Annotated in this window: 45 protein-coding genes (1 of these 45 only partly in view); 13 read left to right on the forward strand and 32 right to left on the reverse strand. The window is 69.7% G+C overall.

Annotation, left to right across the window (positions count from 1 at the left end; translation table 11 throughout):
* Positions 1 to 5: 5 nt before the first annotated feature.
* The 6 genes from AB8810_RS15455 to trpB form a co-directional block, all read right to left on the reverse strand.
* Positions 6 to 944 carry an isopenicillin N synthase family dioxygenase gene (locus AB8810_RS15455; RefSeq protein WP_369914120.1) on the reverse strand — a complete coding sequence of 313 codons (939 nt, stop codon included), beginning with the start codon at positions 942 to 944 and terminating at the stop codon, positions 6 to 8.
* 114 nt (positions 945 to 1,058) lie between these two features.
* On the reverse strand, positions 1,059 to 2,408 hold the full coding sequence (gene glmM, locus AB8810_RS15460; RefSeq protein WP_369914121.1) for a phosphoglucosamine mutase: 1,350 nt from the start codon (positions 2,406 to 2,408) through the stop codon (positions 1,059 to 1,061).
* Between the two features lie 142 nt (positions 2,409 to 2,550).
* Positions 2,551 to 3,441: an acetyl-CoA carboxylase, carboxyltransferase subunit beta gene (gene accD / locus AB8810_RS15465; protein ID WP_003467454.1), complete on the reverse strand. Its 891-nt coding sequence runs from the start codon at positions 3,439 to 3,441 to the stop codon at positions 2,551 to 2,553.
* A 400-nt stretch (positions 3,442 to 3,841) separates the two neighbouring features.
* Positions 3,842 to 4,657 carry a tryptophan synthase subunit alpha gene (gene trpA / locus AB8810_RS15470; protein ID WP_369914122.1) on the reverse strand — a complete coding sequence of 272 codons (816 nt, stop codon included), beginning with the start codon at positions 4,655 to 4,657 and terminating at the stop codon, positions 3,842 to 3,844.
* Positions 4,654 to 4,809, reverse strand: a complete 156-nt coding sequence (locus AB8810_RS15475) for a hypothetical protein (RefSeq protein WP_179563647.1) — start codon at positions 4,807 to 4,809, stop codon at positions 4,654 to 4,656. The genes trpA and AB8810_RS15475 overlap by 4 nt, the downstream gene beginning before the upstream one ends.
* Complete coding sequence (gene trpB, locus AB8810_RS15480) at positions 4,806 to 6,023, reverse strand: tryptophan synthase subunit beta (RefSeq protein ID WP_369914123.1); 1,218 nt, start codon at positions 6,021 to 6,023, stop codon at positions 4,806 to 4,808. Before trpB ends, AB8810_RS15475 begins: the two co-directional genes overlap by 4 nt.
* Before the next feature lie 95 nt (positions 6,024 to 6,118).
* On the opposite strand from trpB, the gene AB8810_RS15485 reads away from it, so the two are divergent.
* Positions 6,119 to 7,021: a LysR family transcriptional regulator gene (locus AB8810_RS15485; RefSeq protein ID WP_369914124.1), complete on the forward strand. Its 903-nt coding sequence runs from the start codon at positions 6,119 to 6,121 to the stop codon at positions 7,019 to 7,021.
* A 180-nt stretch (positions 7,022 to 7,201) separates the two neighbouring features.
* Here the strand turns inward: AB8810_RS15485 and AB8810_RS15490 are convergent, their stop codons facing one another.
* The 12 genes from AB8810_RS15490 to prmB form a co-directional block, all read right to left on the reverse strand.
* Complete coding sequence (locus AB8810_RS15490) at positions 7,202 to 8,299, reverse strand: toxic anion resistance protein (RefSeq protein ID WP_369914125.1); 1,098 nt, start codon at positions 8,297 to 8,299, stop codon at positions 7,202 to 7,204.
* Between the two features lie 47 nt (positions 8,300 to 8,346).
* A complete protein-coding gene (locus AB8810_RS15495; RefSeq protein WP_369914126.1) occupies positions 8,347 to 9,066 on the reverse strand; it encodes a hypothetical protein in 720 nt (239 codons plus the stop codon).
* Positions 9,063 to 14,408 (reverse strand): DNA repair ATPase, encoded by a 5,346-nt coding sequence (locus tag AB8810_RS15500; RefSeq protein WP_369914127.1) that lies wholly within the window; start codon positions 14,406 to 14,408, stop codon positions 9,063 to 9,065. Before AB8810_RS15500 ends, AB8810_RS15495 begins: the two co-directional genes overlap by 4 nt.
* A gap of 128 nt (positions 14,409 to 14,536) precedes the next feature.
* Entirely contained in the window at positions 14,537 to 16,525 is a 1,989-nt protein-coding gene (locus tag AB8810_RS15505; RefSeq protein ID WP_179563835.1) for a flotillin family protein, read from the reverse strand.
* Entirely contained in the window at positions 16,522 to 17,211 is a 690-nt protein-coding gene (locus AB8810_RS15510; protein ID WP_369914128.1) for a hypothetical protein, read from the reverse strand. The genes AB8810_RS15505 and AB8810_RS15510 overlap by 4 nt, the downstream gene beginning before the upstream one ends.
* A gap of 277 nt (positions 17,212 to 17,488) precedes the next feature.
* Entirely contained in the window at positions 17,489 to 18,151 is a 663-nt protein-coding gene (locus AB8810_RS15515) for a phosphoribosylanthranilate isomerase (protein ID WP_179563833.1), read from the reverse strand.
* Complete coding sequence (truA, locus tag AB8810_RS15520) at positions 18,148 to 18,921, reverse strand: tRNA pseudouridine(38-40) synthase TruA (RefSeq protein ID WP_179563832.1); 774 nt, start codon at positions 18,919 to 18,921, stop codon at positions 18,148 to 18,150. Before truA ends, AB8810_RS15515 begins: the two co-directional genes overlap by 4 nt.
* A 71-nt stretch (positions 18,922 to 18,992) precedes the next feature.
* Positions 18,993 to 21,002: a FimV family protein gene (locus AB8810_RS15525; RefSeq protein WP_369914129.1), complete on the reverse strand. Its 2,010-nt coding sequence runs from the start codon at positions 21,000 to 21,002 to the stop codon at positions 18,993 to 18,995.
* 424 nt (positions 21,003 to 21,426) lie between these two features.
* The gene (locus AB8810_RS15530) at positions 21,427 to 22,452 is read right to left on the reverse strand and encodes an aspartate-semialdehyde dehydrogenase (RefSeq protein ID WP_179563830.1); all 1,026 of its coding nucleotides are present in this window, start codon (positions 22,450 to 22,452) and stop codon (positions 21,427 to 21,429) included.
* A gap of 101 nt (positions 22,453 to 22,553) precedes the next feature.
* Positions 22,554 to 23,594 carry a 2-hydroxyacid dehydrogenase gene (locus AB8810_RS15535; RefSeq protein WP_369914130.1) on the reverse strand — a complete coding sequence of 347 codons (1,041 nt, stop codon included), beginning with the start codon at positions 23,592 to 23,594 and terminating at the stop codon, positions 22,554 to 22,556.
* On the reverse strand, positions 23,587 to 24,690 hold the full coding sequence (gene aroC, locus AB8810_RS15540) for a chorismate synthase (protein WP_369914131.1): 1,104 nt from the start codon (positions 24,688 to 24,690) through the stop codon (positions 23,587 to 23,589). Before aroC ends, AB8810_RS15535 begins: the two co-directional genes overlap by 8 nt.
* Before the next feature lie 10 nt (positions 24,691 to 24,700).
* Positions 24,701 to 25,627 (reverse strand): 50S ribosomal protein L3 N(5)-glutamine methyltransferase, encoded by a 927-nt coding sequence (gene prmB / locus AB8810_RS15545; protein ID WP_369914132.1) that lies wholly within the window; start codon positions 25,625 to 25,627, stop codon positions 24,701 to 24,703.
* Positions 25,628 to 25,706: 79 nt separating this feature from the next.
* Here prmB and AB8810_RS15550 point away from each other — a divergent pair, with 79 nt between their 5' ends.
* Both AB8810_RS15550 and asd read left to right on the forward strand, forming a co-directional pair.
* Positions 25,707 to 26,354 carry an SCO family protein gene (locus tag AB8810_RS15550; RefSeq protein WP_369914133.1) on the forward strand — a complete coding sequence of 216 codons (648 nt, stop codon included), beginning with the start codon at positions 25,707 to 25,709 and terminating at the stop codon, positions 26,352 to 26,354.
* Complete coding sequence (asd, locus tag AB8810_RS15555) at positions 26,351 to 27,199, forward strand: archaetidylserine decarboxylase (protein ID WP_369914134.1); 849 nt, start codon at positions 26,351 to 26,353, stop codon at positions 27,197 to 27,199. The genes AB8810_RS15550 and asd overlap by 4 nt, the downstream gene beginning before the upstream one ends.
* A 529-nt stretch (positions 27,200 to 27,728) precedes the next feature.
* Here asd and AB8810_RS15560 read toward each other — a convergent pair.
* Positions 27,729 to 29,327 carry a transglycosylase SLT domain-containing protein gene (locus AB8810_RS15560; RefSeq protein WP_179563824.1) on the reverse strand — a complete coding sequence of 533 codons (1,599 nt, stop codon included), beginning with the start codon at positions 29,325 to 29,327 and terminating at the stop codon, positions 27,729 to 27,731.
* Between the two features lie 198 nt (positions 29,328 to 29,525).
* Between AB8810_RS15560 and AB8810_RS15565 the strand changes: the two genes are divergently transcribed.
* Complete coding sequence (locus AB8810_RS15565) at positions 29,526 to 31,031, forward strand: helicase HerA-like domain-containing protein (RefSeq protein WP_369914135.1); 1,506 nt, start codon at positions 29,526 to 29,528, stop codon at positions 31,029 to 31,031.
* Between the two features lie 30 nt (positions 31,032 to 31,061).
* Complete coding sequence (locus tag AB8810_RS15570) at positions 31,062 to 31,580, forward strand: hypothetical protein (RefSeq protein ID WP_369914136.1); 519 nt, start codon at positions 31,062 to 31,064, stop codon at positions 31,578 to 31,580.
* Between the two features lie 148 nt (positions 31,581 to 31,728).
* On the opposite strand, the gene nudK is transcribed toward AB8810_RS15570, so the two are convergent.
* Positions 31,729 to 32,328, reverse strand: coding sequence for a GDP-mannose pyrophosphatase NudK (nudK, locus tag AB8810_RS15575; RefSeq protein WP_191824731.1), 600 nt, complete (start codon positions 32,326 to 32,328; stop codon positions 31,729 to 31,731).
* A 361-nt stretch (positions 32,329 to 32,689) separates the two neighbouring features.
* Between nudK and AB8810_RS15580 the strand changes: the two genes are divergently transcribed.
* Positions 32,690 to 33,970: a hypothetical protein gene (locus AB8810_RS15580; RefSeq protein WP_369914137.1), complete on the forward strand. Its 1,281-nt coding sequence runs from the start codon at positions 32,690 to 32,692 to the stop codon at positions 33,968 to 33,970.
* A gap of 42 nt (positions 33,971 to 34,012) precedes the next feature.
* On the opposite strand, the gene AB8810_RS15585 is transcribed toward AB8810_RS15580, so the two are convergent.
* Positions 34,013 to 35,467: a rhomboid family intramembrane serine protease gene (locus tag AB8810_RS15585; protein ID WP_369914138.1), complete on the reverse strand. Its 1,455-nt coding sequence runs from the start codon at positions 35,465 to 35,467 to the stop codon at positions 34,013 to 34,015.
* 110 nt (positions 35,468 to 35,577) lie between these two features.
* Here AB8810_RS15585 and greB point away from each other — a divergent pair, with 110 nt between their 5' ends.
* Positions 35,578 to 36,084: a transcription elongation factor GreB gene (greB, locus tag AB8810_RS15590; protein WP_145700821.1), complete on the forward strand. Its 507-nt coding sequence runs from the start codon at positions 35,578 to 35,580 to the stop codon at positions 36,082 to 36,084.
* 49 nt (positions 36,085 to 36,133) lie between these two features.
* On the opposite strand, the gene rimO is transcribed toward greB, so the two are convergent.
* Complete coding sequence (gene rimO, locus AB8810_RS15595) at positions 36,134 to 37,531, reverse strand: 30S ribosomal protein S12 methylthiotransferase RimO (protein WP_369914139.1); 1,398 nt, start codon at positions 37,529 to 37,531, stop codon at positions 36,134 to 36,136.
* Positions 37,532 to 37,724: 193 nt separating this feature from the next.
* On the opposite strand from rimO, the gene AB8810_RS15600 reads away from it, so the two are divergent.
* Genes AB8810_RS15600 through AB8810_RS15610 form a run of 3 tightly spaced genes read left to right on the forward strand, consistent with a single transcriptional unit; the run spans position 37,725 to position 39,000 of the window.
* Complete coding sequence (locus AB8810_RS15600) at positions 37,725 to 38,387, forward strand: dienelactone hydrolase family protein (RefSeq protein ID WP_369914140.1); 663 nt, start codon at positions 37,725 to 37,727, stop codon at positions 38,385 to 38,387.
* Between the two features lie 9 nt (positions 38,388 to 38,396).
* Positions 38,397 to 38,804, forward strand: a complete 408-nt coding sequence (locus tag AB8810_RS15605) for an HIT domain-containing protein (protein WP_179563817.1) — start codon at positions 38,397 to 38,399, stop codon at positions 38,802 to 38,804.
* A gap of 28 nt (positions 38,805 to 38,832) precedes the next feature.
* Positions 38,833 to 39,000: a LiaI-LiaF-like domain-containing protein gene (locus tag AB8810_RS15610; protein WP_003467495.1), complete on the forward strand. Its 168-nt coding sequence runs from the start codon at positions 38,833 to 38,835 to the stop codon at positions 38,998 to 39,000.
* A gap of 98 nt (positions 39,001 to 39,098) precedes the next feature.
* Here the strand turns inward: AB8810_RS15610 and AB8810_RS15615 are convergent, their stop codons facing one another.
* From AB8810_RS15615 to apbC, 3 genes are all read right to left on the reverse strand, one after another.
* On the reverse strand, positions 39,099 to 39,626 hold the full coding sequence (locus AB8810_RS15615) for an RDD family protein (protein ID WP_179563816.1): 528 nt from the start codon (positions 39,624 to 39,626) through the stop codon (positions 39,099 to 39,101).
* A 28-nt stretch (positions 39,627 to 39,654) separates the two neighbouring features.
* Positions 39,655 to 40,227, reverse strand: a complete 573-nt coding sequence (dcd, locus tag AB8810_RS15620) for a dCTP deaminase (RefSeq protein ID WP_179563815.1) — start codon at positions 40,225 to 40,227, stop codon at positions 39,655 to 39,657.
* A gap of 128 nt (positions 40,228 to 40,355) precedes the next feature.
* On the reverse strand, positions 40,356 to 41,207 hold the full coding sequence (gene apbC, locus AB8810_RS15625) for an iron-sulfur cluster carrier protein ApbC (RefSeq protein WP_206228611.1): 852 nt from the start codon (positions 41,205 to 41,207) through the stop codon (positions 40,356 to 40,358).
* A gap of 747 nt (positions 41,208 to 41,954) precedes the next feature.
* Here apbC and AB8810_RS15630 point away from each other — a divergent pair.
* Complete coding sequence (locus AB8810_RS15630; protein ID WP_206257495.1) at positions 41,955 to 44,702, forward strand: TonB-dependent siderophore receptor; 2,748 nt, start codon at positions 41,955 to 41,957, stop codon at positions 44,700 to 44,702.
* A gap of 187 nt (positions 44,703 to 44,889) precedes the next feature.
* On the opposite strand, the gene AB8810_RS15635 is transcribed toward AB8810_RS15630, so the two are convergent.
* Positions 44,890 to 46,479, reverse strand: a complete 1,590-nt coding sequence (locus AB8810_RS15635; RefSeq protein ID WP_369914141.1) for a sulfotransferase — start codon at positions 46,477 to 46,479, stop codon at positions 44,890 to 44,892.
* Between the two features lie 230 nt (positions 46,480 to 46,709).
* Positions 46,710 to 48,311: a phytoene desaturase family protein gene (locus AB8810_RS15640; RefSeq protein ID WP_369914142.1), complete on the reverse strand. Its 1,602-nt coding sequence runs from the start codon at positions 48,309 to 48,311 to the stop codon at positions 46,710 to 46,712.
* Positions 48,312 to 48,499: 188 nt separating this feature from the next.
* On the opposite strand from AB8810_RS15640, the gene AB8810_RS15645 reads away from it, so the two are divergent.
* Entirely contained in the window at positions 48,500 to 50,602 is a 2,103-nt protein-coding gene (locus AB8810_RS15645) for a M13 family metallopeptidase (RefSeq protein ID WP_369916678.1), read from the forward strand.
* Positions 50,603 to 50,884: 282 nt separating this feature from the next.
* The gene (locus tag AB8810_RS15650; protein WP_369914143.1) at positions 50,885 to 52,894 is read left to right on the forward strand and encodes a M13 family metallopeptidase; all 2,010 of its coding nucleotides are present in this window, start codon (positions 50,885 to 50,887) and stop codon (positions 52,892 to 52,894) included.
* Between the two features lie 409 nt (positions 52,895 to 53,303).
* Here the strand turns inward: AB8810_RS15650 and AB8810_RS15655 are convergent, their stop codons facing one another.
* The 5 genes from AB8810_RS15655 to AB8810_RS15675 form a co-directional block, all read right to left on the reverse strand.
* Complete coding sequence (locus tag AB8810_RS15655) at positions 53,304 to 53,960, reverse strand: rhomboid family intramembrane serine protease (protein ID WP_369914144.1); 657 nt, start codon at positions 53,958 to 53,960, stop codon at positions 53,304 to 53,306.
* A 40-nt stretch (positions 53,961 to 54,000) separates the two neighbouring features.
* Positions 54,001 to 54,441, reverse strand: coding sequence for an MGMT family protein (locus AB8810_RS15660; RefSeq protein ID WP_369914145.1), 441 nt, complete (start codon positions 54,439 to 54,441; stop codon positions 54,001 to 54,003).
* Positions 54,363 to 55,298, reverse strand: a complete 936-nt coding sequence (locus tag AB8810_RS15665) for a DMT family transporter (protein ID WP_369914146.1) — start codon at positions 55,296 to 55,298, stop codon at positions 54,363 to 54,365. Before AB8810_RS15665 ends, AB8810_RS15660 begins: the two co-directional genes overlap by 79 nt.
* 253 nt (positions 55,299 to 55,551) lie before the next feature.
* The gene (gene gorA, locus AB8810_RS15670; protein ID WP_369914147.1) at positions 55,552 to 56,910 is read right to left on the reverse strand and encodes a glutathione-disulfide reductase; all 1,359 of its coding nucleotides are present in this window, start codon (positions 56,908 to 56,910) and stop codon (positions 55,552 to 55,554) included.
* A 185-nt stretch (positions 56,911 to 57,095) separates the two neighbouring features.
* A protein-coding gene (locus AB8810_RS15675; RefSeq protein ID WP_369914148.1) for a DUF418 domain-containing protein crosses the window boundary here: on the reverse strand, positions 57,096 to 57,671 show its 3' end. It continues 702 nt past the right edge of the window; the window shows 576 of its 1,278 coding nt (coding positions 703-1,278); its start codon lies off the right edge, out of view; it ends in the stop codon at positions 57,096 to 57,098.

The raw sequence follows: 57,671 nt of genomic DNA on the forward strand, positions 1-57,671 counted from the left end.
CCCAGCTACTTCAGCTTGATCTCGCGCAACCGCTCCTCCAGATACCCCTGCGCCGTGATCGGCTCTGGATAGCGACTGGGGTTGTCGGCGCTGATGCACGAGGGCAGCACGTCGATGACGAAATCCGGGTTCGGGTGCAGGAAGAACGGCACCGAGTAGCGCGGCTGCCGCGCCTGTTCGCCCGGCGGGTTGACCACGCGGTGGGTGGTCGAGGGATACACGTGGTTGGTCAGGCGCTGCAGCATGTCGCCGATGTTGACCACGATGGTGTCGGCGTCGGAGGTGAACGGCACCCACTCGCCCTGCTTGGACTTCACTTCCAGGCCGGCGGCGCTGGCGCCGACCAGCAGGGTGATCAGGTTGATGTCCTCGTGCGCGCCGGCGCGCACGTTGGGGATGTCGTCGGCGGTGATCGGCGGGTAGTGGATCGGGCGCAGGATCGCGTTGCCCGAATCGGTCTTGTCGGCGAAGTAGTGCTCGGGCAGGCCGATATGCAGCGCCAGCGCCGCGAGCACGCGCGCGCCGAGCTGGTCCAGCGCCTGGTACAGGCCGTAGCCGTGCTCGCGGAAGCCCGGCACTTCGCTCGGCCACAGGTTCGTCAGCATGACGTCGCGATACTTGGAATCCTCGCCGATCTCGCGGCCGATGTGCCAGAACTCCTTCAGGTCGAAGTGCTTGGAGTCCTTGGCGGTCTCCACGCCGAACGCGGTATAGCCGCGCGCGCCGCCGCTGCCGGGCACGTGGTACTTGCGCTTGACCTCCTCCGGCAAGGCGAAGAACGCCTTGAACACGCCATAGGCCGCATCGATCTGCGCCTGCGCGATGCCATGGTTGCGGATGCCGGCGAAGCCCCACTCGCGGTAGGCCGCGCCCAGTTCGGCGACGAAGGCGTCGCGGTCGGTGTCGAAGCGGGTGATGTCCAGGGTCGGGATGCGCGCAGTCATGGCGGGAACCGTAGTCGTGAAAGGGAAAGACGCCGCGATCAGATCAGCAGGCGGTACAGCAGGTAGAAGGTGGCCGCCTTGGCGACGACCACCGCGATGCCGATGGCGATCGACTCACGCCGCGTCACGAACCGCCTCGGCGAGTTTTTCCAGGGTGTCGCGCATCAACGCGGCATCGTCGGCCTCGACCGTGACCCGCACCACCGGCTCGGTGCCGGACGGACGCAGGAAGGCGCGCCCGCGGCCCTGCACCGCCGCCTGCGCCGCGGCCAGCGCGGCCTGCACGCTGGCCGCTTCGGCCGGGCGCGCGCCTTGCTGCAGGCGCACGTTGACGGTCTGCTGCGGCACCTTGCGCAGCCCCTGCAGCGCCTGGCGCAGGCTCTGCCGCGAGCGCTTGAGCACCTCCAGCACCTGCAGCGCGCTGACGATGGCGTCGCCGGTGGTGGCGCGGTCCAGGCAGAGCATGTGTCCGGAGGTCTCGCCGCCGAGCACGCCGCCGTGCTCGACCAGCGCCTGGTGCACGTAGCGGTCGCCGACCTTGACCCGCAGGAACGGCAACTGCAGCGCGGCCAGGGCCTGTTCCAGCCCGTAATTGGTCATCAGCGTGCCGACCACCGGCCCGCGCAGGCGGCCGCTGGCCTGCCAGCCGCAGGCCAGCACGTACAGCAGGTCGTCGCCGTCGACCGGGTTGCCCTGGTCGTCGGCCATCAGCACCCGGTCGCCGTCGCCGTCGAAGGCGATGCCCAGCTGCGCACCATGCTGGCGCACGTTGCTGGCGAGGTTGTCGATGTGCATCGAGCCGACCCCGGCGTTGATGTTGAGCCCGTCCGGCGCGGCGCCGATCGCGATCACCTCGGCGCCCAGCTCGCGGAACAGCAGCGGCGCGATGTGGTAGGTCGCGCCGTGCGCGCAGTCCAGCACCACCTTCAGCCCGCGCAGGTCGAAACCGCGCGGCACGCTGGCCTTGCAGAACTCGATATAGCGGCCGATCGCGTCGCGCGCGCGCATCGCCTTGCCCAGGCGCTCGGATTCCACCGTGGCGAACGGCGCGTCGAGCGCCGCTTCGATCGCGCTCTCGGTGGCGTCGTCGAGCTTCTCGCCCTCAGCGGAAAAGAACTTGATGCCGTTGTCGTAGTGCGGATTGTGCGAGGCGCTGATCACGATGCCGGCATCGGCGCCGAGCGTGCGGGTCAGGAACGCCACCGCCGGCGTGGGCATCGGCCCGAGCAACTGCACGTCGGCCCCGGCGGCGACCAGCCCGGCCTCCAGCGCCGATTCGAACATGTAGCCGGAAATGCGCGTGTCCTTGCCGATCACCACCGTCGGCCGCGCAGTGCCGGCGGCGCCGGCGCCGAGCACGCGGCCCAGCGCATTGCCCAGGCGCATCACGAAATCGGCGGAAATGGCGCCCTGTCCGACCCGGCCGCGGATGCCGTCGGTGCCGAAGTACTTGCGAGTGCTCATGCGGCTGGGAATGGGGAATAGGGAATCGGGAATGGGGCAAAGCCCGGGAATTGCGCCGGCCCAACGAAGCGCGCGCTCGATGCGCAATCCATCCGCCGCGCGGCACCACGATTCCCGATTCCCGATTCCCGATTCCCGGCCTTCATGCCACCACCTCGGTCTTCGCCGGGGCCGGCTGGCGCATCATCATCGCCAGCAGTTCGGACAGGCGGTCGCGCAGTTCGCGGCGGTCGCAGATCTGGTCGATGGCGCCATGCTCGAGCAGGAACTCCGAGCGCTGGAAGCCTTCCGGCAGGGTCTCGCGCACGGTCTGCTCGATCACCCGCGGGCCGGCGAAGCCGATCAGCGCGTGCGGCTCGGCGATGTTGATGTCGCCGAGCATGGCGAAGCTGGCCGAGACACCGCCGGTGGTCGGATGGGTCAGCACCGACACGTACGGCAGGCCGGCTTCGCGCAGGCGGCCGAGCGCGGCCGAGGTCTTGGCCATCTGCATCAGCGACAACAGGCCTTCCTGCATGCGCGCGCCGCCGCTGGCGGAGAAGCACACGAATGGCGCGCCGATCTGCAGCGCGGTCTCCGCGGCCAGCGCGAAACGCTCGCCGACCACCGAGCCCATCGAGCCGCCCATGAAGGCGAAATCGAACGAGGCGGCGACCAGCGGCTGCGCCTTGAGCAGGCCCTGCATCGCGATCAGCGCGTCGTACTCGCCGGTGCTCTTCTGCGAGATCTTGATGCGTTCGCTGTATTTCTTCTGGTCCTTGAACTTCAGCGCGTCGGTCGGCCCAAGGCGCGCGCCGATCTCGGTCGGCGTGGTGTCCGGATCGAACAGCGAGGCCAGGCGCGCGCGCGCGCGGATCGCCATGTGGTGGCCGCATTTCGGGCACACCTCCAGGTTCTCCTCCAGCTCCGGCCGGTACAGCACGGCGCTGCAGTTGGGGCACTTCTCCCACAGGCCTTCGGGAACGCTGCGCTTCTTGCTGGGCGTGCTATCGGTGCGGATGCCGGAGGGCATCAATTTGCTGAGCCAACTCATGCGGAATGACGATCCAGTCGCGCGGCCCACCAGGCCGCCAAGGGGCGACAGTCTAGCGCGCCGCCAGATATCGCGCCGCAACGAGGTCATGCGGGCCGCCGCGCCGCGCCGGTTGATGCGCCGCAACATCCCTGCCCCGTTGCCGGCGCGCAATCGGGTCGCATGGCAAGCGGGGGCTTGCCTCCCCGCTCCCGGCGGGGCGGGCGGGCACGGCCTGCGCGCCAATGGCGCGCGTGCCGTGAAGCGCCCGCGCTGGTGGCGCGGGCCGGGCACAGCGGCAAGGTACGGGCGAAGCCGCGCAGCCTGCTCTCGCCCCCAGAAAATCCGCAGCCGAGCCGCTACCGCAGACGCCTGCCGACCTTGCCGCCGGACGGCACCGACCGCCGGCGGATACGAGCCCTCACTCCTCGTCCAGCGCCTGCCGCAGCGGCGCCAGGAACGCCAGCGCGCGTTCGCGCACCGCCTCCTGGGTCGTCGCCTCGGCCAGCGCCGCGACCAGCGCGCTGCCGACCACCACGCCGTCGGCGTCCACCGCCATGGCCCTGGCGCTGGCGGCGTCCTTGATCCCGAACCCGGCCACCACCGGCACCGGCGAACGCGCGCGCAGCTGGCGCAGGCGATCGCCGGCGGCGCGGGTATCGAGATGATCGGCACCGGTCACGCCGGCGAAGCTGACGTAGTACAGGTAGCCGCGCGCCGCATCGCACAACAGGCCGATACGCGCGGCGCTGGTGGTCGGCGAGGCAAGCACGATCAGGTCCAGGCCGGCGGCGGCGAAGATCGCCAGGGTCTCGGCCGACTCTTCCGGCGGCAGGTCGACCAGCAGCACGCCGTCCACGCCGGCCGCCACCGCCTCCTCGGCGAAACGCGCGGTGCCGTGGATCTCGACCGGGTTGAGGTAGCCCATCAGCACCACCGGCGTGGCCGCGTCGTCGCGGCGGAACGCGCTGACCGTTTCCAGCACATAGGCCAGGCCGGCGCCGCGCGCCAAGGCGCGTTCGGAACTGCGCTGGATGGTGGGGCCGTCGGCCATCGGATCGGAAAACGGCACGCCCAGTTCGATCACGTCGGCGCCGGCCTCGACCAGCGCGTGCATCGCCGGCAGCGTCGCCTCCAGCGACGGATCGCCGGCGGTGACGAACGGGATCAGTGCCTTGCGCCCGGCCTGGCGCAGCGCATCGAAGCGCGTGGCGATGCGGTTCGCGGCGCGGCTCATGCGCAGCCCTCGACCAGTTGCACGGCGTCCCAGCTTCCCCAGTACATCGATGTCACGTTGCCTTCTCCGGTGTCGTAGCGGACCGCGAGCCCGTGTTGCGGGTCGCGCCAAGTCAGATAACGATCCTTGCGGTCGTCGCCAGGTTCGTTCACAGCACCATGCCTTCGCGCGCGGCGATGGTATGCACGTCCTTGTCGCCGCGGCCGGACAGGTTGCACAGCACCAGTGCGTCCTTGGGCAGCTCGCGCGCCAGCTTGATCGACTGCGCCACCGCATGGCTGGATTCCAGCGCGGCCAGGATGCCCTCGGTATGCGCCAGCAGGTGGAACGCGGCCAGTGCCTCGTCGTCGGTGATGCCCTGGTAGACCGCGCGGCCGCTGTCGGACAGGAACGCGTGCTCGGGGCCGACGCCCGGGTAGTCCAGGCCGGCGGAGACCGAATGGGTCTCGATGATCTGGCCGTCGTCGTCGCAGATCACGTAGGTGCGGTTGCCGTGCAGCACGCCGGGGCGGCCGGCGGCGATCGAGGCGGCGTGGCGGCCGGTGGCGATGCCGTCGCCGGCGGCTTCGGCGCCGTAGATCTTCACCCCCGAGTCGTTGAGGAAGGCGTGGAACAGGCCGATGGCGTTGCTGCCGCCGCCGACGCAGGCGCTGATCGCGTCCGGCAGGCGGCCGTAGTCCTCGAGCATCTGCGCGCGCGCCTCGCGGCCGACGATGGCGTTGAAGTCGCGCACCATGCGCGGGTACGGATCCGGGCCGGCGACGGTGCCGATGATGTAGAAGGTGTCCTGCACGTTGGTCACCCAGTCGCGCATCGCCTCGTTCAGCGCGTCCTTGAGCGTGGCCGAGCCGGAGGTCACCGGTACCACCCGGGCGCCCAGCAGCTGCATCCGGTAGACGTTGATATTCTGCCGCTCGATGTCGGTGGCGCCCATGTAAACCACGCACTCAAGGCCCAGCCGCGCGGCCACCGTGGCGCTGGCCACGCCGTGCTGGCCGGCGCCGGTCTCGGCGATGATGCGGGTCTTGCCCATGCGGCTGGCCAGCAGCGCCTGGCCGATGGTGTTGTTGATCTTGTGCGCGCCGGTGTGGTTCAGGTCCTCGCGCTTGAGCAGGATCTGCGCGCCGCCGACTTCGCGGCTGAGCCGCTCGGCGTGGTAGATCGGGCTGGGCCGGCCGACGTAGTGCTTCAGGTCCTTGTCGTACTCGGCGATGAAGGCCGGGTCCTGGCGCGCCTGGTCGTAGGCCGCGGCCAGCTCCTGCAGCGGCCCGATCAGGGTCTCGGCGACGAAGCGGCCGCCGTAGCGGCCGAAGTGACCGTTGGCGTCGGGGTAGGCGTGGAAGTCGCTGATGGGAACGGAGGACATGGCAATCACGGCAAGTAGGACAGGCCTGCACTTTAGCGCACGCGTCGCCCGGCAAAAACCGATAAAGTCTGAGCATACCCGTCAGGAAATCTCACATGTCCAATCTGCGCCGCCTGCCTTCGCTGAACGCCCTGCGCGCGTTCGAGGCCGCCGCGCGGCTGCGCAGCGTCGGCGGCGCGGCGGCCGAACTGCACGTCACCCACGGCGCGGTCAGCCGCCAGATCCGGCTGCTGGAGGAGGAACTGGGGCTGGCGCTGCTGCAGCGCGAGGGCCGCGGCATCCGCCCGACCGCGGCCGGCGAGCGGCTGCGCGACGCGGCCGGCGGCGCCTTCGCCCAATTGCAGGACGCGGTGGCGGAACTGCGCCGGCCGGCACGGCCCAGCGCCCTGGTGCTCGGGTGCCCGGGCAGCATCCTGGCGCGCTGGATGATTCCGCGGCTGCAGGCGCTGCAGCGCGACCTGCCCGCGCTGACCCTGCACCTGTCCGCACACGAAGGCGAGTTCGGCGCCGACCTGGACGGGCTGGACGCGGCGCTGCTGCTCGGCCAGGCGCCATGGCCGGAGAGCTGGCAGGTGCACGTGCTGGCGCCGGAGCGGATCGGCCCGGTGCTCAGCCCGGCGCTGCCGCAGGCGCAGACGCTGGCGGCCGGCCCGCCCTCGGCGCTGCTGCAGCAACCGCTGCTGCACACCGCCTCGCGCCCGCAGGCGTGGCCGTCCTGGGCGCAGGCGCATGGCGTGGACCCTGCCGCGCTGCGCTACGGCACCGGTTTCGAACACCTGTACTACCTGCTCGAAGCGGCGCTGGCCGGCATCGGCGTGGCGATCGCGCCGCAGCCGCTGGTCGCCGACGACCTGGCCAACGGGCGCCTGCTGGCGCCGTGGGACTTCGCCGAGACCGGCGGCGAGTGGGCACTGTGCACGCGCCGGGAAACGCAGGACCCGCGGGTGCAGGCGCTGGCGCGTTGGCTGGCTGGCGAGTTGCGGCTGGGCGGCGGATAAGCGCCTTCTTTCGCCTGGTTGCCGGCAGCCCGCGTTGCGGAGACGCTACCGGAAACGCGAAGCCGCGACGGCCTAGCGAGCGACGCGTTTTCGGATGTCTGTCGCGGCTGAAGCCGCTCCTATAGGGGCTTGCCGACTGGCGAAAGGCATCGGCCGCTGCGCGCGGCCGACGCTAGCGCCTCAGCCGGCCGGGGTCGGCGCCGCCAGGCGCTGCTGCAGCTCGTCGCGCAACCGCGCCAGCTCGACCTCGGCCGCACGCCGTTGCTGCATGCCGTCGCGGTGGATCTCACGCACCTCTTCCACCGTGGCGATCAGTTGCTCGTGCACGTGGCGCAGCGTGTCCATGTCGATCACCGCGCGCTGGTTGGCGCGTGCGGTGTCCACCGAGGTCTGCCGCATCAGCTCGGCGTTGCGCCGCATGATGTCGTTGGTGGCGTCGTCGATGGCGTTGGACAGGGCCGCCGCGTTCTGCTGCTCGCTCAGCGACAGCTGGATCGCGAACTGGCGCTTCCACGACGGGATGGTGATGTCGCGCACCGTGTTGAACTTCTCGATCAACTGCAATGCGTTGGCCTGGATCAGGCGGATCATCGGCAGCGCCTGGTCGGCCGCATGCTGCATCACCTGCAGGTCGCCGACGCGCTTGTCGAGCAGGCGGATGGCGGTGTCGATCTCGGCGCGCTCGCCGCGCGCCTGCGGATCGTCCTGCCCCGCCAGCGCCAGATGCTGCTGCTGCAATTCGGCCAGCCGCAGCTTGCCGGCAGCCACGTGCAGGCCCAGCTCGCGGCGTTCGGCCCGCACCATCTGGTGCATGCGGTCGAACTCGCCCACGCGCTGGCTCAGATTCGCCTGCTGCGCGCCGACATCGCGCAGCAACTGCTCGATCTGGCGGTTGGTGTCGCTGAACTTCTGCACCAGCTCGCCCTTGGAAGCGCGCAGCCGGTCGATCAGGCCGCCGATCAGCGGCACCCGCGAGCGTTCGCCGAGCTGGTCCAGCTTCAGCGCGCGGGCGATCCGCACCACCTCGCCGAGCTTGTCGCCGGTGGCTTCGAGATCGCGGTTGCGCACCTGGTCCAGCAACTGGCTGGAAAACGCGGCGGTATGCGCGGCGACCTCGCTGCCGAACAGGTGCAGGCTGCCCGGGGCCAGGTCGCGCAGCCCCTGCGCCAGGGCGACGATCTGCTCGCGGTCGTCGGCCACCAGGCCCAGGGCCTTGAGCTCGGCCGCGTCGGGCGTGGCCGGCGCAGCCTGCGGCAGCAGCGGATTTTCCTGGGTCATCGTGCTTCTCTCCTTCGATAGCGGGACGCGGCGGCTCGGGCGCAGGCTCAGCGCAGTCTAGCCCGCATCGCCTGGACTTCGGCCAGGATGCGCTGCTGCGCCTGCGCGGCGCGGGTGGCATGGGCCGCGCCATGCGCCGCGTGCACCGCCGACTCGGCCTGGCGCCATGCCGGCAGCAACACCTCGCGGATATGCCGATAGCGCTGCAGCAGCTCGTTGCCCTGCTGTTGCAGCAGGCGCCACTGCGCGGCCTCCAGTTGCCAGGCGGCGGCGACGCGCTGCAGGTGATCGAGACGCCGGCTCCAGGCTTCGGTCAGCTGCGTGCCGCTGGCCGGCACCGGCGCGGCGGCGATCCAGCGTTCGAGCGCGGCGACGCCGGCATCCGCAGCGGCCGCCATCGCGCCATGGTCATCGAGACGCTGCTGCAGTCCGAGCGCCTGCTGGTCGGCGCGCAGCAGCACCACGCCCATCTGCGAACTCAGGGTCTCGGCCTCGGCCTGCGCTTCCAGGTCGCGTCCGAGCAGGCGCCCGAGCACGCCGCTGGCGCGGCGGATGCGGTGCGGATCGCGCGCCTGCAGCGCCTGCTGGATGTGCTCCAGCTCGCGGACCAGCGCAGCGCCGCTATCGGGTGTCGTGTCACGCTGCGCCAGCGCCTGGCCGACGGCCTCCAGCAACGGCGCCGCGTAGCCTGCCGCAGCCTGTGCGTCGCCCATCTCCAGCGGCGAGGAAGGCGGCTGCGGCAGCGCCGGGACGATGTCCGCGCTCACGCCGGGCCGGGCTCCGGATCGTCGCCGCGCGCGGCCCCGGCTTCGCCGTAGAAATGCCGCGCCAGCGCTTCGTCGAGTTGGCGTTCGGCCAGCGTACGCGGACGGCGCTCGCGCGGCGCGACCGCGGCCGGCGTCGCCGGCTCGCGCAGATAGGCGCGGACCGCCTCGGCCAGGCCCGCCAGCGCCTGCCCGGCCTGGGCGTGGCCTTCGTGCGAGCGCGCCAACGCGTCCAGCAAGGGCTGCAGTTCCGGTGTGGGTGGAGCAACAGGCGGCGGCGCCGAACTGGGTTCGGAAACGGCAGGTGCCGCCGGCGCACGCTCGCGCTCGGCCAGCACCTGCTGCAGCAGCGCCAGCATCTGCTCCCAGCGCTGCTGCGCCGATGCGGGTTCGGCGCGCAGCACCTGCAGGCCGCTGGCGATATCGGCCAGCTGCGCCACCATGCGTCCGCCGACGTCGGCCTCGTCCGCGCCCATCGCCTTGTTGCGCAGGAAATCGCGCTTGATCTGCTCCCAGCGCGCTAGCTCCTCGGCCCCCATCGTGCCGCGCAGTTCGGCCAGCTTGAGCAGGTTTTCCTCGGCGCCGCTGGTCAGCAACTGCGCCTCGCCCAGGTAGTGGTCGGAGATCAGCTGCTGCAGCTCGGCCTCGTTCATCACCGGCGAGATCTTCTCCGCCAGCTTGTTCATGTTGCGGTAGCTGCCCTGCAGCCGGAACGGCGGCTCGCTGCGGTAGCGATCGTCCTGCGCGGCGCTGGCGATGTACTGCTGGTTGACCCGGTAGACCACGTCGCGCACGCGCAGCATGCGCTGCAGGGTGGCGACGATCTCGTTGATCTCCGCGCCGCTGTAGGCGTGGCTCAGGGCATTGGTGGAAATCTCCTTGCCGCGCGCACGCTCGACCAGCAGGTACAGATCGGCCAGCTCGCGGGTGGCCAGCGGCGCCAGCACCGGATTGGAGGTCAGGCTGTTTTCGATGTAGCTGAGCACGAACGCGTCCTCCATGCCGCCGAGCACGTCGCCGAGGTTGTAGACGTCGGCGCGGTTGGCCAGCATGTCCGGAATCTTGAACACCTCGCCGGACTCGGTGTACGGATTGCCGGCCATCACCACGCAGAACTTCTTGCCGCGCATGTCGTAGGTGCGGGTGCGCCCCTTCCACACGCCTTCGATGCGGCGGGTGCCGTCGCACAGCGAAATGAACTTCTGCAGGAATTCCGGATGGGTATGCTGGATGTCGTCGACATACAGCATGGTGTTGTTGCCCATCTCCAGCGCCAGGTTGAGCTTGAGCAGTTCCTGCCGCGCGGTGGCGTCCGGCGCCTGCTCCGGATCCAGCGAGCGCACCGCGTGCCCCAGCGCCGGGCCGTTGATCTTCATGAAGACCAGGCCGAGGCGGCTGGCCACGTATTCCATCAGCGTGGTCTTGCCGTAGCCCGGCGGCGAGATCATCAGCAACAGGCCCATCAGGTCGCTGCGCTTGTTCTCGCCGACGGTGCCCATCTGCTTGGCCAGGTTGTCGCCGATCACGCCCAGATAGACCTCGTTGATCAGCTTGTTGCGCACGAACGAGGACAGCGGCCGCGCCTTGAACTCGGACAGGCGCAGCTGCTCGCGTTCGCGCACGATGACCTGCTGGCGCAAGGCCTGGTAGTGGCGGAAGCCCGGCACGAAGCTCTGCTCGTGGCGGTGCAGGCGCGCCAGGAAATCGTCGATGGCGATGGTCAGGCGGCCGCCCTCGATGCGCGGATGCTCGCCGAGCAGGCCCTCCACCGTGGTCATCAGCAGCACCTCGCTGTGCTGGCTGCGCAGCCGCGACGCCAGCAGTACGATCGCCACCGCTTCCGGCACGTAGCCGGAATAGGCGACGAAGCGCGGATCCTGGCACAGGCCCTGCAGCCAGTGGCTGGCCAGGGCCCAGCCGGCGGCGAGCTGGCCGCGCACGCGCTCCAGCGAGCGCTCGAACTCCTCGCGCAGGCCGGCCTCGCCCAGCCGCGCATGCAAGGCGTCGAGCAGTTCGCGCGCATGGCGGCTGAGCGGGAAGGTCGGCTCGCCCAGCGCCAGCTCGGCGGCCAGGTAGGCAGCCGCGGCGGCGGCGTGGCTGGCGTCGAACGGCAGCAGGCTGTCGTCGAGGAACCGCTGCAGCGCCTGCTGCATCTCGGCCTGCAGCGCCTGGCGACCCTCGTCTGCACCGAACAGGCGGAAGATCGCATCGGCGCCGGCCTGGCGCGCGACCCACGCCGCGACCGCGTCGTCGCGCTGGCGCTCGGCCCAGAACGCCATCGCCAGCGCGCGCGCGGCCGGCGCATGCACCAGCGTGCCGGCCGCCTGGTGCAGCGGCAGCAGCGCCTGCAGGATGCGCGTGGCGTCGTGGTCGTGGATGCCGCGCTCGTAGCCTTCGCGATAGCGCGGCGCGGCGAAATCGCGCACGCTGCGGGCCAGCGCGTCGGGCGTGGCCGCCTGTTGCAGCAGGCCAGGCAGGTCGAGTCCGTCGCGGCCGGCCAGCGCGGATTCCAGCAGGCTGCCGGCCAGGTATTCGCCGCGGTACAGGTCCGGCGATTCCGAATCCAGCGTCACCTGCCAGTAGGCGCGCGTCGCGTCGAGCGCGGCGTCGTGCAGCGGCTCCAGATAGTCGGTGCCGGTGAGGTGCAGGGCCAGTCCGTCCTCGCGCGGCAACAGGGTCAGATCCAGCACCTGGGTGTTGACGCTGAAACGGTGCCGCGGGCCGAGCCGGACCACGTTGCCGCCGGACTCGAACAGCTCGCTGCGGTCGCGCAAGGCGCGTACCGCCTGGTCGCGTACGCCCTTCAGGCGCGCCTCGACATCGTCGGCCTTGACGCTGTCGCGGTAGCCGCGCAGGCGTTCGGCCAGTTCGCGCAGCTTGAGGATCAGCGGATCGCCGGCGAAGAAGGCGTTGAGTTCGTCCGCCGTGGCGAAGCGTTCGGTGCGCCTGGGCAGCCCGTCGAGGATGCGCGTGGCGGCATCGAGCAGCGAGCGCGCCTTGCGCTGGCGCTCGTCGAGCAAGGCCTGCTTGTGGCTGTCGAAGGCCTCGATCAGTTCCTCGCGCTTGCTGAGGATGTCGCCGAGGAACTGCTCGTGCTCGCCGAACTGGCTCTCCAGTTCCTCCAGCTGCAGCAGCAGCCGCGACAGCTGCTCGTCGGCGCGCTCGGGATCGGTGGACAAGGACAGCGCGCTGGTGATGGCCTGGCCGAACAGCGCGAACTGCGCCGCGAACTGGGCCACGGTCTCGGCCGAGCCCAGGGTCTTGCGCCGCTGCTCGGCGCGCGCGCGCGCCTGGTTGAGCCGCGCATAGACTTCGGACAAGGTTTCGACCACGCGGGTGCGTTCGGTGGCGTCGTCGACCTTGAGCCCGGCCATCAGCTCGGAGAGCAGATCCAGGTCGTTCGACAGCGCCTGCATCGCCTGCAACTGCTCGGACAGCGCGCGCGCGGTGACCGCCGCTTGCGCCGCCGCGTCCAGTTCGGCCAGGCGCGCGTTCAACGGCGCCAGCGCGGTCTCGCTGCCGAGGAAGCGGCCGGTGGCCGCGCCGACCGTCTCGTGCGCCTGCTGCAGCGCCGCGCCCATCGCATCGATCGCCGCGGTATCGATGTAACGGTATTCGCGGATCGTCAACAGATGCCCGCGCTGGGCGGCGATGGCATTGAGCGGCTCGACGAATTCCTGGATGCCGGTCCAGTTCTCCGGCTGCAACCGCGCCAGCAGCGCCTTGTGCGCGGCGACGGCTTCGGCCATCGCCTGCTCGGACTGCTGGCGGATCGACAGCACCTTCTCGTATTCGTCCAGCACCGCTTCGCCGGTGGCGCTGATGCCGCGCAGCACGCCGCCGAGACCGCCGCAATGCGCGTCGTCCAGCCAGTGGTGGGCGTCGAACAGGCGCCGCGCGTCCTCGACCAGCAATTCGTAGCGCTGCACCGAGACCTCGTCGTGCTCGATCGCGCGCGCCAGCCCGAACAGGTTGGAGATGCCGCGCACCAGTTCGGCGTTGCCGATGCGGCCGAGGAAGCTGTTGCCCGGCGCGCGCCTGGCGGCGAATTCGTCGCTGCTGAACGGGGTCTGCCAGACCTGCATCGGATGGATCCGGGTCGGCTCGGTGCCTTCGGCATGGAACAGCACCATGCGCCCGTCCTGCAGCAGCGCATAGCCGTGGCCGAACACCGGGTTCTGCAGCGCGCGGCGAATAGTGTTGTAGACGAACAGCGCCGACTTGCCGCCTTCGCGCTCGTAGAAGATGTACAGCACGTCCTCACCGTTGGGCGAGCGGATCGCGCGCTTGAACTGCATGCCGTCCATCGCCGCGTCGAACGCCTTGTGGTCGCCGTTCTGCAGGTAATAGCCGCCGGGGAAGATGATGCCGTGGTCCTCGGGCAGCTGCACGCAGGCCTGCACGATGGCGTCGTTGCGCACGATGCGGCCGCTGAGCGTGTTGTAGATCAGCCCGCGCCATTGCGTCTCGCGGTACGGCAGCACCTTGAGCAGGACCAGCGTGCCGACCCGCGCGAAATCGAACTGCGCATCGTCCAGCGACTGGGTCTTGTCCTCGACCGGTTCGCTGTAGATGCCCTGCCCGGTCTCGGTGTTGTTCTCGACCTTGATGGTCAGGTCGCCGCCGATGGTTTCCACGAACAGGGTGTCGAGGATGTTCAGGTGCGAGTGGCGGCCGTTCACCGCCATCTCGCGGGTGGCGCGGGTCCATTCGAAATCGAACGGCGGCGGCAGCGCGATGTCGCGTTCGCCGCGCGCGTCGATGTAGCTCAGTTCGCCGGCGCTGTCGATCGCCCAGCGGAACACGCGCACGTCGGCGCTGCGCTCGCCGATCTGGAACGACGCCAGCAGCTTGCCGCCGATGACGATCAGCTGCAGCAGTCGCGCGTGCTTGTAGTAGGCGTACAGCTCGCCGAAATCGTGCACGAAGCCGGGCTGGCCGAGGAAACTGCCGGCCAGGTCGATCGGGCTGACGTCGTAGCCATCGGCGCCCTCGACCAGCCGGTACAGGCCGAACACGTCCTCGATGCGGGTCTGGTTCTTGAGCCCGAGGAACACGTTGTAGCCGAACAGCAGCATGTCCTGGCCGACCTGCACGATGTCGCGGCCGACGCAATTGTTCTCGGTGCGGATGCGGAAGCGGCCGACCACCTCGAGCCGGCTGTCGCCGAATTCCTGCAGCCGCTGCGCGTTGAGCGCCTCGACCGCTTCGTGCAGGCGCGCGCCCTGCTCGACCAGGCGCCGGCGCAGCACGTCGTAGGCGCCGCCCTGGGCGACGGCCTGGTCGACCTGGGACGGATTGGCGCCCTCGGGCTGTGGATCGGTCGGGGATTGGGTTGCTGCCATCGTCAACGGCTCCTGCCGGCTTGCATACGGCCGGCGCGCGTCGCCGCGCGCCGGCTTCTCAACGGGGTCCGGCGGCACGCGGCCGCCGGCGGGCCGATCCGCGCGCGCGGATCAGCCCAGGTCCAGGATCACGGCTGCGCGACGGGCAGCGCGCCGGCCGCATCGGCGGCCACCGGCTTGTGGCGCTCCACGCCCAGGTAGCGCTGCATCAGGTCCTGCACGATCGGGCTCTTGTCGGCCAGGCCTTCGATCGACTTGCCGAGCGAGACCGCCTTGATCAGGTTCTCGAACATGCCGCCGTCGCCGCCGACCAGGTCGATATCGGCATTGCGCAACGCACTGGCGATGACCTCGGCGTTTTCCTTGGACACTTCCTTGCCGGCTTCGATCGAGGCCAGCGCCTGCTTGAGGCTGTTGTCGAGCATCATGCGGAACTCTTCGTGGCCGCGCGCGGTGTCGCTGAGCGCACCGATCGCCTCGAACTTGCGGGTCAAGCCGTCGGCTTCGGCGAACAGGCGCTTCTCCACCACCGCCGCCTCGGCCATGCCGATCGACTCGGCCGCGCTGGCCTTGGCCTTGCCCATCTGCTCCTCGCCCTGCGCCTTGGCCTGCAGCGTCTCGGCCAGCACGCGCGCATCGTTGCTGCCCTGCTTGAGGCTGGCGTCGGCCTTGGCCTCGATCACCCGCGCCTCCGCGATACCCACCTTCTCGATCGCCAGCGCCGAGGCTTCCTTGACCTGCGCGTCGGCCAGGCCGGGCGCGGCCTTTTCGGCGCGCGTGCCGTCGGCGAGCAGCTTCTTGGCTTCGGCCTGCTTGCCCGCGGCCTCGTGCTCGGCCTGGGCCAGGGTGGTGAGTTCGACCGCGCGGTGCTTGGCCGCGGTCTCGCGCGCCTGCGCTTCCTTGACCTGGCGCACCAGCTGTTCCTGCGCCTTGGCCTCGGCTTCCAGGATCGTCACCTGCTTGTGCCGGTCGGCCTCGGCGACTTCGCGCACTTCCTTGATCCGCTCCTCTTCCTGGGCCACGGTCTTGTCGATGGCGATGCGCTCGCGGGTGATGTTGGCCACGTCCATCTTGCCGTTCTCGACCACCTTGTCGCGCTCCACGCCCTGCAGCTGCACCTCGCGATCGGTGGTGACCTGCTCCAGCTGGCGCGCGCGCGCCACCCGCTCGACCTCGATGGCGACCGCGCGCTGGCGGTTCTGTTCGGCGACCTCGACCTCGCGCAGGCGGTTCTGCTCGCGGATGTCGATCAACTGCTGCGCCTCGATGCGCGCGTTCTCCGACAGCTGGCGCTGTTCTTCCTGCACCTTCAGCGTCTCGGCCTGCTCGCGCGCGCGGATCGTGTCGACCTCGCGCTTCTGCCGCGCCTCGGCCTCGGCCTGCTGCCGCTCCAGCGCCAGCAGCGCCTCGCGCGCTTCCACGTTCTTCTTGGTGATCGCCAGCTTCTCGTTCTGCTCCAGCTCGTTGGTCACCACGTTCTGGGTGGCGGTCAGCTCGGTGATCTTGCGGATGCCCTCGGCGTCGAGGATGTTGTGCGGATCCAGCAGCGACTTCGGGGTCTGCTCCAGATAGTCGATCGCCACGTCCTCGAGCACGTAGCCGTTGAGGTCGTTGCCGATCACCGCGATGATCTCGTCGCGGAATTCCTGGCGCTTCTCGAACAGTTCGGTGAAGTGGAACTTCTTGCCGACCGTCTTCAGCGCCTCGGAGAACTTGGCGTTGAACAGTTCGTCGACCGCATGCTTGTCCGAGGCGCGGTCGGCGCCGATCGCCTTGGCTACGCGCAGCACGTCAGCCTGGGTCTCGTTGACCCGCAGGTAGAACGCGACGGCGATGTCGGCGCGCATGTTGTCGCGGCAAATCAGGCCTTCCTTGCCGCGGCGATCGACCTGCAGGGTGATCAGGCTGATCCGCATCAGCTCGGCGCGGTACAGCACCGGCACGATCAGCGCGCCGGTGAAATGCACCTTCGGCGTCGAACTCATGTCGTTGACGATCAACGCCACGCCCTGGTCCACCTTGCGGTAGAACGCCTTGAACAGGCCGGCCAGTCCCAGCAGCAGCACCAGCAGGATGCCGACGCCGATCAGAAACGGCGCCATCGTCGCAAAACTCATCGGTGGATCTCCTTATCGCCCGCAATCAGGCTATGGGGTAACGGCGAACCCGGCTGATCCTGCTCGCGGGCCACCAGGTAATGGTTGTGCGCATGCACGTAGTCGACCAGCACGACACGCTCGCCGCGCAGGTAGTGGCTGCCGGCCGGCGCGCGCACCTGCAGCACCAGTCCGGCGCCGCCGTCGTCGACATTGGCGTAGCCGCTGCCGGCATCGGCGCGCGGCGAGGCGATCACCCCGACCTTGCCGAGCAGCGACTGCTGCGCGACCGGACGCAGCTTCAGCAGCATCCGGCGCAGCGGCCGCAGCATCCACGAGGTCAGCGGCACCGCCGGCACCAGCGCCAACAGCGCGACCACGCTGCCCAGGCCCCAGCGCACCCCGTCCGGCAACGCCTGCAACAGGAACAGATGCGCGAAATAGGTGCCGGTCCAGGCCCAGAACGCCAGCAGGGCCACGACCAGCATCAGCGGCGCGCCGCCCAGGCCGAGCCGAGCGAAGATGCCGGAAATGCCATGCAGGCCGTGCTCGGCGCCGTGCGCGCCGTCCACATGCAGATGCCCGTCGGCGAGGTGGTGGTCGGCCATGCCGGTCGCGGCCAGCAGCCAGTAGATCGCCGAGAATCCCAGCAAAATGCTGTACGGCAACGTGGGAAACCCCAGTGCGACGCTCAAGAACTCGGCCATTCCCTCATCCATCCCTGCGCGCGCGGCGCACACCGCCATCGGGCGCGTGCGCTGTCGCTTCATCCTCATCGGCCGGCAGCGCGCATGTCGCGCGGCGCGGCATCGCCGACCGACCCCTGGTCCGGATCATACGATAAAGGCGTGGCGGCACCCAGCGCGGCGCGCGAGCGCCCTGGCGGTGGCGCGCCCGGAACGGCCGGCGCGCGTGGCGGCCGACTTTCTTGCCATACCGCCGCGTACGCGGCCTGGACGCCCTAGCGTGGCGGCGCCGCCCGCGCTAGCAGTTGGTGTTCAGCTCGTGGCAATCGGCGCGGCGCACTTCCTCGACGAACTTGCGCATCTTGTGCCCGTCCTTGATGCCCGGCTGGCTCTCGATGCCGCTGGACACGTCCACGCCCCACGGCAGGGTGGCGATGATCGCGTCGAACACGTTGTCGGAGGTGATGCCGCCGGCGAGCAGGAACGGCCGGTGCAGGCCGGTGGGCAGGCGCGTCCAGTCGAAGGTCTTGCCGGAGCCGCCGCTCTCGCCCGGGGCGTGGCTGTCGAACAGGAAGCCGGCCGCGTTCGGGTACTGCAGCTGCAGGGTGCGCGCGTTGATGTCGCTGCCGCCCATCGGCACCGCCTTCAGGTACGGCAGGTTGAAGCCGCGGCAGAAGCCGTCGTCCTCGTCGCCATGGAACTGCAGCAGGGTCGGGCGCACCGTGCGCAGCACTTCGCGCACCTCGTCCTTGGGGTTGTCGCGGAACAGCGCGACCACGTCGACCATCGGCGAGGCGGCCTGGCGCATCGCGCGGGCTTCGGCCGGCGCCACCCGCCGGGGACTGCCGTGGGCGAACACGAATCCCACCGAATCCACCCCAAGTTCGCCCGCCAGGCGGATGTCGCCGGCACGGGTCATGCCACAGAACTTGATGCGGGTGCGATACAGGGTTCGATTCATAGGGTGACCTCGGCCGGTAGCTTCCAGATATCGGGGTAGAGAGGACCGACGAAGACCAATCCCTGCGGCGGCGCCGTCGGGCCGGCGACGCTGCGGTCGCGCCCGGCAAGCAGTTCGCCGATCCAGGAAACCGGCTTCTCGCCTGCTCCTACCATGATTAAGGAGCCTACGATATTGCGCACCATGTGATGAAGGAATGCATTGGCCTGGACCTGGACCTCGACGACCTCGCCGATCCGGGTCACCGCGATCGCCTGCAGCTCGCGCCGCGCGTGCAGCGCCTGGCACTGGATGCTGCGGAACGCGCTGAAATCCTGCTCGCCCAGCAACGCCTGCGCGGCGGCATGCATCGCCTCGGCCTGCAGCGGCCGCCGCTCCCAGCTCAGCGTCTGCCGGTACAGCGCCGGGCGTACCTGGCGGTTGAGCAGGCGGTAGCGGTAGCGTCGCGCGCGCGCCGAGAAGCGCGCGTGGAAATCATCCGCCGCCGGCACGCACCAACGCACGCACACCGATGGCGGCAAGCGCGCGGTGGCGCCGAGCATCCAGCCGCGCGGCGCGCGCGGCGCATCGCAATCGAAATGCACGACCTGGCATTCGCCGTGCACGCCGGCATCGGTGCGCCCGGCGCAGACCACGCTCACCGGCGTATCGGCCACCGACGAAAGCGCCGCCTGCAGCGTCGCCTGCACGCTCGGCCCGCCGGATTCGCCCAGCTGTTGCCAGCCCTGGAACTCGCTGCCGTCGTATTCCACGCCCAGCGCATAACGCATCGCGCCCTACTCCGTCACAACGCGCACTGCGGGCTGCAGCGGCCACGGCGCTGCGCTGCGGCACGCGCGCATCAGCTCAAGCGGGCCAGCAACTGCTGGGCTTCGGCACGCGCCGCCGGATCGCCGCCGGCCGCCACTTCGCTCAGCAGGGTCCGCGCGGTTTCGTTGTCGCCCAGGTCCATGTAGGCCACGGCCAGTTCCAGGCGCTCGCGGCCGATCGGCGGATACGCGGGCGCCGGTTCGAGGCTCGGCTCGGCGGCGGCAGGCAGATCACCCTGGTGCCAGGTCGGCTCCTGGCGTTCCGCAAGCACCGGCGCGACCGGCGTCGGCGCCAGCACCGGCGGCTGCCGCCATGGTTCGTCGGCATCGAGCGGCGCCTGCGGCGCCGGCGCGATCTCGGCGTCGGGCCGTAGCGCGAACTGCGGATGCTCCGCGGCAGGCGCAACGTCGGCGTCGGCGTCGGCGTGATGCTGCGCCTGCGCGGCCAGCTCGCGCTCGAATGCGTGGTCCTGGTAGGCCCGGTCTTCGTCGGCCGCGTCCTCGGCCACTTCGCGCTCGTGTTCGTCCAGCGGCGGCAGATCCGGTGCGTCCACCTCGCGATGCGCCACCACCGGCACGGCCGCGGCCAGTTCCGCCGCGTCGTAGCCATGCCGCGGCAGCGGCGGCAACGGCGAAGGCTTGCGCCGGCGCGACAGCAGCAGCGCGCCGATGCCCAGCACCAGCAGCGCCAATCCGCCCCACAGCCACAGCGGCCAGCCGCCGGAGGCCGCGGCCGGCGCCGGTTGCGCCTGTGCCTGGGTCTGCCCGGATTGCGCCAGGCGCTTCTGCGCCGCGGCCAGGTCGCTGTCCTTCAGCGCGATCAGTTGCTGCTGCTGGGCCTTGAGCTTTTCCAGCTGTTCGACCCGCGAGCGCAGCTCCTGGACCTCGGCATCGCGTGCCGCGAGATCTTCGCGCGCCTGCTGCAATTGTTGAGTCGCCACCATGTCTCCCTCGTCGCCGGCACCGGTGCCGGACTTGGTTCCTGCGTTGTCGCGCTGCGCCGGCACCGCCGGCGCGATTTCCAGGCGTGCGCCCGACGTCGCCGCGGTCGCGGCGGCGGGCTTGGCGGCGGCCGGCGCAACCGCAGCGGCCTGCTGCGCCTGTGCCGGTTGCGGCACCGGCGCGCGCGCCTGGCGCCATTGCGCGGCCTGTTCGCGGACGATGGCGGTGGCCGCAGCGGCATCGATGCTGGCCAGCTCTTCCTGGCGCGGCGTGCGCAACACCGCGCCCTGCTTGAGCAGGTTGACGTTGCCGCGGATGAACGCATCCGGGTTGGCGCGCAGCAGCGCGACCATGGTCTGGTCCAGCGAATGGCCGCTGCCGCGCACCAGCTGCCCGGCGATCTGCGACAGGGTCTGCCCGCGCTGCACCGGCGCCAGCGCATCGCCGGGCGCCGCCGTGGGCGCCGGGGCGCTGCGCACCGGCGCGGCGGGTGCGGCCGACACCGCGGGCGGCGGTGTGGGGGCGACCGGCGCCGGAGCCGTTGCCGGCGCCGGCAACGGCTCGCTGCGGACGATCCGGTCGGACGGCGCGGCGGCGGCGGGGGCATCGATCGCCGGTGCGTCGATCGCCGCGGCGGTGTTGGGCGCGTCGAGCAAGGCCGAATATTCGCGGATCAACCGGCCCTGGCCCCAATCGACTTCGATCAGGAAGCTCAGCGACGGCACCTCCACCGGCATCTGGCTGCTGACGCGGATCACCGCGCGGCCCTGGTTGGTCTGCGCGAAGCGGAACTGCAGGTTGCCGACCAGGCCGTCCGGGCGCTCCAGCCCGACCCGGGCGAAGGTCGCCGGCGAGGCCAGCGCGACGCGTGCGTTTTCCAGTTCGCCCGGTTCGTTGGAGATCACCGGGATCTCGGCCAGGAACGGCTGGCCGGGTTTGGACAGGACGCGGATGTCGCCCAGTCCCAGCGCCAGCGCGGCCTGGCTGCAGGCCAGCAACAGCAGCGCGCACGCCGCACGCCAGCCGCGGCTCGGAGCGAGCGCAATGGAAATGCCGTCGCCGCCATGGCGGCGGCGGAAGAAGCGTGGTTGTAGGCGCATCACGCCCCTGCCCTTGGTGTCATGGCGTGCAATATAGCCGTTGCCCTTCGCATTGTGGCGTTCGTCTACGCGACCATGCGACGGAGCCTGCACAGGTTCGCGCGGCCCTACCCCCTTCTCCCATCGGGAGAAGGGGCCCCGAAGGGGCGGATGAGGGTCCGGCGAAGCCTCATGGGATCGAAACAGTGCGAGGGCTTCGCGCCGTACCCTCACCCCCGGCCCCTCTCCCGAGGGGAGAGGGGCGTCTTGGCTTCGCTTGTTGTGTTGCACGCTCGGGCAGCCCTTCCTTCTCCCATCGGGAGAAGGTGCCCCGAAGGGGCGGATGAGGGTACGGGCGAAGCCTCATGGGATCGAAACAGTGCGAGGGCTTCGCGCCGCACCCTCCTCCCCGTCCCCTCTCCCGAGGGGAGAGGGGAGATATCGCTCAGCCTTCCTGCGCCACCAGCTCGGCCAGCTGCACCGCATTGAGCGCGGCGCCCTTGCGGATGTTGTCGGAGACGATCCACAGGTTCAGGCCGCGCGGATGCGAGATGTCCTCGCGGATGCGGCCGACGTAGACCGCGTCGTTGCCCGAGGCGTGGGTGACCGGGGTCGGATAGCCGCCGGCCTTGCGCTCGTCGACGACTTCCACGCCCGGCGACGCGGCCAGCAGCGCGCGCGCCTGCTCGGCGCTGACCTTGCGCGTGGTCTCGATCGCGACCGCTTCGGAGTGGCCGTAGAACACCGGCACGCGCACCGCGGTCGGGTTCACCTGGATGTTGTCGTCGCCGAGGATCTTGCGCGTCTCCCAGACCAGCTTCATCTCTTCCTTGGTGAAGCCGTTCTCGAGGAAGTCGTCGATGTGCGGGATCAGGTTGAAGGCGATCTGCACCTGGAACTTCTTCGGCTCGATGTCCTGGAACGCCAGCAACTGCGCGGTCTGCTTGCCCAGTTCCTCCATGCCCGAACGGCCGCCGCCGGACACCGACTGGTAGGTGGCCACGTTGATGCGCTCGATGTTGTATTCGCGGTGCAGCGGCGCCAGCGCCACCAGCATCTGCATGGTCGAGCAGTTGGGGTTGGCGATGATGCCGCGCGGGCGCTGCTTCAGCGCCTCCGGGTTCACTTCCGACACCACCAGCGGCACGTCGTCGTCGTAGCGGAACGACGAGGAGTTGTCGATCACCACCGCGCCGGCGGCGGCGAACTTCGGCGCGTATTCCTTGGAGATGCCGCCACCGGCGGAGAACAGCGCGATGTCCACGCCGGTCGGATCGAAGGTGGCCAGGTCGAGCACGGTGACCTTCTGGCCCTTGAACTCGATCTGGCCGCCGGCGGAGCGCTCGGAGGCCAGCGGGTACAGCGTGGCGATGGGGAAGTCGCGCTCGGCGAGGATGGCCAGCATGGTTTCGCCGACAGCGCCGGTGGCGCCGACGACGGCGACGTTGAAACGACGGGATTCGTTGCTCATGGGAGATTGTTCGATCGGGTAGGAGAAAGGGGGGAACAGCCGCACTGCCAGCTGGATTCGGGGAACCTCCCGAGCGCGCCGCTCAGGTCGCCGGAGGTTCCCTATCGTTTTTTGCTCGCGATGCTGCCGTCGCCATTGCCGGCGCCAGCGGCGATCGCATCCAGGTTCAATGCATTCGGCGGACGCCCGGCGTCGGCACCGAAGCCCAGCGCGGCCAGCAGGTTGTCCACCGCCAGCGCCACCATCGCGCGGCGGGTCGCGGCGCTGGCGCTGCCGATATGCGGGGTCAGCACCACGTTGCGCAGCGCCAGCAGCTCCGGGCGCACCGCCGGCTCGCCCTCGTACACGTCCAGCCCGGCCGCGGCCAGGCGCCCGTGCGCGAGCGCATCGGCCAGCGCCAGTTCGTCGACCAGGCCGCCGCGGGCGATGTTCACCAGCGTGGCGCCCGGCTTCATCTGCGCCAGCGCGGCGGCATCGAGGATGTGGTGCGACTGTGCCGAATACGGCAGCACCAGCAGCAGGTGATCGGCGCGCGCCAGCAGTGCGTCGAAGCCGACGTACTCGGCGGCGTGCGCACGCTCCACCTCGGCCGGCAGGCGGCTGCGGTTGTGGTACAGCACGCGCATCGAGAAGCCCGCGGCGCGGCGCGCGATGGCCTGGCCGATGCGGCCCATGCCGAGGATGCCCAGGGTGCTGCCGTGCACGTCGGCGCCGAGCATGGTCTGGAACGACCACTGCTGCCACTGCCCCTCGCGCAGCCAGCGCTCGGATTCGGTGATGCGCCGAGCGGCGGCCATCAGCAGCGCGAAGCCGAGGTCGGCGGTGGTTTCGGTGAGCACGTCCGGCGTGTTGCTGGCGACGATGCCGGCCGCGCTGAGCGCGTCCAGGTCGAGGTTGTTGTAGCCGACGCCGACGTTGGCGATGGCGCGCAGCCGCGGCGCGGCGGCGATCTCGGCCGCGCCGATACGCTCGTTGAGGGTCACCAGCGCGCCGTCCAGCGGCGCCAGCGCCGCGGCCAGGTCTTGCTGCGAGTACTTGGTCACGTCCGCGGTGGTGGTCAGCGCGCAATGTTCGCCGAGCCGTGCGACGACATCGTCGAACAGCGGTTGGCTGACCCACACCCGTGGCCGCGACTCAGCCATCGCCACCGCCGGGGATGCGCGGGGCGACGCTGCCGACGTCGCCGCACTGCGCGCGATGGCGCAGCGCCTGGTCCATCAGCACCAGCGCCATCATCGCCTCGGCGATCGGGGTGGCGCGGATGCCGACGCAGGGGTCGTGGCGGCCGGTGGTGATGACGTCCACCGCCTGCCCGTCCACGTCCACCGTGGCGCCGGGCAGGCGCAGGCTGGAGGTGGGCTTGAACGCCAGCGAGGCGACGATCGGCTGGCCGGTGGCGATGCCGCCGAGCACGCCGCCGGCATGGTTGGACTGGAAGCCATCCGGCGCGATCAGGTCGCGGTGCTCGGTGCCCTTCTGCGCCACCACGGCGAAGCCGTCGCCGATCTCCACGCCCTTGACCGCATTGATGCTCATCAGCGCCGCGGCCAGTTCGCCGTCGAGCTTGCCGTAGATCGGCTCGCCCCAGCCCGGCGGCACGCCGTCGGCGACCACGGTGACCTTGGCGCCGATCGAATCGCCGGACTTGCGCAGCGCGTCCATGTAACTTTCCAGCTCCGGCACCTGCGCCGCATGCGGCCAGAAGAACGCGTTGTCCTCCACCGCATCCCAGGCGAAGCCCTGCGGCACGACCGGCCCGAGCTGCGACAGGTAGCCGCGCACGCGCACGCCGTAGCGCTGCGCCAGCCACTTCTTGGCGATCACGCCGGCGGCCACGCGCATCGTGGTCTCGCGCGCCGAGGAGCGGCCGCCGCCGCGCGGATCGCGGATGCCGTACTTCTGCCAGTAGCTGTAGTCGGCATGGCCCGGACGGAACTGGCGGGCGATGTCGGTGTAGTCCTTGCTGCGCTGGTCGGTGTTGCGGATCAGCAGGCCGATCGGGGTGCCGGTGGTGCGGCCCTCGTAGACCCCGGACAGGATCTCCACTTCGTCGGCCTCGCGCCGCGCCGAGGTGTGGCGGCTCTTGCCGGTGGCGCGGCGCTGCAGGTCGTGGGCGAACTCGGCCGCGTCCAGCTCCAGCCCCGGCGGGCAGCCGTCGATCACACACCCGATCGCCGGCCCGTGCGATTCGCCGAAGGTGGTGACGGTCAGCAGGGTGCCGAAGCTGTTCGCGCTCATGGCCGCCGGCTCACCGGCTCGCGGCCAGGTCGGCGATGCGCGCGTGGTGCGCAACCAGTTCGCTGGCTTCCACCGCGAAGATGCCCATCTGCCCGACCTTGAACTCGACCCAGGCAAACTCGACTTCCGGCAGCAGCTGCACCAGCGCGCGCTCGGATTCGCCGACTTCGCAGATCAGCAGGCCGTCCTCGCTCAGGTGCGCCGGCGCGTCGCGCAGGATCTTCAGCGCCAGGTCCAGGCCATCGTCGCCGGCGCGCAGGCCCAGTTCCGGCTCGTGCGCGTATTCGGGCGGCAGCGCGTCGGTCTCGGCATGGGTGACGTAGGGCGGATTGGTGACGATCAGTTCGTAGCGGCGCCCGCCCAGCCCGGCGAACAGGTCGGACTTGACCAGTTCGACGTTGTCGGCCAGCAGCCGCGCCTTGTTCTCCGCGGCCAGGGCCAGCGCGTCGTCGCTGATGTCGACCGCGTCCACCTGCCAGTTCGGGTTGTAGTGGCCCATCGCGATGGCGATGCAGCCCGAGCCGGTGCACAGGTCGAGCGCGCGGTTGACCTCGCGCCCGGCCAGCCACGGCTCGAAGCCGGCCTCGATCAGCTCGGCGATCGGCGAGCGCGGCACCAGCGCGCGCGCGTCGCTCTTGAAGCTGAGCCCGGCGAACCAGGCCTCGCCGGTCAGGTAGGCGGCGGGGATGCGCTCGGCGATGCGGCGCTCGAACAGCGCCAGCACCTGCGCCTTTTCCGGCGTGGTGACGCGCGCGCCGCCGTAGGCCGGGCCCAGGTCGTGCGGCAGGTGCAGCGCGTGCAGCACCAGTTGCGTGGCTTCGTCCAGGGCGTTGTCGTAGCTGTGGCCGAAGCTCAGTTCGGCGGCATTGAAACGGCTGGTGCCGTAGCGGATCAGGTCGATGATCGTGTGGAGTTCGGCGGCCGCGTCGGCAGTCATGGCAACAGGCAAGGCAATTCGGCCCCCGATTATAGAGGCCCGGCCGCTATCATGAGCGTTCGTTGCAAGGGAAATCAGTATGTTCAACCGCAACTTCGGCATCGTCCTGGTGGTCGCCCTGGCCGCCGGCCTGGGCCTGCTGCTGGCCCAGAAGTACTTCGGCGGCGGCGCTTCGGCGTGGCCCGAGACCCGCAGCGTGCGCCTGTACCCGCAGCCGCGCGCCCTGCCCGACTTCCACCTGCGCCAGTCCGACGGCACGCCGCTGGTGCCCGGCGAGCTGAAAGGCCACTGGACGCTGGTGTTCCTGGGCTTCACCGCCTGCCCGGACGTGTGCCCGACCACCCTGGCCGACCTGGCCCGCGCGCAGAAGCAGTGGGAATCGATCCCTGACACGCTGCGCCCGCGGGTGCTGTTCGTCTCGGTCGATCCGGAGCGCGACACCCCGGCGCGGCTGGGCGCCTACGCGCACGGCTTCCACAAGGACACCCTGGCCGCCACCGCCGACGTGCCGGAGCTGGAACGCTTCGCCACCGCGCTGGGCTTCGTGTTCCAGAAGGTGCCCGGCAAGCATTTCCAGGAAAACCCCAACGACTACAGCATGGACCACTCCGCCGCGATCGCCGTGCTCGACCCGCAGGGCCGCCAGGCCGGGCTGATCCGCCCGCCGTTCGAGCCGGCGGCGATCGCCGCCGACCTGCAGGCGCTGACCAAGGCGACCGCGCCATGAGCCTGCTGACCACGCTGACCTACGTGCTGCCGCACCGGCTGCTGTCCTCGCTGGCGCGGCGCCTGGCGTATTCGTCGCGGCCGGGGCTGAAGCAATGGCTGATCGACACCGTGGTGCGCCGCTTCGGGGTGAACCTGGCCGAGGCCGCCGAACCCGATCCGCGCGTCTACCCGACCTTCAATGCGTTCTTCACCCGCGCGCTGAAGCCCGGCGCGCGCGTCGCCGATCCCGACCCGCAGGCGCTGCTGATGCCGGCCGACGGCCGCATCAGCCAGCTCGGCCCGATCCAGGACGGGCGCATCTTCCAGGCCAAGGGCCAGGCGTTCACCGCCGCCGAGCTGCTCGGCGACGCCGCCGCGGCGGCACCGTTCGCCAACGGCCTGTACGCCACCGTGTACCTGTCGCCGCGCGACTACCACCGCGTGCACATGCCCTGGACCGGCACCCTGCGCGAGACCGTGCACGTGCCCGGACGGCTGTTCAGCGTCGGCCCGGACGCGGTGCGCAACGTGCCGCGGCTGTTCGCGCGCAACGAGCGGCTGGTCTGCCATTTCGACACCGAGTTCGGCCCGATGGCCTCGGTGATGGTCGGCGCGCTGCTGGTCAGCGGGGTGGAGACGGTGTGGAGCGGCGTGGAGATCCCGCGCTACGGCGACCGCATCACCCGCAAGGACTGGCGCGGCCAGGGCATCGTGCTGGAGCGGTTCGCGGAGATGGCACGCTTCAACTACGGCTCCACCGTCATCGTGCTGTTGCCGCCCGGCATGGCACAACTCGATCCGACGCTGGCGGCGGAAACGCCGGTACGGCTCGGCCAGGCGCTCGCCAGGCGGGTGCAACGCTGACGCACGGCGGCGCGACGGACGCAGGGGCGCCGCTCCCGTCCTGCGGCGCGGCGCGCTTCAACCACGGCTCCGCCGTGATCGTGCTGTTGCGGCCAGCCATGGCGACGCTCGATCCGGCGCTGGCAGCGGAAGCGCCGGTCCGGCTCGGTTGAACGCTGGGCACACAGGCGCTGCCTGCAACGCCGCGCGGGTATCGGAGCGGCGACAGCGCGCCCTGGCGGCCTTGCATTCCCGGTGCTGCCGTACCCTCGCCCCTACCCCTCTCCCGACGGGAGAGGGACATCATGGCTTCGCGTTTGATGTGAGGCGCGGCTGGACCATCACCGCGCGTTGCGCCCCCCTTCTCCCATCGGGAGAAGGTGCCCGAAGGGCGGATGAGGGTACGGCGCCGCAGCCAGGCGGGCGACGCTCCTGATAGCAGGGGTGGAAAACCTCTCCCGAGCAATTGATTGCGCACCCACCCTCATCCGGCGCTGCGCGCCACCTTCCCCCGAAAAGGGGGTCTTGGTCCCGGCGGGAGAACGAAGGCCTACTTGTCGCAGCCGGTCATCTTCAGCGATTGCCCCGGCTTCAACGCATAGCCCGGCGCGCGCAGGCCATTGGCCTTGGCCAACTGCTTGAGATCGCAGCTGTAGCGGTCGGCGATGCGGCCCAGCGTGTCGCCCTTGGCCACGCGGTAGCTGCGCACCTGCTTGGGCTTGGGCTTGACCGGCGCCGGGCGCCCGGTGGCGACGGTGGTGGGCACGCCGGCCACCGGCGTCACGTCGCCCACCGCCACGTTGCCGGTGGGATCGGCGACCACGGGCGTGTTGCTGCGGATCGCGGCGTTGACGTCGGCGGTGATCAGCGCGCGCGCCAGATCGGCGCGCGGACCGCTGACGCAGTAGCGGTTGTACAGGCCGACGATCTTGGTGGTGGCGTTGATGGTGACCCCGGCCGGGATCCAGCCATCGGGTTCGTAGCGCGGATTGAGGTTGCGCAGCGCGCGCATGTAGCCGTCGCGGGTGCCGTCGCTGCCCAGGCAGATGGTCAGCTCGTAGATCGTGGTGGACTTGGCCAGGCGCAGCGTCGCCGGCTGCGCGTTGATCTTCGGGAACGCCACCCCGTACTGCTGCGGGTGCAGGAAGATCCACGCCGCGGCGATCACCATCGGCACGTAGTCCTTGGTCTCGGCCGGGAACTGGTTGTACACCGAGGCGTCCCAGAAGCTGCGTCCCTGCATCTGGTTGTACACGCGCGCGGCGCGGCCCTCGCCGCCGTTGTAGCCGGCCAGCGACAGTTCGATGCTGCGGTTGAGCTCGGCCATGCGCTCGTTGATGTACACCGCGCTGGCCTCGGCGGCGCTGCGCGCGTCGTAGCGGGTGTCGAAGCCGGTGCCGTCCGGGCCCAGCCCGAAGCGGCGCCCGGTGGCCGGCATGAACTGCATCAGCCCGGCGGCGCCGACCCGCGAATTGGCGTGCACGCGGCCGTTGGATTCCTTGGCGATGATGCCGAACAGCAGCGCCTCCGGCAGCCCGCGCTTCTCCCATTCCGGCCACATGATCGCGCGCAGGTTCTGGTAGTTCTCGTAGCTGTTCATCAGCGACGGGCGCATGTCGGTGAGCCAGCGGCGGATGCCGGCCTGCACCGCCGGGTTGTATTCGACCATCGCGTCGAAGGCATGGCGCTGGTCGTTGAGCAGGCTCGCCGCGCGCGCCGCTTCCGGCACGTTGGCGGCCAGCGGACTGATGTGGTCGGGATCGGCCTGCAGCGGCACGGCGTCATCGTCGCTCGCATCGGCATCGGTCGCCGCGCCCTGCGCGTCGGCCTTGGCCTTGAGCAGGCGCTTGTACGCGCCCAGGTAGGTGCCGACCTGGCAGCCGCGCTGCTTGATGCAGGCATCGACCACGTCCTCGATGTCCTCCAGCGCCGCGTCGCTTTCCTGGGTGCCCTTGGGGTCGCTGTTGCCGACCAGCACCATCGCGTCGTTGTAGCGCTTCTCGGCCGCCGCCAGGCGCTGGTCGAGGACGGCGATGGCGGCCTTGTCGCGCGCGGAGACACGTTCGGCGTGGGCAGAAGGCGCGGCGCAAGCCAGCGCCAAGGCAGCCACGGCGGGCCATCCATGGGTGATACGGAACGAAAGGGGCATGATGGGACGCGACGACGGAAAGGCCGCAGGGTAGCCGCCGCTGTCACATCGCGGCAAGGTCGGGCATGCGCCGGCACCGCGCCGGCGGGGCATTCGTTCATCGCCCAGGCCAGGCGAACCGCGGCCCCGACGCCCTCGCGGCAAGCGGGCGCCGGCGCGAACGCCTAGAATCCGCCCCACCTCACCGCGGAGCTGTTCATGGACCCGATCCTGCTGGGCAAAGGCCTGACCGACGACATCGCGGTGCTGCTGCAGCCGCGCCTGGGCAATCGCCACGGCCTGGTCGCCGGGGCCACCGGCACCGGCAAGACCGTGACCCTGATGACCCTGGCCGAGGGCTTCTCGCGGATCGGCGTGCCGGTGTTCATGGCCGACGTGAAGGGCGACGTGGCCGGGCTGGCGGTGGCCGGCGACGGCAGCGAGAAAGTGCTGCAGCGCGCCAGGGACATCGGTGTGGCCGACTACGCCCCGGCCGCCAACCCGGTGGTGTTCTGGGACCTGTACGGCCAGCTCGGGCACCCGGTGCGCACCACCGTCAGCGAGATGGGGCCGACCCTGCTGGCGCGGATCCTGGAACTCAACGACACCCAGGCCGGCGTGCTCGACATCGTGTTCAAGCTGGCCGACGACCGCGGCCTGCTGCTGCTCGACCTGGACGACCTGCGCGCGCTGCTGGCGCTGGTGGTGGAACAGCGCAAGGACATCTCCACCGAATACGGCCTGGTCAGCGCGCCGTCGGTGGCGGCGATCCAGCGCGCGCTGCTGCGCCTGGCGCAGGACGGCGGCGAAGGCTTCTTTGGCGAGCCGGCGCTGGACCTGGCCGAGCTGATGCGGGTCGGCAGCGACGGCCGCGGCGTGATCGGCATCCTCGCCGCCGCGCAACTGGTGCTCAAGCCGCGCCTGTACTCGACCTTCCTGCTGTGGCTGCTGTCGGAACTGTTCGAGCGGCTGCCGGAGGTGGGCGACCTGGACAAGCCCAAGCTGGTGTTCGTGTTCGACGAGGCGCACCTGCTGTTCGACGACGCGCCGCCGGCGCTGGTGCAGCGCATCGAGCAGGTGGTGCGGCTGATCCGCTCCAAGGGCGTGGGCGTGTACTTCTGCTCGCAGTTCCCCGACGACGTGCCCGACAACATCCTCGGCCAGCTCGGCAACCGCGTGCAGCACGCGCTGCGCGCCTACACCCCGCGCGACCAGAAGGCCGTGCGCACCGCCGCCGAGACCTTCGTCGCCAACCCCAAGCTGGACGTGGCCAAGGCCATTTCCCAGCTCGGCACCGGCGAAGCCCTGGTCTCCACGCTGCAGGACAAGGGCGTGCCGTCGCCGGTGCAGCAGACCCTGATCGCGCCGCCGCGTTGCCGGATGGGTGCGATCTCCGACGCCGAGCGCGCGCAGGTGCGCGCCGGCAGCGTGGTCGGCAACCGCTACGACAGCCCGGTCAACCGCGAGTCGGCGGCGGAAATGCTGGCGCGCCGGGTCGAGGAGGTGGCCGAGAAGACGGCGGCACCGGCGGCGCGCACGCGCGAGCAGGACGACGCGCAGGACAGCGGCTTCGGCCAGGCGGTCAAGGACGCGGTGTTCGGCACCAAGCGCCGCCAGGGCATGCTCGAGACGATGGCCAAGCAGACCTCGCGCACCGTCGGCAACCGCATCGGCCAGCAGATCGTGCGCGGCATCTTCGGCAGCATCTTCGGCGGCAAGCGCTGAGCGCAGCCGACAACCACAAGGAGTTCCACCATGGACAAGGAAGCGATGAGCGCCCTGCTGCTCGGCCTGGCGGCGGCCATAGCCGCAATGGCCGCCGATGCCGCGCAACCGGCATCGGGCGATGACTGGCCGCCGCAACGGCAGCAACTGCTGGCCGGCCGCTACGTCGGCAAACTCCAGGGATATACGCGGGATTGCGAGACCGTTCGCGCCGATCTCAGGCTTGAGGTGGGAGCGGCGAGCGAGACCGCCCATCGCTATACGCTGACGACCACCTGCATCGCCGGCGCCGCACGGCACGCCGCGCCCAGGACCATCACCGGCGTGTGGGGAATCGACCAGATGGCCAGCAGTTGCCTGACGCTCGGCTTCGAGGACCCCGACGATCCGCAGGTGGGCCCCAACATCTACGGGTTCCGTGTCGAAGAGGCCCAGACGCGCGGCCGCCGCGACGCGGCCACCGACTACGATCTGGCCCAGGACGGCTTCAACTGCCATAGCGGCATGCCGCCGGAGCATGCCGACAAGCGCCTGCGGCGCGTGCGCTGACCCGATCGGTGCAGCGTGCCCAAAACCAGGGCCACGCGGCGCGGGTCACGCTGCGGCGCAGGTGCGTGTACAGCGCGCGCCGACAGGCACGGCAGGCCACGTTCGATCCAGGCGATGCCACACGCAGAGACAAATCGACAGCACTGCGCTAGGCCAGCAATCCCTTCAGCTTGGCGTACTGCAACAGCATGATCGTCTTGCCGTCGGCGATCTCGCCCGTCTCGATCATCGCCAACGCAGCGTCGAGCGGCAGTTCCAGCACCTCGATCTCCTCGCCCTCGGCCGCGACCCCGCCGCCCGCGCCGACCTTGTCGCGATCGAAATACTCGCCCACGAAGAAATACAGTTTTTCGGTGACCGAGCCCGGACTCATGAACGCCTCGAACACCTTGCGCACGTTCTCGATCCGGTAGCCGGTTTCCTCTTCGGTCTCCTTGCGGATGCAGGTCTGCGCATCGTGCTGGTCGAGCAGCCCGGCGCAGGCTTCGATCAGCATGCCGTCGGGATTGCCGTTGAGCAGCGTCGGCAACCGGAACTGCCGGGTCAGCATCACCGTCTGCCTGGCGCGGCTGTAGAGCAGGATGGTGGCGCCGTTGCCGCGGTCGTAGGCCTCGCGCGACAGCGTCTGCCAGCTGCCGTCGCTGCGCTGGAAATCGAAGGTGACCTTGCGCAGCACGTACCAGTTGTCGGACAGCACCTCGACCTTTTCGATACGCACACGCGGATTGCCTGTGGCGGATGGGTTCAAACGACACTCCATGCGATGAGCTGGCAGTGCCGGCGCCCGCAGCGGATTGCCGCCGGGGAATGCCGGCATTCGCCGTGGAACGGCCATTCTAGCCGCCGTCCCGCAGGTCGCGGCGACGCCACCCAGGACCCGCCGCAACGCCCGGCCCAGTGAACCTTGCACGCCGCGAACCGATCCCGCCCGGCTCGCGCTGCCCGCCTGCGCGCGCACCGCAAGCATCGCCGCCACGAGCGCGATGCGCGGAGGGACTAGCGGCGCCCTGCCCGGCACGGCTCGCCCGGGCCAAGCGCGCGAGCGCACCCCGATTGCACGCCCGCCCGGCGCGTCGCACAATCGGCGCACATTGAACGCAGGGGGCGTCATGGAAGACCGTCATCGCGCCGGCGCAGGCCGCGCGCGCCGCAGCACACCCGAACCTTTCTGGGCGCGCACCCGCGCCATCGCGCTGTATCCGTTGCACGGCGGCGCGCTGTTCGCCCTGATCGCGCTGACCCTGTGCCGCCTGCTGGGAATGCTGCCGGGCATCGGCTGGATCATCGGCATCGTCACCACGCTGGCGATCTACAAATACGCCTTCGAGATCCTGCGGCATACCGCCGACGGACACATGGATGCGCCCGAACGCGGCTTCGACATCGGCGACGGGGTGGTGCTGCGGCTGCTGGCGCTGATGATCGTGCTCGGCGCGGCGGTCGCCGCCGCGGCGCTGCTCGCCGGCCCGGTCGCCGGCCTGCTGATGCTGCTGGCGGTGGTGCTGCTGCAGCCCGGCTTCCTGATCTCGCTGGCCATCGACGGCAGCCTGCGCCGCGCCCTGAATCCGGCCGTGTCGATCGGCCTGGCGCTGCGCATCGGCTGGCCGTACCTGGCCGCGTTCGGCCTGCTGTTCGTGATCCAGGCCAGCGCGCTGACCGCGGCCAGATGGCTGCAGCACTACCTGCCGCCGCTGGCCAGCGACCTGGCGATCGGCGTGGTGACGATCTGGGGCCTATTCGCCGCCTTCCACCTGATGGGCTATCTGGTCTACCAGTACCACGAGGTGCTGGGCTACGAACCGGCCGCCGGCAACGACGATGCGTATCGCCGCCACGATCCGGACCAGCGCGTGCTCGACGAAGCCGAACAGTTCGTGCGCGACGGGCATGCGCCCGAGGCGCTGCAGTTGCTGCGCGGCGAAGTGCGCACGCGCGCGGTGAGCCTGGCGGTGCACGAGCTGTACCAGCGCCTGCTGCGCACCGGCGGGCGCGCCGACGAGCGCCGCGACCACACCCGCCAGTACATCAATCGCCTGCTGCAGGAAAAGCAGGAGCGGCGCGCACTGGCGCTGCTGCGCGAGGCCCTCGACGCCGATCCCGACTTCGTCCCGCTGCTGCCGGAACAGGCTTCGCTGCTGGCCGAGCGCGCGCAGCTGGCCGGGCAGTTCAAGCTCTCGCTCGACGGCCTGCTCGCCGCGCTGCGCGCCTGGCCCAAGGCGGCGGAATTCGGCGCCTGGTCGCTGAGCGCGGCGCTGTTGCTGGCCGAGCGTTTCGGCGACGACGCGCAGGCGCGCGCGCTGCTGCAGGACGCGCTCGCGCGCTGCGAGGACGAGGCGCAACGCGGCAAGCTGCAGGCGGCGCTGAAGGCGCTGACCATCGCGCCGGCCTAGCAGCGGCGCACGACCGGGCGGCCATGCCGCCGCCAACGGCACTCACGCGTTGGCGAGCAGGAACCGCGCCTTGTCCGCCTGCGGCAGATCCGGGTAGCGCTCGATCACCGCGAGCAGCAGGCGGTGCCATTCGGCAGCGGCCTGTCGCTCGCCGTGGCCCAGCGCGAGCCGGAACCAGTGCTGCGCCTGTTCGGCGCGCGGCACCGCCGCGGCATCCTGCGCCAGCAGCGCTTCGGCATCGTGCAGCCGGCCCAGCGCCAGCCAGCGATCGAACAGCAGCGCACGCGTCGCCGCATCCACGGCGATGGCGCCGGCAGTGCAGTCGCCGAGCAACGCCGCCTGCGCTTGCGCTTCCTGCGCGGTGGTCGCCGGCAGGCGCAGCAGTTCGATCGCGCGCGCCTGCGCGGCACGCGCATCGCCGGCATTGCGTGCGACCCGGTAGCGCGCCTGCGCCACGTCGAAGCGGCGTGGCTGCTCGGCGGCGAGTTCGTCGAGCAGGAACGCGGCCTCGCGGTTCTCCAGCCGCCCCAGATGCCGCTGCGCGCGCTCCCAGCGATCGTCCACGGCGACCACGGCGTCGTCGCGCATGAACGCCTCGCGGGTCTGCCGCATCGCCACCAGCGCCGCCCCGAGCAGCGCGCCGACAACCAGGCCGCCGGCATGCGCATCGAAGCCGATCCCGGCATCGCCGTTGGCCAGCAGGTTGTACAGCTCCCAGCCCAGCCACAGCGGCAGCAACGCGATCGCCGGGCCGCGCACGTAGTCGAACACCACCGCGAACCAGTAGAAGAAGCGCACCGGCCGCCGCCCCCAGACCACGCAGAACGCGCCCATCAGCGCGGCGATGGCGCCGGACGCGCCCAGCCCGCCACCGGCCTCGCCCCAACGCCACCACAGGCTGACCGCGCTGGACCCGAACGCGCCGAGCAGGTAGACCAGCAGGAACCGCCAGCGCCCGATCGCGCCTTCCAGCAAGGTGCCGAGCACGACCAGGAACAGCATGTTGCCGAACAGGTGCAACGCGTCGGCATGCAGGAACGCCGCGGACAGCATCCGTGCCGGCGACCATTCGGAGCTGCGCTGCAGGTGGCGCAAGGTGAACACCCGCTCCAGCAACGCGTCGTAGCGGGCGCGCAGCGGCGTCCACGCCTGCCACGCCGCCGCATCCTCGAACGCCGCGCCGCTGCGCAACGCCTGCACGAAGCGCACGTCGCTGACCGTCGCGGCGCCGACGAACTGCGCCTGCTCCGTCGGCGGCATGCGCTCGAACTCGGCCAGCGCTTCCTTGCTTCCGCTGCGCTGCAGGTAGCGCGCATAGGCCGGCGCTTCGTGGGCGCCGAGCCCAGAGTCGAGGTAGTAGCGTTGCGCCTGCTGCAGCGGCACCGCGTCCTGGCGCTGCCAGCCGAAATACACCGCCGCGTTGAGCAGCACCAGCAGCAGCGTGACCAGCGGAAAATTCTCCCGCGATAGCGGCTTGTGCAACGGCAGGATCAGCATCGAACAACGTCCGTGTGGATGGCCGCGCCAGCTTCGGCCATCGCCCGCGCGTGCGCAAGGCGCACGTACGGGCTAGCATCGTGCCCCGCTCCACCGCAGTCCCGACCCCGATGAGCCGCTGGCGCCCCCCTGCCGAAAAGAGCACCGCCCTGATCACCGCCGAAGGCCACGCCCGGCTCAAGGCCGAGCTGGAAGAACTGTGGCGCGTGCGCCGCCCGGAGGTGGTCAAGGCGCTGGCCGCGGCCGCGGCCGAGGGCGACCGCTCGGAAAATGCCGAGTACACCTACCGCAAGAAGCAGCTGGGCGAGATCGACCGCCGCGTGCGCTACCTGAGCAAGCGTCTGGAAGCGCTGCGCGTGGTGGATACCGCGCCGTCCGATCCGCAGGCGGTGTTCTTCGGCGCCGTGGTCGAACTGGAGGACGCCGACAGCGGCGAGCTGCTGCGCTACCGCATCGTCGGCCCGGATGAGACCGATGCCGGCCGCGGCTGGATCAGCATCGACTCGCCGCTGGCGCGGGCGCTGCTGAAGAAGCGCATCGACGACGAGATCGAGGCGCAGCTGCCCGGCGGCCGCCACAGCTTCGTGGTGGTGTCGGTGGACTACGCCGCGCGCTGAGCGCCGCGCCGTCCTCACCGGGGCGCGCCGGCACGGCCGGCGGCCTCGCTCACAGCACTCGCAGGTCCAACGCGCGCGGCTGCGCAGTGCCCGCCGGCAACGCCTCGCCGAACAGGTCGTGTTCGTCGCTGTCGGTGATCTCCACATCGACCAGATCGCCCGGCTGCAGGCCGCGCTCGGCGCCGTTCTGGATGTGCACCAGGCCGTCGATTTCCGGCGCATCGGCCTTCGAGCGCGCCACCGCGATGCCGTCCTCGAGCAGATCGACCAGGCATTGCTGCACGCTGCCGATCTTGGCCTCCAGGCGCGCCGCGGAGATGTCGGCCTGCCTGGCCATGAAGCGCGCCAGCCGCTCCTGCTTGACCTCTTCCGGTACCGGATCGGGCAGCGCGTTGGCGCTGGCGCCCTCGACCGGCGAATAGGCGAACGCGCCGACGCGGTCGAGCTGGGCGGCGTCGAGGAACTCCAGCAATTGCTCGAACTCGGCCTCGGTCTCGCCGGGGAAGCCGACGATGAAGGTCGAGCGCAAGGTGATGTCCGGACACAGCGCGCGCCAGCGCTGCACCCGCTCCAGGGTACGCTCGACCGCGCCCGGCCGCTTCATCAGCCGCAGGATGCGCGGGCTGGCATGCTGGAACGGGATGTCCAGGTACGGCAGCAGCTTGCCATCGGCCATCAGCGGGATCACCTCGTCCACGTGCGGGTACGGATACACGTAGTGCAGCCGCGTCCACACGCCCAGTTCCGACAACCCCTCGCATAGCGCCTTCATCCGCGTCTGGTAGCGGCGGCCGCGCCATTCGCGCTCGGCGTATTTCAGGTCCACGCCGTAGGCCGAGGTGTCCTGCGACACCACCAGCAGTTCGCGCACCCCGCCCTTGACCAGCCGCTCGGCCTCGCGCAGCACCTCGTCGACCGGGCGCGAATCCAGGTCGCCGCGCATCGAGGGAATGATGCAGAAACTGCAGCGGTGATTGCAGCCCTCGGAGATCTTCAGGTACGCGTAGTGGCGCGGGGTCAGCTTGACCCCGACGCCGTCCTCGTCGCGCACGCCGTGGCGCCCGCGCGGCAGCAGGTCCACGAACGGGTCGTGGCGCGGCGGCAACGCCGCATGCACCGCTTCCATCACGCTCTGATAGTCCTGCGGACCGGACACCGCCAGCACGTCCGGGTAGGCCGCGCGGATCTGCTCCGAGCGCTTGCCCAGGCAACCGGTGACGATGACCTTGCCGTTCTCGGCCATGGCCTCGCCGATCGCCTCCATCGATTCGGCCACGGCCGAGTCGATGAAGCCGCAGGTATTGACCACCACCACGTCGGCCGCATCGTAGCTGGGCACGATCGCGTAACCCTCCACGCGCAGTTGGGTGAGGATGCGTTCGGAGTCGACCAGCGCCTTCGGGCAGCCGAGGCTGACGAAGCCGACTTTGGGGTTCGCGAGGGACATGGAGGGCCTGGGTCCAAGGGGCCTGGGAGAAAAAACCGCGCGGATTATACCGGGCAGGAGCCGCCACGCGGCCGGATTGCGCGACGGGCACGCAAGCCGCTGCGCATGGCACACCCCATCCCAATCGCGTTGACAGCCGCCTAGCCGCCGGCATGGATAATCCTCGTCTCTCTCCCCGCCACAGGAACGCACCATGGGCCACTGGACTACCCTCGATACCCCGCACGGCCAGGTCGCCGCCTGGCACGCCGTGCCGGAAGGCGCTCCGCGCGGCGGCCTGGTGCTGATCCAGGAGATCTTCGGCGTCACCGCCTACATCCGCGAGGTCGCCGACTATTACGCCGCGCAAGGCTACGAAGTGCTGGCACCGGGCCTGTTCGATCCGGTGGAGAAGGACATGCAGCTGAACTACGACCAGGACGGCGTGCAAAAGGGCCTGGAACTGGTCGGCGCGCTCGGCTTCGACAAGGCGCTGGACATCGTGCAGGCCGCGGCGCAGGCGCTGACGCCGGCCGGCAAGGTGGGCACTGTCGGCTACTGCTGGGGCGGCAGCGTCGCGCTGCTGGCCGCGCTGCGGCTGGGCCTGCCTTCGGTGAGCTACTACGGCGGGCGCAACACCCAGTTCCTCGACGAGACGCCGAAGGCGCCGGTGCTGTTCCACTTCGGCGCGCAGGACAGCAGCATTCCGCCGGACTCGGTGCAGCAGCATCGCGAGAAATTGCCGCAGATGCAGACCTACGTGTATCCGGCCGGGCACGGCTTCGACCGCCATGTCGACCCGAACCACTACGAGGCCGACAGTTCCGAAAGCGCGCGCCAACGCAGCCTCGCGTTCCTCGCCGAACACCTGCGCTGAGCCGCGCCCATGGCCGATTTCGCACTCGACCCGCGGCTGCAGGCCGACAGCGCGTTCGTCGCCGACGGCCCGCTGTCGCAGGTGCGGCTGATGGACGACGCGCGCTTCCCATGGCTGCTGCTGGTGCCGCGCGTGGCCGGCGCCAGCGAATGGATCGACCTGGACGGCGCCCAGCAGCGCCTGCTGCTGGCAGAGATCAACCAGCTCTCGCAGTTGCTGCGCGGCGAGCCGGGCGTGCACAAACTCAACATCGGCGCTCTGGGCAATATCGTGCGCCAATTGCACGTGCACCTGGTCGGGCGCCACGAAGGCGACGCGGCCTGGCCCGGGCCGGTATGGGGCAGCGGCACGGCGCAGCGGCTGGACGCCGATGTCCTGCAGACCCGTGTTGCGACGTGGCGGCAACGGCTACGATAGGCGCCCTTTTAGCGGAAGCCGCGTCTCCATGAAATCCAATGTGATCGCCGCCATCGTGCTGATCGTGATCGGCCTGGTGTTCCTGGCCAACAACCTGGGCTGGACCAATCTCAGCCTGGGCCGGCTGATCGCCACCTGGTGGCCGGCGATCCTGGTCGCGGTCGGCGTGGGCATGCTGTTCGGGCGCGGCAAGTAGTAGATGCCGGGATTGGGGATTCGGGATTGGGGATTCGATCCGGCGATCTCCACCCTCCTGGCTGCCGGCCGCCGATGCGCGGCGGCCGGCACGGCGCCTCAACGGCGGACGTTGACCACCTGGGTGCCGGCGATCAGGTCGTGCAGGCAGCGCTTGTCCTTGCGGAAGATGAACAGCGCATCCACCAGCGCATAGAAGTTGCCTACGATCGGCACCAACGCCAGCAGTTGGGTCGGCAGGTAGCGCAGCGCGATCAGCCGCCACAGCGGCGGTTGCCCGCCTTCCAGATCGGCGATACGGATCCACAGCAGCTTCTTGCCCCAGGTCTGCCCGGTCTTGGCCAGCGGATAGCCCTGCACCACCAGGAACACCACGAACGACAGCACCGCGTATCCGGCCATGGTCAGCCACGGCATCGGCTCGCCACCGCGCGCCGCGTCCATCACCCTGCCGAAATAGCCGGTGAGCGCGGCCAGCGGCAAAAAGGTCGCCAGCGAAATCACGCCGTCGATCAGCGCCGCGCCGAAGCGCTCGCCGCGGCCGGCCAGCACCTCGGTGCCGTCCAGCGCCAGCGGCGCCGACGGCAGCGGCGCCTCGGGCGCCTGGTAGGGATTGGGATCGTTCATTGCGCGCTCCTTGTGCTGTTGGGAAAACTCAGGTCTTGGGCAGGGTCACGCCGGTCTGGCCCTGGTACTTGCCGCCGCGGTCCTTGTAGCTGGTCTCGCAGACGTCGTCGGCGTCGGACTGGAAGAACAGCATCTGCGCCACGCCTTCGTTGGCGTAGATGCGCGCCGGCAGCGGCGTGGTGTTGCTGAATTCCAGGGTGACGTGCCCTTCCCACTCCGGCTCCAGCGGCGTGACATTGACGATGATGCCGCAGCGCGCATAAGTGCTCTTGCCCAGGCACACCACCAGCGTGTCGCGCGGGATGCGGAAGAATTCCACCGTGCGCGCCAGGGCGAAGCTGTTGGGCGGGATGATGCATTCGTCGGCCTCGATGTCCACGAAGCTCTTCGGATCGAAGCGCTTGGGATCGACGATGGTCGAGTTGATGTTGGTGAACACCTTGAACTCGCGCGAGCAGCGCACGTCGTAGCCGTAGCTGGAGGTGCCGTAGCTGACGATGCGCTCGCCGTTGAGCTGCTTCACCTGGCCCGGCTCGTAGGGCGCGATCATGCCGTGCTGCTCGGACATGCGGCGGATCCAGCGGTCGCTCTTGATGCTCATACGTCTTCCTGATGCCTGTGGCGGCAGGCCGGAACCTGCCCGCCGGGAGCGCGGCCGACGCCGGAGCGGGCCGCAGTGACCGGCGATTCTAGCCGGTCGCGGCGCGTTCGCGGCGGCCGCGGCGGCGCTCAGAGCAGCGAGGCGGCGATCGGGATCGAGGCGCGCGGCCGCTTGCGCAGTTCCTCGGTCAGGCGCTGCGCGGTCGCCAGATAGGCCAGCGCCGCGGCCGAGTCCGGGGCCGCGGCGACGATCGGGGTGCCGGCGTCGCCCTGCTCGCGGATCGCGATCGCCAGCGGCAGCGAACCCAGCAGCGGCACGCCGTACTGCTGCGCCATGCGCTGGCCGCCGCCTTCGCCGAACAGGTGCTCGACATGGCCGCACTGCGTGCAGGTATGCACCGCCATGTTCTCGACGATGCCCAGCACCGGCACTTCGACCTTCTCGAACATCTTCAGCGCCTTCTTCGCATCCAGCGTGGCGATGTCCTGCGGGGTGGTCACGATCACCGCGCCGGCGACCGGGATCTTCTGCGCCAGGGTCAACTGGATGTCGCCGGTGCCCGGCGGCAGGTCGATCAGCAGGTAGTCCAGGTCGTCCCACAGCGTATCGGTGAACAACTGGGTCAGCGCCGAGGTGGCCATCGGCCCGCGCCAGATCATCGGCGTGTCCTGGTCCACCAGCAGGCCGATCGACATCGCCTCGATGCCGAACGCGCGCATCGGCTCGATCGACTTGTTGTCGGGGCTGTCCGGGCGGCCGCTCAGGCCGAGCATGGCCGGCACGCTGGGGCCATAGACATCGGCATCCAGCACCCCGACCCGCGCGCCCTGGCGCTGCAGCGCCAGCGCCAGGTTCACCGCAGTGGTGGACTTGCCCACCCCGCCCTTGCCGGAACCGATGGCGATGACGTTGCGGACCCGCGGCAGCGGCGCGAGGTTGGGCTGGACGGCGTGGGCGGGAATGCGGGGACGGTCGGTCATGGGAAAACTCGCGGAGGTGATGCCGGCCTGCGCGCAGTGCGCTGCAGCTGGCGAAAAGAAAGGAAGGGTGACACAGGGCGGGCGTCTTGCGTATCGGGCCGGACGCGGCGCGCGATCGCCGCGGCCGGTCGCGCGCCGCGCGCATTTGCGCGTTCGAACCCGCGATCGCCGAGCGCACGGGGTAATGCAACCGCCGCTACCTCATTTGCTGTGCCCGCTTGCGGCAGCGATCAACAACGCATCCATGGCAGCGGCGCGACTCGCCATCGCCATCCATTCCCCATTATGGCGAAACGCCTCACCGCATTGGTGCATGCCGCGCGTACAGACGATCGGGTTCGCAGCGATGTCCCTTCCGCGCACAGACCCGACTTTTCAGGCTTTCTGAAACGCGCCGAAAACGCCCCGAACCCCATTCATCTACCTGTCTCGGCCAGGCCCCGAATTGGTGCAAAGCAGCGCGAGCGATGCCGCACCCGACACCTACAGCCACATTTGCCGGGCGTTTGCCGCCCGATCGCTGCAGATGCAACTGCTAGCACCAAAACGTGACGGACCTGTACAAACCGCGTTAAGTTCGTGTTACGTTTGGGTCGCTCGCATGGATGCGACCCCAATTCAAGGCATATGCCGTGGCACGACGCCACCCGCCTTTTCTTTATTGATTTCCGGGGATAGAGAGAAATGACTGCTCGTCAGACACGTAGTTTCAAGCACAGCCGCCTGAGCGCGGCGCTGGTGACCGCCATGGTCGTGCCGGCCGCGTTCAGCGCCTTCGCGCAGGACAGCACCGACACCAAGGCCACCGACCTGGAGCGGGTTACCGTTACCGGCTCGCTGATCCCGCAGAGCGAGATCGAGACCGCCACGCCGGTCACCACCATCACCGCCGAAGACATCAAGGCCCGTGGCTTCAATTCGGTGGCCGATGTGCTGCAGAAGAGCTCGTTCGCGACCGGCGCAGTCCAGGGCGGCCAGACCTCCGGCTCCTTCACCCAGGGCGCGAAGACGGTCAGCCTGTTCGGCCTGTCGCCGGGCTACGTGAAGTACCTGATCGACGGCCGGCCGATGTCGAACTACCCGGCGCTGTACAACGGCAGCGACACCTTCAACAACATCAGCGGCATTCCGATCGACCTGGTCGACCGCATCGAGATCCTGCCGGGCGGCCAGTCGTCGCTGTACGGCTCGGACGCGATCGCCGGCGTGATCAACGTCATCCTCAAGAAGAAGATGGACGGCGCGGTGTTCAGCATCCGCGGCGGCGGCTACTCCGAAGGCGGCGGCAGCAACTTCCGCGCCACCTTCGCCGACGGCTGGACCTCCGCCGACGGCCGCACCTCCGTGCTCGGCGGCGTGCAGTACGAAGAGAAGGACCCGATCTGGGCCTACGACCGCAGCCTGACCAAGCAGTACAACACGCAGGGCTACACCGCGCCGCTGATCAGCCGCGACTTCCTGGTGTACAGCCCGTTCACCAGCTACAAGTTCCTCGACCCGGCCAACTGCGGCAATGTTTCCGGCCTGTTCGGCGGCACCATGGCCCTGCAGCAGCGTCCGGGCTTCGGCGACGAATACTACTGCGGCTCCAAGTACACCCCGGGCTACCGCACCCTGGACAACGGCCAGAAGTCGCTGCAGGCGTACGTGCACGGCACCTTCGACCTCAACGACAACGTGCAGCTGTACGGCGACGTCCTCTACAGCAAGGACCAGGTCAAGTACAACTCCGGCGGCAACTATCTGTGGTGGGGTACCAGCGCCGACTTCGGCTACTACTACGACCCGAACCTGGACGACCTGGTCAACCTGCAGCGCTCGTTCGCGCCTGAGGAAGTCGGTCCGAACGGCTTCAACGACACGATGAGCCGCGACACCAGCGAGTCGGTCCGCGTCACCTTCGGCGCGCAGGGCACGCTCGGCCAGTCGAGCTGGGACTACGACGCCGGCGTCACCTACACCCAGTACAAGCTGGAAGAGCGCAACTTCGTCCGCTTCAAGGACCCGATCGACCAGTTCTTCATCAACAAGGTGCTGGGACCGCAGCAGGGCCTGGATCCGTACTACAACGCCTATCCGGTCTATACGCCCAACTACGCGGCGTTCTACTCGCCGATCACGCCGGAAGAATTCGCCAGCTTCACCGGCCACGCGACCAACAAGAGCAAGACCTCCGACAGCATGCTGCGCCTGCAGCTGACCAACGCCAAGCTGTTCGCCCTGCCCGGCGGCGACGCGGGCCTGGCCGTGGTCGGCGAATACGGCAAGCAGAAGTGGGACTACGATCCGGCACCGGAAATCCTCAACGGCGAAGTGTGGGGCCTGACCTCGGTGGCCGGCGGCGGCGACCGCGACCGCTACGCGCTGACCTCGGAACTGCGCATGCCGGTGTTCGATCCGCTGACCATCACCCTGGCCGGCCGCTACGACGCGTTCAAGGCCAGCGGCACCACCGTCGACAAGCCGACCTACAGCATCGCGCTGGAATACCGTCCGTTCCAGTCGCTGCTGCTGCGCGGCAAGTACGGCACCGCGTTCCGCGCGCCGACCCTGTCCGACCAGTACCAGGGCGAGAGCGGCTACTACAACAGCGTGATCGACTACTACCAGTGCGCACAGCGCGGCTACCTGCCGGGCAACACCGACAGCTGCCCGGCCGCCTATTCCAGCCGCCAGTTCCGGGGCACGCAGTCCGGCAACCTCGGCCTGAAGCCGATCAATGCCGACGTGTGGAGCGCAGGCTTCGTGTGGTCGCCGGTCGACCGCATGGCGCTGACCTTCGACTACCTCAACTGGGACATCAGCGATGAAGTCACCCAGCAGAGCGCCGATGCGCTGAGCCTGCAGGACTACCGTTGCCGCGCCGGCATCGACGACATCAGCTCGGCGCTGTGCACCAGCGCGATGGCGCAGGTCACCCGCAACGCGGCCGGCCAGATCACGGCAATCTACACGCCGAAGATCAACGTCTCCAACCAGAAGCTGGAAATGGCCGTCGCCTCGTTCCGCTACGGCTACGACTTCGGACGTTGGGGCGACCTCAGCACCGTGGTCAGCTATACGCAGAAGATCAGCCACGAGTACACGCAGTACGCGGGTGACGAACCGGTCGACCTGCTCAACAACCCGTACTGGAGCACGGACCCGAAGCGCAAGGCCGACGCCTCGCTGACCTGGGAGATCGGCGACTTCTCGACCACCTGGTACGCCAGCTGGTTCGACAAGACCCCAAACTACGCGGCAAATCTCAGCACCGCCGGCTACGCCGCGCCGCGCGCCGGCAAGCTGCCGTCGCACATCACCCACAACGCCAGCGTCACCTACACGGCGTTCGAGGGCATGGAGCTGTCGCTGATGGTCACCAACGTGTTCAACAAGATGCCGCCCTTCGACGCGTCCTACCCGGGCAGTTCGAGCTCGCCGTACAACTCGTACAACTACGATGTGTACGGTCGCGCGTACCTTATGGAAATGCGTTATTCGTTCGGCAAGTAATCGCGCCTGAAGCGACACCAAAGCCCACCCGCGAGGGTGGGCTTTTTTTATGCGTGGCGCCTGCCGGCGGAATATGCGCGACAGCGACTGCAAGCGTCCGCTTTGACGCCCGCAATGACCCACGGCCGCACACGCGATGGCGCGGCCTTTTCGTTCGGTCGGTGGTTACCGTAAGGGGCGTGCCGCCTCAGCGGTTGCCTTGCCCCGCCGCTTCGAGCGATTGCGTCTCGAGCAGTTGTTTCAGCTCGGCGAGATCCTCGCCGTAACGTTGCCAACGGCCCATGTAGGCGCGGGTCATCGACGTGCGCACCTGCACCACGCTGGCGGTGGCCACCGGCGCCTGATTCTGCTCGAAGCGCAGGCAGGCGTCGTCCCACGGCAATCCGCAGAACTCCAGCAGGCGGCGCGTGGTCGGCTCCTGCTCCAGCACCAGGTCTTCGTAGTCGATCTCCATGAACCGCTGCGGGAACAGCGCGCGCCAGTGCGCCATCAACCGTTCGAACATCAGGTAGTAGCGACCGACGTCCATCAGGTCGAAGGAATAGTCGTAGTACGGCGAAGACAAGGCGAACAGCTGGCGGAAGTTGCTCAGGCAGGTGTCCATCGGATCGCGCCGCAGGCAGACGATGCGCGCATTCGGCAAGGCGCGCGCGATGTGTCCCACGTACAGGAAATTGTGCGGCAGCTTGTCCACGAAGCGCGGCTTGGCGGCGGTGCCGGGACGAGTGGACTCGACGTACGCACGGCCGAGTTCGCGCCAGTCCAGCCCCTGCAGCCGGGTCAGCGTGGCCACGTCCAGGATCGCCGGCGATGGCGTGCGCACCAGGCGCTTGAGCGCCACCGAGAAATTCTGCAGCTCGCCGGCCGAGTGCACCTGCGGATGGCTGGACAGGATCCGGTCCACCAGGGTGGTGCCGCTGCGCGGCATGCCGACCACGAAGATCGGCTCCTGGCTGTCGAAGCCTGACGTGGGCGCAGCGTCGGCGCGGAAGGCACGCTGCAACGCCTCGAACAGCACCGCATCGTGCTCGGACGTGTAGCCGCGCGCGCGCTTCTGTACCGCCTTGCCCTGCACGTAGCCACGGAACGCGGCATGGTAGTCGCCGAGATCCTCGTGCTCCTTGGCCAGCGCCAGGTTGAGATACAGCACCGCTTCCGGGGCGTCGCCGGCCGAAGCCAGCGCCTGCTCCAGCATGGCCAGGTTGTTCTCCTCCGCGCTCCACTTGCGCAGTTGCGACAGCGACAGATAGACCTTCCAGTAGCGCGGCTCCAGCGCCAGGCAGGCCCGGTATTCCTGCTCGGCTTCCTGCAGGCGCCCGGAGAACAGCAGCGAGGTGCCGAGGTTGTAGCGGAAGCTGGCCTGCTGCGGCGCGAGTTGCACCGCCTGGGTGAACGCCTGCAGCGCGGCGACGTGCTCGTTGACCTGGGTATAGACCACGCCCAGCGTGTCCAGCGTGTGCGCGTCGGTCGGGCGCAACGCCATCGCCTGGTCGGCGAAGCGCTGCGCCTCCTGCATGAAGCGTCCCATCGCCAGCACCTTGGCCAGCTGCGTCGCGTAGTCCGCACGCTGCGGATTCAACGTCGTCGCCTGATACAGGTGCGCCGCGGCGGGTTGCATCTGTTTCAACTCCAACGCCGCCACGCCGGCCACGAAATGCACGCCGGGGTGTTGCGGCAACGCGCGCAGAAGCTGCTGCGCGAGCCGCTGCGCCTGGCCCCAGTCGCGCTGGTTGAGCGCGGCGACGGCCTGGTTGTAGAGCTGAACCTGTTCGGTCATGGAGGGGCCTGATGTCGGAGGAAGCCAGCGCCGGCGCGAGAACGCCACGGTTCGAGCGAGCGGTCAGCCATTATGCCCGGCGATCGGAACGATGGCCTTGAAGCGGATGCCTGCGCTACGTCGCATCGGACCCGCGCACCGAGCGGCGCAATGGCGGCAGCGGCACCGGCGCAGCCGTCCGTGAAACGAAGGCACCGCACCGCGGCGCCGGCAAACGGCACCGCGCTCAGTCAGCGCCGCCCATCGCCCAGCAACGCCATCGCCGCATTGTGCCCGGGCGCGCCGGTCACGCCGCCGCCCGGGTGGGTACCGGAGCCGCACAGGTACAGGCCGGGAATCGCGCCGCGGTAGCTGGCCTGGCCGAGCATCGGGCGCGCGCTGAACAACTGGTTGAGGCTCAGCGCGCCATGGAAGATGTCGCCGCCGATCAGGCCGAAGGTGCGCTCCAGGTCCAGCGGGGTCAGCGCCTGCCGGCCCAGCACCGAGTCGGCGAAGCCCGGCGCGTAGCGCTCGACGGTGGCGATCATCAACTCGGCCACCTCGTCGCGGTGCGCGTCCCAGCTGCGCCCGTCCGCCAGCTGCGGCGCCACGTGCTGGCAGAACAGGCTGGCCACGTGCTGGCCGGGCGGCGCGAGCGAATCGTCCAGCGTGCTGGGGATCAGCAGTTCGACGATGGGCTCGCGCGACCAGCCATGCGCGCGCGCATCGCGGTAGGCGCGATCCATGTAGTCCAGGCTCGGCGCCAGGATGATGCCGGCGGTGAGGTGATCGCCCTGCCCCGGCAGCGCGCGGAACCGCGGCAAGCGTGACAGCGCCACGTTCATCCGGAACGTGCCCGAACCGCAGCGCCAGTTGGCCATGCGTTCGCGGGTGGCGGCCGGCACCTGCGCCGGGTCGAGCAGGCGCTCGTACAGCAGCTTGGGATTGACGTTGGCGACAACGCGGCGCGCATGCAGGCGCTCGCCGTGTTCGGTGACCACGCCGACCGCGCGCCCGTCCTCGACCAGGATCTCGCGCACGCCGGCGTCGGTGCGGATCTGCGCGCCGGCGGCGATCGCCGCCTTGGCCATCGCCTGGGTGATCGCGCCCATGCCGCCGAGCGCATGGCCCCAGGCGCCCTTGACCCCATTGCTCTCGCCGAACACGTGGTGCAGCAGCACGTAGGCCGAGCCCGGCGTGTACGGGCTGGCGTAGTTGCCGACGATGCCGTCGAAGCCGAACAAGGCCTTGACCGGGTCGCTCTCGAACCAGCGCTCCAGGTACTCGGCGGCGGAGATGGTGAACAGGTCCAGCAGCTCCTGGCGCAGGCCGGGATCGAGCGCATGCAGGCGACGGCCGAGGCGGCCGGCACGCAGCAGTTCCGGCAGCGCCTGCACCCAGCCGCCATCGGTGACGTTCGGCGGCGGCTGCAGCGCCAGCGCACGCAGCACGTCGGCGATGCGCTCCAGCCGCGCTTCGTAGGCCGGCAGGCGCTCGGCGTCGCGAGCGGAGAACTTCGCCACCTGCGCCTGGGTGATGCCGGCGCCGGCCAGCAGGTAGCGGTCGTCGGGCAGCGGCACGAAGTTGTTGCAGCGCCGCGGCACGATGCGCAGCCCGTGTGCGGCCAGGTCCAGATCGGCGATCACCTTCGGCTGCAGCAGCGACACCGTGTAGGACGCCACCGAATTGCGGAAGCCCGGATGGAATTCCTCGGTGACCGCGGCGCCGCCGACTACGCCGCGCCGCTCCAGCACGGTGACCTTCCAGCCGGCGCGCGCCAGGTAGGCGGCGCAGACCAGGCCGTTGTGGCCGGCGCCGACGATCAGGGCATCGCAGGACGGTTCGCGCTTCATCCCGGGGATGATACCGGCCCGCCGGCCTCACGCCTGCTGAGCGAGGCCCGCTGAGCGCGGGCGCCCGGCCCATGACCTTCGACACCCCTGAAACCCCGGGCAGCGGCGTACAGTCTCGCCACGGCCCTTAGGGCCATTCCGTATCCACGCTGGCTTGGAGCTTCCTTGTGACCTTTCGCAATCCCCAGATGCTGTTGTTGACCCTGGCCGTGAGCGCCGCCCTGAGCGGCTGCAACAAGCCCGACGCGGCAGCGCCCGCCGCCGACACCGCCAAGACCGAGGCCGGCGCGCCGGCGCCTGCCGCCGCGCCGGCCGAGCTGAAGCTCGACACCAGCAAGCTGCCGCCCTACAACGCGTTCAGCGCCAACGACCTGGACCCGACCAAGGAGGCCTGCAGCGACTTCGCCGGCTACGTCAACGGCAAGTGGCTGGCCGCCAACGAAATTCCCAAGGACCGCAGCAGCTGGGGCGCGTTCTCGATCCTGGACGAGCGCTCGGTCGCCGTGCAGCACCAGTTGGCCGAGCAGGCCGCCGCTGCGGCCAACGCGCAGGGCGTGGACAAGATCGTCGGCGATTTCTGGTCCTCGGGCATGGACGAAGCCAAGGTCAACGCGCAGGGCATCGAGCCGCTGAAGGCCGACCTGGCCGCGATCGACGGCCTCAAGGACGGCCCGGCGGTGGCCGAGTACCTGCGCCAGAGCGCGGCCAAGGGCGAGAACGGCCTGTTCGGCTTCGGCGCCGAGGCCGATTTCAAGAACTCCTCGATGAACATGGCCTACGCGATGCAGGGCGGCCTGGGCCTGCCCGACCGCGGCTATTACTTCGATGCCGACAAGAAGGACAAGCTCAACGCCTACCAGGCGCACGTGGCCAAGGTGCTGGAGCTGTCCGGAGTGCCGGCCGCCGATGCGGCCAAGCAGGCCAAGGACGTGGTGGCGCTGGAAACGCGCCTGGCCAAGGTCTCCAAGTCCAGCGAGCAGATGTCGCGCGACGCCGAGCTGTCCTACAACCCGGTGACCCCGGCCGAGGCCGACAAGCTGGCCCCGAACTTCCCGTGGACCAAGTTCTTCGAATCGCAGGGCGTGGCGGTGCCGGAGAAGTTCTCGCTGGCGATCCCGGCGTTCCACCAGGAAGTGAGCAAGGCGCTGGGCGACACCGACCCGTCGGTGTGGCGCGCCTACCTGCGCTTCCACACCGTCGACAGCGCTTCGCCGTACCTGAGCGATGCGTTCGCGCAGGAGAGCTTCGCGTTCTACGGCAAGGAGCTCAACGGCCAGGCCGAGATGAAGCCGCGCTGGAAGCGCGTGCTCGGCAGCATCGAGGACGGCGCCGGCGAGGCGATGGGCCAGATGTACGTCAAGGTGGCGTTCTCGCGCGACGCCAAGAGCAAGATGCAGCAGCTGGTGGACAACCTGCGCCAGGCGCTGAAGGCGCGCATCGAGAACGTCACCTGGATGAGCCCGGAGACCAAGGCCAAGGCGATCGCCAAGTGGGAGACCTTCACCCCGAAGATCGGCTACCCGGACAAGTGGCGCGACTACAGCGGCCTGAGCACCCAGCGCGACAGCTACCTGGACAACGTGCGCGCGGCCACCGCGTTCAACTACAAGTACAACCTGAGCAAGATCGGCAAGCCGGTGGACAAGACCGAATGGGGCATGACCCCGCAGACGGTCAATGCCTACTACAACCCGCTGCAGAACGAGATCGTGTTCCCGGCCGCGATCCTGCAGCCGCCGTTCTTCGATCCCAATGCCGACGACGCGTTCAACTATGGCGGCATCGGCGCGGTGATCGGCCACGAGATGACCCACGGCTACGACGACCAGGGCGCGCGCTTCGGGCCGACCGGCAACTTCGAGAACTGGTGGACGCCGGCCGACGCCAAGAACTTCGCCGGGCTCACCGGCAAGCTTGTCAAGCAGTTCGACGAGTACAAGGTGGACGGCAAGCCGGTCAACGGCAAGCTGACCCTGGGCGAGAACATCGCCGACCTGGGCGGCCTGTCCACCGCCTACGACGCGATGAAGAAGGCCACCGAGGGCAAGGACGATCCGAAGGTCGGCGGCATGACCCGCGACCAGAACTTCTTCCTCAACTGGGCCACCGTGTGGCGCACCAAGTACACCCCGCAGAACGCGGCGGTGCGCCTGACCACCGACCCGCACGCCCCGGCGCAGTTCCGCGCGATGGGCGCGCCGTCGAACCTGCCGGCCTTCGCCGCCGCGTTCCAGTGCAAGCCCGGATCGCCGATGGTGCGCGCCGGCGACAAGCAGGTCGTGATCTGGTAAGTCTGGCGATCCGCTGCAACCCGAGAAGGCCCGGCATGTCCGGGCCTTTTCTTTGCGCGCTGCGCGCCATGCCGCGGAAGCCCTCGCTGGCGCGGAAGCGGCCGGCACCGCACGCCTGGATGCGTGTGCGACAACGCGCCGGCGACACACGCACGACCGCCCCGCACCCACCCGCGCATCCATCTGAACCGGTTAGGCAAAGCCGCGCCGCAGCATGGACACAGCTGCGGGCCGCAGCTTGTTAAACTCCGCCGACTTTAATCCTGACCGGATTCGCTCCCGATGCTCAATGCCCGTCCGCTTGCCCTCGCTGTCGCCCTCGGCCTGATCGCCCTGGCGTCCACCGCCGATGCCGCGCCCAAGAAGAAGCGCGCCGCCGCCAAGGCGCCCGTCGTCAGCGCCGCCTGCACCGATTTCTACGACTACGCCAACGCCGACTGGCTGAAGAGCAACCCGCTGCCGCAGACCGGCGCGGTCACCGCCCTGGGCCAGTTGTCCGCGCGCGCGCAGCAACAGCAGCGCGACCTGCTCGACGCGTCGATGCAGTCGCCGCAGAACGACGTGCAGAAGGCGCTGGGCGATTTCTGGGCCAGCGGCCTGGACGAAGCGGCGGTGGAGAAGGACGGTTCCAACCCGATCGCACCGCTGCTCAGCCGCATCGACGCGATCAAGAAGGCCAAGGAGGTCCCGGCCTCGATCGCCGCGCTGCACCAGATCGGCATCCCGGTGGCGTTCAACTTCGGCGCCGACGTCGACCTGAAGGCGCTGGACCGCCATATCGGCTACTTCATGCAGGGCGGCATGGGCCTGCCCGACCCGGCCTTCTACACCCGCACCGACGCCGACACCGTGGCGCTGATGGGCCGCTACCGCGCCTACGTCAAGCAGATCCTGACCCTGACCGGCACCCCGGCGGCCAAGCTCGAGGCCGACACCCAGTCGGTGCTGCAGATCGAGACCGCGCTGGCGCGCAGCGCCAAGTCGCTGGCCGGCATCAACAACCCGTTCAACAACTACGCGCCGATCTCCACCAAGGAGTTGAACAAGCAGTACCGCAACCTGCAGCTGGACGCGTTCCTGAAGGCGCAGGGCGTCAACGACGACCTGGTGTCGATGGCCGATCCGGACATGTTCAAGCAGCTCGACGGCATGATCGTCAGCATCAAGCCCGATCAATGGAAGGCCTACCTGCGCTGGCGCGTCGGCGACGCGATGGCGCCGTACCTGTCCAAGAGCTTCCGCGACGCCAGCTTCGAGTTCCGCGGCCGCGTGCTGGAAGGCCAGACCCTGCCGCCGCAGCGCTGGTCGCAGGTGCTGGACGCGATCAACGTCGCCGCCGGCCCGATGCTGGGCCGCGAGTACGTCGGCCGCTATCTCAACGCCGACACCCGCCGCCAGGCCGAGAGCATCGCCGACCAGGTGCGCGACACCGAGATCGCCGCGATCAAGCGCAACACCTGGCTGAGCGAGTCGGCGCGCGCCGAAGCGCAGGCCAAGCTGGCCGCGCTGAAGATCGAAGTCGGCGCGCCGCGCCGCGACCTGGACTACAGCGTGCAGCCGATGGGCCGCGGCAGCTTCGGCGGCAACATGCTGATCGCCTCCACCTGGCGCCACCGCGAGGAAATGAAGCGCATCGGCAAGGGCAATGCCGACCGCCGCTGGGACGTGCTGCCGCAGCAGCCGGCGCTGACCTACGACCTGGCCCAGAACCGCCTGATCGTCACCGCCGCGGTGCTGCAGCCGCCGGTGTTCGTCGCCGGTGGCGATGCCGCCGCGCTGTACGGCGGCTACGGCGCGCTGGTCGCGCACGAACTGATCGGCGCGATCGACAGCAAGGGCAGCCAGGTCGACGCCAAGGGCGAACTGCGCAACTGGTGGACCCCGGAAGACAAGAGCGCGTGGACCGCACTGAGCGCGCGCGCCGCCGCGCAGTACGGCGCCTACGACTTCCCCGGCGTGAAGGGCGCCAAGGTCAACGGCCAGCTGACCCAGGAACAGGACCTGACCGACATCGGCAGCGTCGAACTGGCCTGGCAGGCGTATGCCGCCGCCCAGCCGGCCGCCGGCGACGCCGGCAAGCAGGCGTTCTACAAGGCCTGGGCCGGCCTGTGGGCGCAGCAGCTGTCGCCGAACGAGGCAGTGCAACGCGTCACCGCCGACGTGCACGCGCCCGGTCGCTGGCGCGCCAACGGTCCGCTGGCCAACCTGCCCTCCTTCGCCGCCGCCTTCACCTGCAAGGCCGGCCAGCCGATGGTGCGCAGCGACGCCGAGCAGATTCGCGTCTGGCCGTAACCGCAATTCGCCAGGCAGTGCATGCACGACGGCGCGGGCAACCGCGCCGTCGTGCGTTGTGGCGATGGCGATCGGCACAACCCGCCAGCGTCTCGGCGTTTGGCAACGGCCGTCGGCGCGACCAAGCCAGCGCGCCGCGCCATCAGCCGATGGCGTCTCGCAAAGCCATTCCAGCTGCGACGATACGTGCCCGATGCGCTCGAACGCACGCTCGGTCGGTTGCGGCGGTGCGCATGCACCCACCCCCGAAATGCGCCAAGAGCGCGTCGCAAAACATCGCCGCCGAAGTGGACAGTGGCCGCGTTGCATGCGGCCATGTCGGATCGCCGCTCAGGAGCGTTCGCGGCGCACGCCGGACCAACTCACCCAACTCACCACAGCGGCGCTCGTCGCTGCAGGCCGACGTCCCTCAGCGCACGATCCGCGGCCGCGGCGGCTTGCGCTTGCCGAACGGCGGCTGCCCGCGCCAGTAGCGGATCAGCAGCCAGCCGAACAGCATGCCGCCCAGGTGCGCGAAATGCGCCACCCCCGGCTGCCAGCCGGTGAAGCCCATGATCAGCTCCAGCGCGCCGAACACGATCACGAAGGTGCGCGCCTTCATCGGGATCGGCGGGAACAGCAGCATCACCCGCTGGTTCGGGAACAGCATGCCGAACGCCAGCAGCAGGCCGAAGACGCCGCCGGACGCGCCCAGGGTCGGATACGGATCGCCGCCGTTGCTCACCGTCCACCAGCCCACCAGCAGCTGGCACAGGCCGGCGCCGGCCACGCACACCAGGTAATAGGTCAGGAAGCGCTTGTTGCCCCAGGTCTGCTCCAGCGGCCCGCCGAACATGTACAGCGCCAGCATGTTGAACAACAGGTGCGAGAAGCCGCCATGCAGGAAGCCATAGGTCAGCAGCTGCCAGATCTGGAAATTCTGTCCCGGCGAAAACGCATCGAAGTCGCTGAGCGGCCACAGCATGAACGGCGCGAAGGTGTCGTCGCCCAGCAGCAGCTGCAGCAGGAACACCACCACATTGCCGATCAGCAGGGCTTGGGTAACAGGCGGAAGTCTGGGAAACATGGTCGTGTCCGTGGCAACTGCCGACCATCATAGCCGCTCGCTATCGCGGCCCCCATAACGCCGCGTCGAGGTCGCGCGCCGGCGTTGGGGCACGCTTCACCCGTCCGCCCTGCACCGCCACGCCTTCGGCGCGCAGCCGCTGGCACTGTTCGCGAAAGCCGCGCGAGCCTTCCGGGAAGGCGATGCGCCCGTCGCTGCGCAGCACCCGGTGCCAGGGCAGCGCCGGATCGGCGTTGCCGCCGAGCACCCGCGCGACCAGGCGCGCGCGGCCGGGCAAGCCGGCCAGCATCGCCACCTCGCCATAGCAGCGCACCTGGCCGGACGGGATCGCGCGGATCGTCGCCAGGATCCGTGCCTGGGCCGCCGCCGAGGCGTTGGCAGCCGACGTGGAATCCTGCCCGCTCATGCCGGCACCGTCCGTGCCGGCCGCGACACCGTCAGCACCCCGCCCAGCACCAGCAGCGTGCCGACGATCTGCCACGGTCCCATCGCCTCGCCCAGCAACAGCACGCTGAGCACGATGGTCGAGACCGGGCCGAGCATGCCGATCTGCGACGCCAGGCCCGAGCCGATCCGCCGCACCGCCAGCATCGTCGCCAGCACCGGCACCGCCGTGCACAGCGTGCCGTTGAGCAGCGACAGCCAGTACACCGGCGTGGGCAGCAGCAAGGCGTGCAGCGGCCGCAGCAGCAGGAACTGGGCGATGCACAGCACGCAGGCGACCAGGCTGGCGTAGGCGGTCAGCCGCACCGCGCCGATCCGCGCCACCATCTGCCCGCTGCCGACCAGGTACAGCGCATAGGCCAGCGCGCTGCCGAACACCAGCAGGCTGCCCCAGGCGGTACGCGCGCCGCCGACCTGCAGGTCGTGGCCGAAGGCGAGCAGCACGCCGAGATAGCTCAGCGCCAGCGCCCACAACTGGCGGCGTTGCGGCCGGCGGCGGAACGCGAGCACGCCGATCAGCAACACCAGGGTCGGGGTCAGATACAGGATCAGCCGCTCGAGCGTCGCGGTGATATAGGCCAGGCCGAGGAAATCCAGGTAGCTGGCCAGGTAGTAGCCGAGCACGCCGAGCGCGCCGATGCGCCAGCGGTCGCCGCGCTGCAGCGGCGGCGCCCGGCGCGCGGCCCACAGCGCCATCGCCGCGAAACACGGCAAGGCCACCAGCATGCGCAGCGCCAGCAGGGTCACCGCGTCCACCCCGTAGCGATAGCCGAGCTTGACGATGATCGCCTTGCCGGAAAACGCGATCGCGCCGCCGGCGGCCAGCAGCACGCCGCCCAGGTCGGCATGCGCCGTCGCCAGCGGAGCGGCGGTCGAGCGCTCGGAGGCGCTCATCGCGGACCGGCGCCGAAGCGGAAACGAACATCGTGCATGCCGCCCATTCTACGGCCGCTGCCCGCTGCAGCAGCGCTACCGATGCGGCAGAGCGGAGCACATCGGCGCGAACCACCCGCAACCAGCCTGCATAACGCCGGCGCCGCAATGCACTGCACTAAGGCGGATGACCGCACCGCTCGAACGTCGCCTTGCCCGCGCCCTCCCTGGTTTCGGCGCAACAACATGCAGCAGCACCGCAACGGCGCGCGCCTCAGCGCATCAGCACCACTTCCTCGGCCGAGGTCGGATGGATCGCCACCGTGTCTTCCAGCTGGCGCTTGGTCACGCCCAGCTTCAGCGCCACCGCGAAACCCTGCAGGATCTCGTCGGCGCCGTCGCCGAGCAGATGGAAACCGACCACCCGTTCGTCCTCGCCGGCGCAGACCAGCTTGAACAGGCTGCGCTGCGGCGCGTCGGCCAGCGCATGCAGCATCGGCCGGAAATTGCTGCGATACACCGTCACCGCGTCGCCGTAGCGTGCCCGCGCCTGCTCCTCGCCCAGGCCGACCTGGCCCAGCGGCGGATGCGAGAACACCACGCTGGGCACGTTGTCGTAGTCCAGCCGCGCCTGCGGCTGGTCGCCGAACAGGCGATCCATCAGCTTGCGTCCGGCCGCGATCGCCACGGGGGTCAGGCCGACCTTGCCGGCCACGTCGCCGATCGCGTACAGCCCCGGCACGTCGGTGTTCTGGTAATCGTCGACCACGATCTCGCACTTGTCGCCGATGCGCACGCCCAGCGCTTCCAGGCCGATGTCCTTGCTGTTCGGACGCCGCCCGATCGCGAAGAACACCTGGTCCACGGGCTCGCTCGGCTGCCCGTCGCCGTCGTGCAAGTGCAGGCCCTGCTCGCCGCGGCGCAGGGCCGTGGCACGATAGCCGAAATGCAGGCGCACGCCCTGATGGCGCAGGTTCTCGCCGAGCTGCCGCGCCAGTTCCGCATCGAAACGCTCCAGCAGGCGTTCGCCCTGCACGAACAGATCGACGCGGCTGCCCAGCGCCTGCAGCAGGCCGGCCAACTCCACCGCGATATAACCGCCGCCGACGATGGCCACGCGCGGCGGCGCCTCGCACAGATTGAAGAAATCGTCCGACACCAGGCCCAGTTCGGCGCCCTCGATCGGCGGCCGCAGCGCATGCGCGCCGGTGGCGATCACCACGTGGCCGGCGCTGACCCGCACGCCGTCGCCGCATTCCACCGTATGCGCGTCCAGCAGCCGGCCGCGCTGCGGAATCAGCACCACGCCGTCGGCATCCAGGCGCCGCCGGTAGCTGCCATGGATGTTGCCGATATAGCCCTGGCGATGCGCCACCAGTTCCGGCCACGACAAGGTGGAACTGGGGATGGAAAAACCGATGGCGCGGGCCAGGTCGATGCGCCCGACCAGGTCGGCGGCCAGCCACATCGCCTTCTTCGGCACGCACCCGATGTTGACGCAGGTGCCGCCGAGCGCGCCCGGCTCCAGAATCGCCACGCGCGCGCCGAGGCCGGCGGCGCGGAACGCGGTGGCCAGGCCGCCGGAACCGCCGCCGAGCACCAGCAGGTCGTAGTCGTAGACGGCATCGGTCACTGCACACGCTCCCCGAGGTACGGCGTGGGGTCGATCGCGGGCGACTGCCCGCCTCTCTGGTCGGCCATCGGTTGTCCTGTCGTGTTGTTCATGCTGATTCCGAGCATGCCACGCGCGGTGGCGAGCCACGCGTGAGGATGCCGCGGCATACACGGGGTCGGCGCATCGTCATGGGCAGTCGCGTTTCAGGCAGTGCCATGACGGCGCATCGGTTGCCAACGCAGATAGCTCGCCGAACGCCACAGCCATTCCGCCGGACCGAAGCGGAAATGGCGCAGCCACAGCTGCGACGCCACCACCTGCAGCGCGAACAGCGCGAACGCGAACGGGATCTGCCAGACGCGCGGCAGGCGCTCGAAATAGCCCAGGCCATAGCCATAGAACAGCGTGGTGCACAGCAGCGACTGCAGCAGATAGTTGCTCAGCGCCATGCGCCCGGCCGGTGCCAGCCAGCGCAGCGCCGGGGCGAAGCGCAGCAACCAGGCCGCATAGCCCAGCGCCATCATCCCGCTGGCCACGGTGGCCAAGGCGAACGCGCTGGCCAGGCGCAGGTCCAGGCGCGCCGGATCCATCCACGGTTCCAGCCGGAAGCTCAGCAGCATCAGCGCCATGCCCGCCGGCAGCACGCCCCAGCGCAGCGCCGCCAGCAGCCGCGGACGCCGCTGCGGCTGCTGCGCCAGGCCGCTGCGCACGCACCATGCGCCGAGCAGGAACATGCCGAAGATGGTCGGCGCATTGAACACCAGCGTACCCAGCGCATC

Source organism: Xanthomonas sp. NCPPB 3005 (assembly GCF_041228095.2).
GTDB classification, from domain to species: domain Bacteria; phylum Pseudomonadota; class Gammaproteobacteria; order Xanthomonadales; family Xanthomonadaceae; genus Xanthomonas_A; species Xanthomonas_A bonasiae.

Coding starts and splice junctions, on each gene's coding strand:
- AB8810_RS15615 (WP_179563816.1), bottom strand. CDS start 39,626: ATGAACGATCCCAATCCCTACCAGGCGCCCGAGGCGCCGCTGCCGTCG.
- trpB (WP_369914123.1), bottom strand. CDS start 6,023: ATGTCCTCCGTTCCCATCAGCGACTTCCACGCCTACCCCGACGCCAAC.
- AB8810_RS15530 (WP_179563830.1), bottom strand. CDS start 22,452: ATGAGCAACGAATCCCGTCGTTTCAACGTCGCCGTCGTCGGCGCCACC.
- aroC (WP_369914131.1), bottom strand. CDS start 24,690: ATGAGCGCGAACAGCTTCGGCACCCTGCTGACCGTCACCACCTTCGGC.
- AB8810_RS15600 (WP_369914140.1), top strand. CDS start 37,725: ATGGGCCACTGGACTACCCTCGATACCCCGCACGGCCAGGTCGCCGCC.
- truA (WP_179563832.1), bottom strand. CDS start 18,921: ATGCGTTATGCGCTGGGCGTGGAATACGACGGCAGCGAGTTCCAGGGC.
- AB8810_RS15655 (WP_369914144.1), bottom strand. CDS start 53,960: ATGTTTCCCAGACTTCCGCCTGTTACCCAAGCCCTGCTGATCGGCAAT.
- AB8810_RS15565 (WP_369914135.1), top strand. CDS start 29,526: ATGGACCCGATCCTGCTGGGCAAAGGCCTGACCGACGACATCGCGGTG.
- AB8810_RS15535 (WP_369914130.1), bottom strand. CDS start 23,594: ATGGCTGAGTCGCGGCCACGGGTGTGGGTCAGCCAACCGCTGTTCGAC.
- AB8810_RS15630 (WP_206257495.1), top strand. CDS start 41,955: ATGGTCGTGCCGGCCGCGTTCAGCGCCTTCGCGCAGGACAGCACCGAC.
- AB8810_RS15510 (WP_369914128.1), bottom strand. CDS start 17,211: ATGGCCGAGTTCTTGAGCGTCGCACTGGGGTTTCCCACGTTGCCGTAC.
- asd (WP_369914134.1), top strand. CDS start 26,351: ATGAGCCTGCTGACCACGCTGACCTACGTGCTGCCGCACCGGCTGCTG.
- trpA (WP_369914122.1), bottom strand. CDS start 4,657: ATGAGCCGCGCCGCGAACCGCATCGCCACGCGCTTCGATGCGCTGCGC.
- AB8810_RS15550 (WP_369914133.1), top strand. CDS start 25,707: ATGTTCAACCGCAACTTCGGCATCGTCCTGGTGGTCGCCCTGGCCGCC.
- rimO (WP_369914139.1), bottom strand. CDS start 37,531: ATGTCCCTCGCGAACCCCAAAGTCGGCTTCGTCAGCCTCGGCTGCCCG.
- AB8810_RS15505 (WP_179563835.1), bottom strand. CDS start 16,525: ATGAGTTTTGCGACGATGGCGCCGTTTCTGATCGGCGTCGGCATCCTG.
- AB8810_RS15525 (WP_369914129.1), bottom strand. CDS start 21,002: ATGCGCCTACAACCACGCTTCTTCCGCCGCCGCCATGGCGGCGACGGC.
- AB8810_RS15605 (WP_179563817.1), top strand. CDS start 38,397: ATGGCCGATTTCGCACTCGACCCGCGGCTGCAGGCCGACAGCGCGTTC.
- AB8810_RS15560 (WP_179563824.1), bottom strand. CDS start 29,327: ATGCCCCTTTCGTTCCGTATCACCCATGGATGGCCCGCCGTGGCTGCC.
- AB8810_RS15500 (WP_369914127.1), bottom strand. CDS start 14,408: ATGGCAGCAACCCAATCCCCGACCGATCCACAGCCCGAGGGCGCCAAT.
- accD (WP_003467454.1), bottom strand. CDS start 3,441: ATGAGTTGGCTCAGCAAATTGATGCCCTCCGGCATCCGCACCGATAGC.
- AB8810_RS15635 (WP_369914141.1), bottom strand. CDS start 46,479: ATGACCGAACAGGTTCAGCTCTACAACCAGGCCGTCGCCGCGCTCAAC.
- AB8810_RS15490 (WP_369914125.1), bottom strand. CDS start 8,299: ATGACCCAGGAAAATCCGCTGCTGCCGCAGGCTGCGCCGGCCACGCCC.
- AB8810_RS15455 (WP_369914120.1), bottom strand. CDS start 944: ATGACTGCGCGCATCCCGACCCTGGACATCACCCGCTTCGACACCGAC.
- greB (WP_145700821.1), top strand. CDS start 35,578: ATGAGCCGCTGGCGCCCCCCTGCCGAAAAGAGCACCGCCCTGATCACC.
- AB8810_RS15640 (WP_369914142.1), bottom strand. CDS start 48,311: ATGAAGCGCGAACCGTCCTGCGATGCCCTGATCGTCGGCGCCGGCCAC.
- apbC (WP_206228611.1), bottom strand. CDS start 41,207: ATGACCGACCGTCCCCGCATTCCCGCCCACGCCGTCCAGCCCAACCTC.
- prmB (WP_369914132.1), bottom strand. CDS start 25,627: ATGACTGCCGACGCGGCCGCCGAACTCCACACGATCATCGACCTGATC.
- AB8810_RS15645 (WP_369916678.1), top strand. CDS start 48,500: ATGCTGTTGTTGACCCTGGCCGTGAGCGCCGCCCTGAGCGGCTGCAAC.
- AB8810_RS15610 (WP_003467495.1), top strand. CDS start 38,833: ATGAAATCCAATGTGATCGCCGCCATCGTGCTGATCGTGATCGGCCTG.
- dcd (WP_179563815.1), bottom strand. CDS start 40,227: ATGAGCATCAAGAGCGACCGCTGGATCCGCCGCATGTCCGAGCAGCAC.
- AB8810_RS15580 (WP_369914137.1), top strand. CDS start 32,690: ATGGAAGACCGTCATCGCGCCGGCGCAGGCCGCGCGCGCCGCAGCACA.
- AB8810_RS15485 (WP_369914124.1), top strand. CDS start 6,119: ATGTCCAATCTGCGCCGCCTGCCTTCGCTGAACGCCCTGCGCGCGTTC.
- AB8810_RS15650 (WP_369914143.1), top strand. CDS start 50,885: ATGCTCAATGCCCGTCCGCTTGCCCTCGCTGTCGCCCTCGGCCTGATC.
- glmM (WP_369914121.1), bottom strand. CDS start 2,408: ATGAGCACTCGCAAGTACTTCGGCACCGACGGCATCCGCGGCCGGGTC.
- AB8810_RS15585 (WP_369914138.1), bottom strand. CDS start 35,467: ATGCTGATCCTGCCGTTGCACAAGCCGCTATCGCGGGAGAATTTTCCG.
- AB8810_RS15515 (WP_179563833.1), bottom strand. CDS start 18,151: ATGAATCGAACCCTGTATCGCACCCGCATCAAGTTCTGTGGCATGACC.
- AB8810_RS15665 (WP_369914146.1), bottom strand. CDS start 55,298: ATGAGCGCCTCCGAGCGCTCGACCGCCGCTCCGCTGGCGACGGCGCAT.
- AB8810_RS15570 (WP_369914136.1), top strand. CDS start 31,062: ATGGACAAGGAAGCGATGAGCGCCCTGCTGCTCGGCCTGGCGGCGGCC.